48 protein-coding genes and 4 pseudogenes (2 of these 52 running past the window's edge) are annotated in these 56,532 nt (G+C 71.5%); 32 read left to right on the top strand and 20 right to left on the bottom strand.

Annotated elements, in window-relative coordinates; translation table 11 throughout:
• From ACP4J3_RS21300 to ACP4J3_RS21250, 11 genes and pseudogenes are all read left to right on the top strand, one after another.
• On the top strand, window positions 1-640 hold the 3' end of the coding sequence (locus ACP4J3_RS21300) for an FAD-dependent oxidoreductase (protein WP_426536719.1). It extends 848 nt beyond the left edge of the window; 640 of the gene's 1,488 nt are visible here — the last part of the coding sequence; its start codon lies beyond the left edge, outside the window; it ends in the stop codon at window positions 638-640.
• Window positions 637-2,487: a transketolase gene (locus tag ACP4J3_RS21295; RefSeq protein WP_426536717.1), complete on the top strand. Its 1,851-nt coding sequence runs from the start codon at window positions 637-639 to the stop codon at window positions 2,485-2,487. Before ACP4J3_RS21300 ends, ACP4J3_RS21295 begins: the two co-directional genes overlap by 4 nt.
• On the top strand, window positions 2,484-3,422 hold the full coding sequence (ligD, locus tag ACP4J3_RS21290) for a non-homologous end-joining DNA ligase (RefSeq protein WP_426536715.1): 939 nt from the start codon (window positions 2,484-2,486) through the stop codon (window positions 3,420-3,422). Before ACP4J3_RS21295 ends, ligD begins: the two co-directional genes overlap by 4 nt.
• A 52-nt stretch (window positions 3,423-3,474) precedes the next feature.
• Window positions 3,475-3,804 (top strand): gas vesicle protein, encoded by a 330-nt coding sequence (locus ACP4J3_RS21285; protein WP_426536713.1) that lies wholly within the window; start codon window positions 3,475-3,477, stop codon window positions 3,802-3,804.
• 43 nt (window positions 3,805-3,847) lie between these two features.
• The gene (locus tag ACP4J3_RS21280; RefSeq protein ID WP_426536711.1) at window positions 3,848-4,273 is read left to right on the top strand and encodes a gas vesicle structural protein GvpA; all 426 of its coding nucleotides are present in this window, start codon (window positions 3,848-3,850) and stop codon (window positions 4,271-4,273) included.
• The gene (locus ACP4J3_RS21275; RefSeq protein ID WP_426536709.1) at window positions 4,270-5,049 is read left to right on the top strand and encodes a GvpL/GvpF family gas vesicle protein; all 780 of its coding nucleotides are present in this window, start codon (window positions 4,270-4,272) and stop codon (window positions 5,047-5,049) included. Before ACP4J3_RS21280 ends, ACP4J3_RS21275 begins: the two co-directional genes overlap by 4 nt.
• Window positions 5,050-5,055: 6 nt before the next feature.
• Window positions 5,056-5,319: pseudogene (locus ACP4J3_RS21270) on the top strand (gas vesicle protein GvpG); the annotation flags it as partial.
• Window positions 5,320-5,456: 137 nt separating this feature from the next.
• Window positions 5,457-5,783, top strand: coding sequence for a gas vesicle protein (locus ACP4J3_RS21265; RefSeq protein ID WP_426536707.1), 327 nt, complete (start codon window positions 5,457-5,459; stop codon window positions 5,781-5,783).
• On the top strand, window positions 5,780-6,559 hold the full coding sequence (locus tag ACP4J3_RS21260; RefSeq protein ID WP_426536705.1) for a GvpL/GvpF family gas vesicle protein: 780 nt from the start codon (window positions 5,780-5,782) through the stop codon (window positions 6,557-6,559). Before ACP4J3_RS21265 ends, ACP4J3_RS21260 begins: the two co-directional genes overlap by 4 nt.
• Window positions 6,556-6,744 carry a gas vesicle protein gene (locus ACP4J3_RS21255; protein WP_426536703.1) on the top strand — a complete coding sequence of 63 codons (189 nt, stop codon included), beginning with the start codon at window positions 6,556-6,558 and terminating at the stop codon, window positions 6,742-6,744. Before ACP4J3_RS21260 ends, ACP4J3_RS21255 begins: the two co-directional genes overlap by 4 nt.
• Complete coding sequence (locus ACP4J3_RS21250; protein ID WP_426536701.1) at window positions 6,741-7,025, top strand: gas vesicle protein K; 285 nt, start codon at window positions 6,741-6,743, stop codon at window positions 7,023-7,025. The genes ACP4J3_RS21255 and ACP4J3_RS21250 overlap by 4 nt, the downstream gene beginning before the upstream one ends.
• Window positions 7,026-7,051: 26 nt before the next feature.
• Here ACP4J3_RS21250 and ACP4J3_RS21245 read toward each other — a convergent pair whose 3' ends face one another.
• The 3 genes and pseudogenes from ACP4J3_RS21245 to ACP4J3_RS21235 all read right to left on the bottom strand — a co-directional run bounded on the left by ACP4J3_RS21245 (window position 7,052) and on the right by ACP4J3_RS21235 (window position 9,502).
• Window positions 7,052-7,222 carry a hydrophobic protein gene (locus ACP4J3_RS21245; RefSeq protein ID WP_426536699.1) on the bottom strand — a complete coding sequence of 57 codons (171 nt, stop codon included), beginning with the start codon at window positions 7,220-7,222 and terminating at the stop codon, window positions 7,052-7,054.
• A 41-nt stretch (window positions 7,223-7,263) separates the two neighbouring features.
• Window positions 7,264-8,085 carry a methyltransferase domain-containing protein gene (locus tag ACP4J3_RS21240; protein WP_426536697.1) on the bottom strand — a complete coding sequence of 274 codons (822 nt, stop codon included), beginning with the start codon at window positions 8,083-8,085 and terminating at the stop codon, window positions 7,264-7,266.
• Window positions 8,086-8,152: 67 nt separating this feature from the next.
• A pseudogene (locus tag ACP4J3_RS21235) lies at window positions 8,153-9,502 on the bottom strand (phosphatase PAP2 family protein).
• A 72-nt stretch (window positions 9,503-9,574) separates the two neighbouring features.
• Here ACP4J3_RS21235 and ACP4J3_RS21230 point away from each other — a divergent pair.
• Window positions 9,575-10,240 (top strand): histidine phosphatase family protein, encoded by a 666-nt coding sequence (locus tag ACP4J3_RS21230; RefSeq protein ID WP_426536695.1) that lies wholly within the window; start codon window positions 9,575-9,577, stop codon window positions 10,238-10,240.
• Window positions 10,241-10,375: 135 nt separating this feature from the next.
• A complete protein-coding gene (locus ACP4J3_RS21225; RefSeq protein ID WP_426536693.1) occupies window positions 10,376-11,995 on the top strand; it encodes an ABC-F family ATP-binding cassette domain-containing protein in 1,620 nt (539 codons plus the stop codon).
• 19 nt (window positions 11,996-12,014) lie between these two features.
• On the opposite strand, the gene ACP4J3_RS21220 is transcribed toward ACP4J3_RS21225, so the two are convergent.
• A complete protein-coding gene (locus tag ACP4J3_RS21220) occupies window positions 12,015-13,121 on the bottom strand; it encodes a Vms1/Ankzf1 family peptidyl-tRNA hydrolase (protein WP_426536691.1) in 1,107 nt (368 codons plus the stop codon).
• A gap of 59 nt (window positions 13,122-13,180) precedes the next feature.
• Here ACP4J3_RS21220 and ACP4J3_RS21215 point away from each other — a divergent pair, with 59 nt between their 5' ends.
• Window positions 13,181-13,468: a DUF6158 family protein gene (locus ACP4J3_RS21215; protein WP_426536689.1), complete on the top strand. Its 288-nt coding sequence runs from the start codon at window positions 13,181-13,183 to the stop codon at window positions 13,466-13,468.
• A 100-nt stretch (window positions 13,469-13,568) separates the two neighbouring features.
• On the opposite strand, the gene ACP4J3_RS21210 is transcribed toward ACP4J3_RS21215, so the two are convergent.
• The 4 genes from ACP4J3_RS21210 to ACP4J3_RS21195 are packed head-to-tail and all read right to left on the bottom strand — an operon-like array spanning window position 13,569 to window position 17,132.
• Entirely contained in the window at window positions 13,569-15,662 is a 2,094-nt protein-coding gene (locus ACP4J3_RS21210; RefSeq protein WP_426536687.1) for a catalase, read from the bottom strand.
• Window positions 15,662-16,213: a type 1 glutamine amidotransferase domain-containing protein gene (locus tag ACP4J3_RS21205; RefSeq protein WP_426536685.1), complete on the bottom strand. Its 552-nt coding sequence runs from the start codon at window positions 16,211-16,213 to the stop codon at window positions 15,662-15,664. The genes ACP4J3_RS21210 and ACP4J3_RS21205 overlap by 1 nt, the downstream gene beginning before the upstream one ends.
• A gap of 58 nt (window positions 16,214-16,271) precedes the next feature.
• Window positions 16,272-16,691, bottom strand: a complete 420-nt coding sequence (locus ACP4J3_RS21200; RefSeq protein ID WP_426536683.1) for a CBS domain-containing protein — start codon at window positions 16,689-16,691, stop codon at window positions 16,272-16,274.
• Window positions 16,692-16,724: 33 nt separating this feature from the next.
• A complete protein-coding gene (locus tag ACP4J3_RS21195) occupies window positions 16,725-17,132 on the bottom strand; it encodes a DUF2795 domain-containing protein (RefSeq protein ID WP_426536681.1) in 408 nt (135 codons plus the stop codon).
• Window positions 17,133-17,261: 129 nt separating this feature from the next.
• On the opposite strand from ACP4J3_RS21195, the gene ACP4J3_RS21190 reads away from it, so the two are divergent.
• Complete coding sequence (locus ACP4J3_RS21190) at window positions 17,262-17,393, top strand: hypothetical protein (protein WP_426536679.1); 132 nt, start codon at window positions 17,262-17,264, stop codon at window positions 17,391-17,393.
• Window positions 17,394-17,414: 21 nt separating this feature from the next.
• Here the strand turns inward: ACP4J3_RS21190 and ACP4J3_RS21185 are convergent, their stop codons facing one another.
• A complete protein-coding gene (locus ACP4J3_RS21185) occupies window positions 17,415-19,217 on the bottom strand; it encodes a thiamine pyrophosphate-requiring protein (RefSeq protein ID WP_426536677.1) in 1,803 nt (600 codons plus the stop codon).
• A gap of 246 nt (window positions 19,218-19,463) precedes the next feature.
• Between ACP4J3_RS21185 and ACP4J3_RS21180 the strand changes: the two genes are divergently transcribed.
• From ACP4J3_RS21180 to ACP4J3_RS21165, 4 genes are all read left to right on the top strand, one after another.
• Entirely contained in the window at window positions 19,464-20,255 is a 792-nt protein-coding gene (locus tag ACP4J3_RS21180; protein ID WP_426536675.1) for an RNA polymerase sigma factor SigF, read from the top strand.
• Between the two features lie 217 nt (window positions 20,256-20,472).
• Window positions 20,473-21,783 (top strand): hypothetical protein, encoded by a 1,311-nt coding sequence (locus tag ACP4J3_RS21175; RefSeq protein WP_426536673.1) that lies wholly within the window; start codon window positions 20,473-20,475, stop codon window positions 21,781-21,783.
• 135 nt (window positions 21,784-21,918) lie between these two features.
• A complete protein-coding gene (locus ACP4J3_RS21170; protein ID WP_426536671.1) occupies window positions 21,919-23,166 on the top strand; it encodes an aminotransferase class I/II-fold pyridoxal phosphate-dependent enzyme in 1,248 nt (415 codons plus the stop codon).
• Window positions 23,163-24,221 carry an MBL fold metallo-hydrolase gene (locus ACP4J3_RS21165; RefSeq protein WP_426536669.1) on the top strand — a complete coding sequence of 353 codons (1,059 nt, stop codon included), beginning with the start codon at window positions 23,163-23,165 and terminating at the stop codon, window positions 24,219-24,221. The genes ACP4J3_RS21170 and ACP4J3_RS21165 overlap by 4 nt, the downstream gene beginning before the upstream one ends.
• Before the next feature lie 70 nt (window positions 24,222-24,291).
• On the opposite strand, the gene ACP4J3_RS21160 is transcribed toward ACP4J3_RS21165, so the two are convergent.
• Window positions 24,292-24,912 (bottom strand): DedA family protein, encoded by a 621-nt coding sequence (locus ACP4J3_RS21160; protein WP_426536667.1) that lies wholly within the window; start codon window positions 24,910-24,912, stop codon window positions 24,292-24,294.
• Window positions 24,909-25,682 (bottom strand): MBL fold metallo-hydrolase, encoded by a 774-nt coding sequence (locus ACP4J3_RS21155; RefSeq protein WP_426536665.1) that lies wholly within the window; start codon window positions 25,680-25,682, stop codon window positions 24,909-24,911. The genes ACP4J3_RS21160 and ACP4J3_RS21155 overlap by 4 nt, the downstream gene beginning before the upstream one ends.
• 83 nt (window positions 25,683-25,765) lie before the next feature.
• Between ACP4J3_RS21155 and ACP4J3_RS21150 the strand changes: the two genes are divergently transcribed.
• The 6 genes and pseudogenes from ACP4J3_RS21150 (at window position 25,766) to dnaK (ending at window position 33,836) form a co-directional block, all read left to right on the top strand.
• A complete protein-coding gene (locus ACP4J3_RS21150; RefSeq protein ID WP_426536663.1) occupies window positions 25,766-26,173 on the top strand; it encodes a hypothetical protein in 408 nt (135 codons plus the stop codon).
• A gap of 183 nt (window positions 26,174-26,356) precedes the next feature.
• Complete coding sequence (locus tag ACP4J3_RS21145) at window positions 26,357-28,354, top strand: alkaline phosphatase family protein (RefSeq protein ID WP_426536824.1); 1,998 nt, start codon at window positions 26,357-26,359, stop codon at window positions 28,352-28,354.
• A gap of 103 nt (window positions 28,355-28,457) precedes the next feature.
• Window positions 28,458-29,514: pseudogene (locus tag ACP4J3_RS21140) on the top strand (ATP-binding protein).
• Window positions 29,511-31,325 (top strand): annotated as a pseudogene (locus ACP4J3_RS21135) (DUF2201 family putative metallopeptidase). Before ACP4J3_RS21140 ends, ACP4J3_RS21135 begins: the two co-directional pseudogenes overlap by 4 nt.
• Before the next feature lie 56 nt (window positions 31,326-31,381).
• Window positions 31,382-31,810: an OsmC family protein gene (locus ACP4J3_RS21130; protein WP_426536661.1), complete on the top strand. Its 429-nt coding sequence runs from the start codon at window positions 31,382-31,384 to the stop codon at window positions 31,808-31,810.
• A 133-nt stretch (window positions 31,811-31,943) separates the two neighbouring features.
• On the top strand, window positions 31,944-33,836 hold the full coding sequence (dnaK, locus tag ACP4J3_RS21125; protein WP_426536659.1) for a molecular chaperone DnaK: 1,893 nt from the start codon (window positions 31,944-31,946) through the stop codon (window positions 33,834-33,836).
• Here the strand turns inward: dnaK and narI are convergent.
• From narI to ACP4J3_RS21095, 6 genes are all read right to left on the bottom strand, one after another.
• A complete protein-coding gene (gene narI, locus ACP4J3_RS21120; protein ID WP_426536657.1) occupies window positions 33,833-34,555 on the bottom strand; it encodes a respiratory nitrate reductase subunit gamma in 723 nt (240 codons plus the stop codon). The genes dnaK and narI overlap by 4 nt on opposite strands.
• Window positions 34,552-35,046: a nitrate reductase molybdenum cofactor assembly chaperone gene (gene narJ / locus ACP4J3_RS21115; protein ID WP_426536655.1), complete on the bottom strand. Its 495-nt coding sequence runs from the start codon at window positions 35,044-35,046 to the stop codon at window positions 34,552-34,554. The genes narI and narJ overlap by 4 nt, the downstream gene beginning before the upstream one ends.
• On the bottom strand, window positions 35,046-36,584 hold the full coding sequence (locus ACP4J3_RS21110; protein ID WP_426536653.1) for a nitrate reductase subunit beta: 1,539 nt from the start codon (window positions 36,582-36,584) through the stop codon (window positions 35,046-35,048). Before ACP4J3_RS21110 ends, narJ begins: the two co-directional genes overlap by 1 nt.
• A complete protein-coding gene (locus tag ACP4J3_RS21105; protein WP_426536651.1) occupies window positions 36,584-40,276 on the bottom strand; it encodes a nitrate reductase subunit alpha in 3,693 nt (1,230 codons plus the stop codon). The genes ACP4J3_RS21110 and ACP4J3_RS21105 overlap by 1 nt, the downstream gene beginning before the upstream one ends.
• 77 nt (window positions 40,277-40,353) lie before the next feature.
• Entirely contained in the window at window positions 40,354-41,169 is an 816-nt protein-coding gene (locus tag ACP4J3_RS21100; RefSeq protein ID WP_426536649.1) for an SAM-dependent methyltransferase, read from the bottom strand.
• 50 nt (window positions 41,170-41,219) lie between these two features.
• Window positions 41,220-42,083, bottom strand: a complete 864-nt coding sequence (locus tag ACP4J3_RS21095; RefSeq protein ID WP_426536647.1) for a helix-turn-helix domain-containing protein — start codon at window positions 42,081-42,083, stop codon at window positions 41,220-41,222.
• Between the two features lie 244 nt (window positions 42,084-42,327).
• Between ACP4J3_RS21095 and ACP4J3_RS21090 the strand changes: the two genes are divergently transcribed.
• Window positions 42,328-42,753 (top strand): hypothetical protein, encoded by a 426-nt coding sequence (locus ACP4J3_RS21090; protein ID WP_426536645.1) that lies wholly within the window; start codon window positions 42,328-42,330, stop codon window positions 42,751-42,753.
• Here the strand turns inward: ACP4J3_RS21090 and ACP4J3_RS21085 are convergent.
• Complete coding sequence (locus tag ACP4J3_RS21085; RefSeq protein WP_426536643.1) at window positions 42,735-43,553, bottom strand: helix-turn-helix domain-containing protein; 819 nt, start codon at window positions 43,551-43,553, stop codon at window positions 42,735-42,737. The two genes, ACP4J3_RS21090 and ACP4J3_RS21085, sit on opposite strands and share 19 nt — an antisense overlap.
• Before the next feature lie 208 nt (window positions 43,554-43,761).
• Between ACP4J3_RS21085 and ACP4J3_RS21080 the strand changes: the two genes are divergently transcribed.
• The 3 genes from ACP4J3_RS21080 to ACP4J3_RS21070 all read left to right on the top strand — a co-directional run bounded on the left by ACP4J3_RS21080 (window position 43,762) and on the right by ACP4J3_RS21070 (window position 46,805).
• On the top strand, window positions 43,762-44,064 hold the full coding sequence (locus ACP4J3_RS21080; RefSeq protein WP_426536641.1) for a 4a-hydroxytetrahydrobiopterin dehydratase: 303 nt from the start codon (window positions 43,762-43,764) through the stop codon (window positions 44,062-44,064).
• 5 nt (window positions 44,065-44,069) lie between these two features.
• Complete coding sequence (locus tag ACP4J3_RS21075; RefSeq protein ID WP_426536639.1) at window positions 44,070-44,813, top strand: class I SAM-dependent methyltransferase; 744 nt, start codon at window positions 44,070-44,072, stop codon at window positions 44,811-44,813.
• Between the two features lie 117 nt (window positions 44,814-44,930).
• A complete protein-coding gene (locus ACP4J3_RS21070; protein ID WP_426536637.1) occupies window positions 44,931-46,805 on the top strand; it encodes a rhamnogalacturonan lyase in 1,875 nt (624 codons plus the stop codon).
• 213 nt (window positions 46,806-47,018) lie between these two features.
• Here the strand turns inward: ACP4J3_RS21070 and ACP4J3_RS21065 are convergent, their stop codons facing one another.
• Together ACP4J3_RS21065 and ACP4J3_RS21060 are read right to left on the bottom strand one after the other, a co-directional pair.
• Window positions 47,019-49,682, bottom strand: a complete 2,664-nt coding sequence (locus ACP4J3_RS21065) for a cellulose binding domain-containing protein (RefSeq protein WP_426536635.1) — start codon at window positions 49,680-49,682, stop codon at window positions 47,019-47,021.
• A 239-nt stretch (window positions 49,683-49,921) separates the two neighbouring features.
• Window positions 49,922-52,837 carry a glycoside hydrolase family 48 protein gene (locus tag ACP4J3_RS21060; protein WP_426536633.1) on the bottom strand — a complete coding sequence of 972 codons (2,916 nt, stop codon included), beginning with the start codon at window positions 52,835-52,837 and terminating at the stop codon, window positions 49,922-49,924.
• Between the two features lie 480 nt (window positions 52,838-53,317).
• Between ACP4J3_RS21060 and ACP4J3_RS21055 the strand changes: the two genes are divergently transcribed.
• The 3 genes from ACP4J3_RS21055 to ACP4J3_RS21045 all read left to right on the top strand — a co-directional run.
• Window positions 53,318-55,036, top strand: a complete 1,719-nt coding sequence (locus ACP4J3_RS21055; protein WP_426536631.1) for a glycoside hydrolase family 6 protein — start codon at window positions 53,318-53,320, stop codon at window positions 55,034-55,036.
• A gap of 226 nt (window positions 55,037-55,262) precedes the next feature.
• Complete coding sequence (locus ACP4J3_RS21050) at window positions 55,263-56,168, top strand: class I SAM-dependent methyltransferase (protein ID WP_426536629.1); 906 nt, start codon at window positions 55,263-55,265, stop codon at window positions 56,166-56,168.
• A gap of 122 nt (window positions 56,169-56,290) precedes the next feature.
• A protein-coding gene (locus tag ACP4J3_RS21045; protein WP_426536627.1) for a hypothetical protein crosses the window boundary here: on the top strand, window positions 56,291-56,532 show its 5' end (the start). It continues 370 nt past the right edge of the window; the window shows 242 of its 612 coding nt (coding positions 1-242); it begins with the start codon at window positions 56,291-56,293; its stop codon lies off the right edge, out of view.

Here is a 56,532-nt window from a genome sequence, read left to right as displayed (position 1 = left end):
GCTCGTCGACCCCTACCTCCGGGTGCCGGGCCGGCCCGAGCTGTTCGCCGCCGGCGACGCGGCCGCCGTGCCGGACCTGGAGAAGCCCGGCGCGTACACGCCGATGACCGCCCAGCACGCCTGGCGGCAGGGCAGGACCGTGGCGCACAACGTCGCCGCCTCCCTGGGCCTGGGCGAGCGCCGCGTCCACCGCCACCGCGACCTGGGCTTCGTCGTCGACCTCGGCGGCGTCAAGGCGGCCGCCAACCCGCTCGGCGTCCATCTGTCCGGCGTGGCGGCGGCCGCGGCCGCCCGCGGCTACCACCTCGCCGCGATGCCCGGCAACCGCGTCCGCGTCGCCGCCGACTGGCTCCTGGACGCCGTACTGCCCCGCCAGGCCGTGCAGTTGGGCCTCGTACGGTCGTGGTCGGTACCGCTGGACACGGATTCACCGGAGCTGCCCCGGGTGCCGGGCGGGCCCGAGCGGGACCGGCCCGGTGGCGGTCAACCCTCCAAGGGCCCCGAAGCCCTCGACCCCGTCCAGGACCCCGACGCCGCCACCCACGCCGAACCCCCCGGCCCCGTGAAGGAGACGGACCTCCCGACGGGCCACGAGCCGCCGCGGCCGCAGTCCCCCGACTCCCCGGAAGGAGACACATGAACACCGCCGAACTGACCGAGCTCGCCCAGCAGTTGCGGGTGGACAGCGTGCGGGCCTCCGCCGCCGCGGGGTCGGGGCATCCGACGTCGTCCATGTCCGCCGCGGAGCTGATGGCCGTACTCCTCGCCCGGCACCTGCGCTACGACTTCGAGCGGCCCGAACATCCGGGCAACGATCGGTTCGTGCTGTCCAAGGGGCATGCCACGCCCCTGCTGTACTCCGCCTTCAAGGCCGTCGGCGCCATCGACGACGGCGAGCTGCTCACCTTCCGCAGCGTCGGCAGCCGGCTCGAAGGGCATCCCACCCCGCGCCGGGTGCCGTGGGTGGAGACCGCGTCCGGCTCGCTGGGGCAGGGGCTGCCGATCGGCGTCGGCATCGCACTGGCCGGGAAGCGGCTGGAGCGGACCAGGTATCGCGTATGGGTGCTGTGCGGGGACAGCGAGCTCGCCGAGGGCTCCATGTGGGAGGCAGCCGAGCACGCGGCGTACGAGCACCTGGACAATCTCACCGCCGTCGTGGACGTCAACCGGCTGGGCCAGCGCGGCCCCACCCGGCACGGCCACGACCTCGACGCCTACGCCCGCCGCTTCCAGGCCTTCGGCTGGCACACCGCCGAGGTCGACGGGCATGACGTCGACGCCGTCGACCGCGCGTACGGGGAGGCCGAGTCCACCACCGGACAGCCCACCGTGATCCTCGCCCGCACCCTCAAGGGCAAGGGCGTCGAGGGCGTCCAGGACCGTGAGGGACTGCACGGCAAGCCGCTGCCGGACGCCGACGAGGCCATCGCCGAGCTCGGCGGACCGCGCGATGCGCGCGTGCGGGTGCACGAGCCGCCGGCGACGCGCATGCTGCACGCCGTGCGCGCCGGACACATCGAGCTCCCGCGCTGGGAGAAGGGCGGGGACGACGTCGCCACCCGCGACGCCTACGGCAAGGCGCTCACCGCCGTCGGCACCGGTCGCGGCGATGTCGTCGCCCTCGACGGCGAGGTCAGCGACTCCACGCGCGCGGAGTTCTTCGCCAAGGAACACCCCGAGCGGTTCTTCGAGTGCTACATCGCCGAGCAGCAGATGGTCGCCGCGGCGGTGGGGCTGGCGACGCGCGGCTGGGTGCCGTACGCCTCCACCTTCGCCGCCTTCCTCACCCGTGCCCACGACTTCGTGCGCATGGCGTCCGTCAGCGGCGTCGGCGTCAACCTGGTCGGCTCGCACGCCGGTGTCGCCATCGGGCAGGACGGGCCCAGCCAGATGGGCCTGGAGGACCTGGCGATGATGCGGGCCGTGCACGGCTCGACCGTGCTGTACCCGTGCGACGCCAACCAGACCGCGCGGCTCGTCGCCACCATGGCGGGGCTGGACGGCATCCGCTATCTGCGCACCTCGCGCGGCGCCGGCCCGGTGATCTACGGCCCCGACGAGGAGTTCCCCGTCGGTGGCAGCAAGGTCCTGCGCGCCAGTGAGTACGACCGGCTGACCGTCGTCGCGGCCGGCGTCACCGTGCACGAGGCGCTCGCCGCCGCCGACGCCCTGGACGGCGAGGGCATCCAGGTCAGGGTCATCGACCTGTACTCCGTCAAGCCCGTCGACCGGGAGACCCTGCGCCGGGCCGCCGAGGACACCGGCTGCCTGCTCACCGTGGAGGACCACCACGAGGAGGGCGGCATCGGTGACGCCGTCATCGACGCCTTCCTCGACGGCCGCCCGACGCCGCGCCTGGTGCGGCTCGCCGTGCGCATGATGCCGGGCTCGGCCTCCCCGGACGAGCAACTGCACGCCGCGGGCATCGACGCCATGTCCATCGCCGCCGCCGGGCGGCTGCTGGTGGAGGAGGCGGTCGTACGGTGACGCGCGACGACGCCACGAGGAAGGTGCGGGCCGGCCGCCGTACGGTCGAGGTCAAGCGTGTCGACAAGGTGCTCTTTCCCGGTGACGGGGGCGCGAAGGAATACACCAAGGGCGATCTCGTCGACTACTACCGGTCCGTCGCCGAGTTCATGCTGCCGCATCTGCGGGGCCGGCCGCTGATGCTGGAGCGGCACCCCGACGGCCTCGACGGCGAGAAGTTCATGCAGAAGAACACCCCGGAGTACTACCCGGACTGGATCACCCGCGTCGAGCTGCCCAAGGAGGACGGCACCGTCTGCCACACGGTGTGCGACGACACCGCCACCCTCGTCTACCTCGCCGACCAGGCCTGCCTCACCCTGCACCGCTTCCTCTCCCGGGTCGGCAGCGTCGACAGGCCCGACCGGATGGTCTTCGACCTCGATCCGGCCGACGACGACTTCGAGCAGGTGAGGGAGGCGGCCGTGCTGCTCGGTGAGCTGCTCGACGAGCTGAAGCTGCCGTCGGCGCCGATGACCACCGGCTCGCGCGGGCTGCATGTCGTCGTGCCGCTGACCGGGAATCAAGACTTCGATGACGTACGGGACTTCGGCAAGGACGTGGCCGAACTCCTCGCCTCGTCCCACCCTGACCGGCTCACCACCGCCGCCCGCAAGAAGGACCGCGGCGATCGTCTCTACCTCGACGTGCAGCGCAACGCCTACGCCCAGACGGCGGTCGTGCCCTACACCGTCCGCGCCCGCCCCGGCGCCCCGGTTGCCACGCCCCTCGCCTGGTCCGAGCTGGACGACCCGGACCTGGACGCCCGCCGCTGGAGCATCGCCAACGCGCTCGAACAGGCCCGCACCGCCCCCTGGTCGGGCGTGATGAGCCGAGGCCGGGCCCTCGGTCCGGCACGGCGCAGGCTCGACGCGCTGCGTGGCCGTAGCAACTAGATTCGTGGGTTTGGTCAACTCCCCCTGGGTCACACGACGTTCGAGGGAGCCCATGACCGATTCACACCACACCCCCACATCCGGACAGAATTCAGACGGGGCGGACGGCAGGCCCGGCCCCATGGAAGTGCTGCGTCAGGCGCGCACGGAGCTCACCGAACTGCTCGGCATGACCGCCGAGACCGTGTCGTCCTTCGAACAGACCGAGGGCGGCTGGACGTTGGAGATCGAGGTCCTGGAACTGGCCCGAGTCCCCGACACCATGAGCCTGCTGGCGAGCTACCGGGTCGAACTCGGCCCGGACGGCCGTCTCACCGCCTACCGGCGCCTTCGCCGCTACGAGCGCGGGCGGTCCGACGCACACCGGCCCGGCGGCCACTAGGCCGTCCGTCACGCCCCCGCACCGAGAAGGAGGGACGGTCCCCATGACCGTGGTCCCCGCACAGCAGACGACAAGGGGTGGAGGCACCAGCGGCCTCTACGACGTGCTCGAACTCATCCTGGACAGGGGCCTGGTCATCGATGCCTTCGTACGGGTCTCCCTGGTCGGCATCGAGATCCTGAAGATCGACGTCCGTGTCGTCGTGGCCAGCGTCGACACGTATCTGCGCTTCGCCGAGGCGTGCAACCGGCTCGACCTTGAGACCGGGCCCAGCAAGAGCCCCGGTCTGCCCGACGTCGTCGGCGAGGTCACCGAGTCCGGCGCGCGTGGCAAGTCCAAGGGGGTGCTGTCCGGAGCCGCCGACACCATCTCCGACGCACTCAAGGGGTCTCGTGAAGAGGGCGAGGAGCAACCCAGGCATCGCTCCCGCAAGTCCACCACGACGCGCAGGAAGGAGGAGCAGGAGTGAGCACGTACGTGTACGGCATCACCGCGAGCTCTCATCCCGCGCCGCCCAAGGGCATGGGCGGCGTCGGCGACCCCTCCCGGCCGGTGCGCGTGCTGGCGGAGGGCGAACTCGCCGCTCTCGTCAGCGACGCGCCCGAGGGGCTGCGGCCCAAGCGCAGGGAACTGCTCGCCCACGCCGGCGTGCTCGCCGAGGCGGGCGAAGCCGGCTGCGTACTGCCCATGCGGTTCGGCAGCGTCGCCCCCGACGACGACACCGTCACCGCGGTCCTCGCCGAGCGCGCCGAGCACTACAAGGAGCGACTGACGGCCCTGGACGGCAAGGTGGAGTACAACGTCAAGGCGTCCCACGCCGAGGAGGCCGTCCTGCACCGCGTGCTCGCCGAGAACCCCGAGATCCGGGCCATGACCGAGGCCAACCGGCAGGCCGGCGGCGGCAGCTACCAGCAGCGGCTGCAACTGGGCGAGATGGTCGTCGCCGCCGTCAAGGCCCAGGAGGCCGAGGACGCGACCGATGTACGGCACACCCTGCAACCGGCCGCGGAGGCGGTCAGCGTGGGCGCCGAGTCCACCGGCTGCCTGGCCAACGTGTCGTTCCTGGTGGACCGCGACGGAGCCGAGACCTTCCTCACCGCGGTGGAACAGCTCCGCCAGGGCCATCCGCACCTCGAACTGCGCGTCAACGGCCCGCTCCCGCCGTACAGCTTCGTCGAACCGGGGCCCGCCGAGCCGCCCGCGGGCATCACCGCGATACAGAGCGCGCAGAGCGCGCAGGAGTGAGGCTCGGTGGGACTGATCGGAGAGGTGCTGATGCTGCCGTTCGCCCCGGTGCGCGGCAGCGCATGGGTGATCGGACAGGTGCTGGCGGAGGCGGAACGCCGCCACCGCGACCCCGCCGTGGTGCGCGCCGAACTGGCCGCGCTGGAGGAGCGGTTGACGGCGGGCGAGATCGACGAGGAGGAGTTCGAGCGCCGGGAGGACGAACTCCTGGACCGCCTGGAGGCCGGCCTGCGCACCGGCTACGGCGAGATCCTCGGCCACGGGGACGGGGTGGCGGAGTGGGGCGAGGAGGCGTACGAAGGAGAAGGGGGCGACGAGGGCGAGGACAACGGCCGGTATCCGGACGACGACACAGAGGAACCGGAGCCCGGGGACGAGGCCCGGTACGCGGACGGAGGGAGCCGACGATGACCACTCCCGGCCGGCTGCCCCAGCCGTACGGCCACGACGGCGGCGCCAACCTCGCCGACATCCTGGAGCGGGTGCTCGACAAGGGCGTGGTCATCGCGGGCGACATCCGGATCAATCTGCTCGACATCGAACTCCTCACCGTCAAGCTCCGCCTCGTCGTCGCCTCGGTCGACAAGGCGAAGGAGATGGGCATCGACTGGTGGGAGGACGACCCGGCGCTGTCCTCGCGCGCCCACCGCAACGAACTCGCCCGGGAGAACGCCGAGTTGCGCGAGCGACTGGCCGCGCTGGAGCCCGCCCGGCAGCAGGAGGAGGCCCCATGACCGGACTGCGCTACGTCTACGCCGTGTGCCGCCCCTTCCGCTCCGCCCTCCAGGCGCAGCTCACCGGGGTGGCCGGGGCGCCGCCGAAGCAGCTCACCCACCACGGCCTGGTCGCCGTCGTCGGTACGGTGCCGGAGGCGGACTTCGCCGAGGAGCCGCTGCGCGCCCATCTGGAGGACCTGGACTGGCTCACCGCGACGGCCCGCGCCCATCAGCAGGTCATCGACGCGCTCACGGCCGTCACCACACCGCTGCCGCTGCGGCTGGCCACCGTGTTCCGGGACGACAGCGGCGTACGGACCATGATGGAGGCCCGCGAGGAGGACTTCCGGCGCGTCCTGGACAAGCTGGAGGGGCGGGTGGAGTGGGGCGTCAAGGTGTACGCCGAGACGGAGGCCGCCAAGACCGGCCGGGCGGAGCCGGAGACCGCCCTGTCGGGCCGTGACTATCTGCGCCGGCGCCGAATGCAGACCCGCGCCCGTGAGGACGTGTGGCAGCACGCCACCGCATTCGCCGGAAAGCTGCACGAGAAGCTTTCCGCATTCGCCGAGGATTCCCGGCTGCACGCGCCGCAGAGCGCCGCGCTTTCCGGTGCCTCCGGGCAGAATGTGCTCAACGCCGCCTATCTGGTGCCGCGCGCGGATTCCGAGGAATTCGTGGAACTGGTGGACCGGGAGAAGGACGGCGCCCCCGGAATACGCGTCGAGCTCACCGGACCCTGGGCGGCGTATTCCTTCACCGGGGAGTTCGCGGAGGAATCGGAGGTGGAGCGGTGACCGTCGTCGAACGCCGCGAGGTCGCCCTCGTGGACCTGCTCGACCGGCTGCTCGCCGGGGGCGTCGTCGTCGCGGGGGACATCACCCTGCGCATCGCCGACGTCGACCTCGTCCGCATCGACCTGAACGCGCTGATCAGCTCCGTCAACGAGCAGGTCCCGTCGCCCTGGGGGGAGCTGCCATGACATCACGCCGAAGCCGAGTGGACCTCGACCCCGACACCGTGGAGCGCGACCTCGTCAAACTCGTCCTGACGGTCGTGGAGCTGCTCCGCCAGCTCATGGAGCGCCAGGCGCTGCGCCGCTTCGACGAGGGCGATCTGAGCGAGGAGCAGGAGGAGCGGATCGGGCTGACGCTGATGCTGCTGGAGGAGCGCATGGCCGAGCTGCGCGAGCGCTACGGACTGCGGCCCGAGGACCTGAACCTGGACCTCGGGCCGCTGGGACACCTGCTTCCCAGGAGCTGACATTGCTTCCCAGGGGTGAAATCAACTCACCACCGATACCAGCGGCCCCTGCCTCCCGCCGCGGTCGTGCCACGCATCAGGAAACCCAGAAGCCACACCACGAGAACCGCGATCGCGATCCACCACAGAACCTCCAGCGCGAATCCGGCACCGAAGAGAATCACGGCAAGTAGCAGGACGAGCAGAATGGGAACCATAGTCCAACCTCCTGCTCGCCGGGTTTCCAGAAATGCGCGATTCAGGCTCCCTTGCGGCACAGAATCTCTCCGTGCAGGACACTGAACCAGCCGTCGTCCCGCCGCCCCCACTCCCGCCAGGCCTCCGACACGGCCCGCAACCGCTCGGCCGTGGCGTGCCCGCCCTCCGTGGCCCGCTCGGCATACGCCGAGGCCAGCGTGCGATCCGCCCACAGCCCGCTCCACCAGGCCCGCTCCTCGGGCGTCGAGAAGGTCCAGGTGCTCGACGTGGCCGTGATGTCCGTGAGCCCCGCGCGCAGCGCCCAGGACTTCAGGCGGCGCCCGGCGTCCGGTTCGCCGCCGTTGGCGCGGGCGACCCGGCGGTACAGGTCGAGCCAGTCGTCCATGCCCTCGGATGCCGGGTACCAGGTCATGGCGGCGTAGTCCGAGTCGCGGACCGCGATGAAGCCACCGGGCCTGGTGACCCGGCTCATCTCGCGCAGCGCGGCCACCGGGTCGCCCACGTGCTGCAGCACCTGGTGGGCGTGGACCACGCAGAACGTGTCGTCGGGGAAGTCCAGCGCGTGCGCGTCGGCGACCGCGAAGTCCACGTTGGCCAGGCCTCGCCCGTCGGCCGTGGCCCGGGCCTGCTCCAGGATGCCGGGCGCCCGGTCGACGCCGGTGACCCGGCCGTCGGGGACCAGGGCCGCCAGGTCGGCGGTGATCGTGCCGGGGCCGCAGCCGACGTCCAGGATCCTCATGTGCGGCTTGAGCGAGCTGAGCAGATAGGCCGCCGAGTTGGCGGCGGTGCGCCAGGTGTGCGAACGCAGTACGGACTCGTGGTGCCCGTGCGTGTAGACAGCATTCTCCTGTGCCTTCGACATGCTCGACACCATACGCCCGCATGTCGAATATTGAGACCTGCGTTTTGCCATGTGGACTGACGGCTTATCAGAAGCCGGTCTGCAGCGGACGGTGGACCGTCAGGGCCTCCGGCACCTTCTCCAAGGTCACCTCGCCCCCGACCTCGGTGACTTCACCGTCGTAGGCGAGCAGCGCCCCCGGAGTGACGGCCGTCAGGCGCAGCGCGGGACGGCGGCCGCCGTGCACCACCCGTACGTCGAGCACGTCGTCCGCGAGATCGAGCCGGCGGGCGGGGGCGAGGCCCAGCCGGTGGTAGGTGCCGTTCCCGGCGAACAGCAGCCACAACGGGTGGGCGCGGCCGGCCACTTCGGCGTGCAGCGGGTGCCGTTCGCTGCGCAGCACGCGCAGGGCCGCGAGCACCCCGGCGGGCCAGGAGCCGATCCGGCGCGAGAAGCGGTCCTGCTTGCACGCCAGTTCGGGTTGTATGCCCGATAGTTGGATTAGCACTGCGTACAGCGTCCGGAGGGACGTGCCACGCGGGCCGACGGCTTCTGTCGCTCAGCACCAGGGCACGAAGGCGACTGGCTCACACCTCCTGAGCAACGCTCAGGCTCGCTCGGCCAGTCAGAGACGCTGCAGGTGTTGAGGAAGTTGCTCTGCTTCCCGGCGCAGGTGAACCGGCCGATGTTCACACGGACGTCGGCCGGTTCGCACTTGACGACCTCGGCGCACCAGCGTGCCCAGCAGGCCATGCACCCGGTCAGCGGTGCTCTACCCCTTGTTGGCCACCACGATCAGACCGTCCCCGTCCGGCAGCGCCGGAACATCCGTACGGGGCCGGGCCGGCGGGACCACCCGGTGCCGGGTAGGCACCATGCCCCGTACGGCGAACGCGGCAGCCGCGCCCAGCGCCGCGCCCGCCAGCACATCGCTGGGGAAGTGCACGCCCGTGTACACGCGCGACAGCGCGACCGACCAGGCGACCGGGGCCACCACCACGCCCCAACCGGGCGACTCCAGGGCCACCCCGGTGGTGAACGCGGCCGCGGACGCGGCGTGCCCGGACGGGAACGAGGTGGTGATCGGCTGCCGTTTGAGCTGCCGGACCATCGGTACCGGATCCAGCAGCGGGCGGGGACGGCGCACCGACCGCTTGCCGAGCGTGTTGATGGTCAGTGAGGCCAGGCTCAACGAGGCGACCCCGCGCACCGCGGCCCGGCGGGCCCGGGGCGTGCGGCTCGCCGCGATCGCGGCGGCCGCCGCGAACCACAGCACCCCGTGGTTCGCGCTCCGGCTCAGCCTCGGCAGGATCGGCTCGGCGTACGGCCAGTGCCGCTCGGCGGCGAACTCGAAAAGCCGGGAGTCGAGCGAGAGGAGCCGGTCGCGCAGGGCATGCCGGCCGGGCTTGGGGACGGTGAGGTCGACATCTGGACTCATACAGGGCTGGGTACCCTGAAGTGGCCGATTGCTGTCCGTCCGGCCGTGACCGACACACGGAGGAACCCGTACATGCGCCTGCTCCTCATCCGCCACGGCCAGACCCCGACCAACGTGGACTACCTGCTGGACACGGCCGCTCCCGGCCCCGGACTGACCGCACTGGGCACCGAGCAGGCCGCCGCCCTGCCCGCGGCGCTGGCCGGCGAGGACATCGAGGCGATCTACGCGTCCACGCTGATCCGCACCCAGCTCACCGCCGCGCCGCTGGCCGCGGTCCGCGGCCTCGACGTGATCGTCCGCGACGGCATCCGGGAGGTGTCCGCGGGCGACCTGGAGATGCTGCCCGGTGACACGGAGGCCGGGCACACCTACATGAAGACGGTGTTCGCCTGGGCGGCGGGTGACACGGGGCTGCGGATGCCGGGCGGCGAGAGCGGCGTCGAGGCGCTGGGGCGCTATGACGCCGTGGTGGCCGAGGCGGCGGCCTCCGGCGGTGGGGCCGGGACTGTTGCGCTCGTCAGTCATGGTGCCGCGATTCGGATGTGGACGGCGGCGCGGGCGGACAATGTGGATGTCGCGTTTGCTGCGGCCCATCCTCTGGCTAACACCGGGGTGGTGGTACTTGAAGGGGCGCCTGGGGAGGGGTGGAAGGTGCTGTCGTGGGCGGGGGCGGTTGTGGCCCCTGCGGGGGAGAGTGGGCCGGCGGGGCAGGTTGTGGACGGGGATGCGCCGTAGGGGTGCGTGTGTGGTGCCGGGTGCGGGTTCGCTTGGGCTGGTCGCGCAGTTCCCCGCGCCCCTTAGGGCATAGGGGCGTCCGGCGTCATGAATAACTGTTTGCCTGGGCTCTCCCGCCCCTGCACAATCCGCTGCATGGGACATCTGGAAGCCGCGCACCTCGAGTACTACCTCCCCGACGGGAGGGCGTTGCTCGGCGACGTGTCCTTTCGGGTGGGCGAAGGGGCCGCCGTGGCGCTGGTCGGGCCCAACGGGGCCGGTAAGACGACGCTGCTGCGGCTGATCTCCGGTGAGCTGAAGCCGCACGGCGGCACGGTCACCGTCAGCGGCGGCCTGGGGGTGATGCGGCAGTTCGTGGGGTCCGTACGGGACGAGACGACCGTACGCGATCTGCTCGTGTCGGTCGCGCCGCCCCGGATCCGCGAGGCCGCGCGGGCCGTGGACGCCGCCGAGCACGCCATCATGACCGTCGACGACGAGGCCGCCCAGCTCAAGTACGCGCAGGCGCTCGCCGACTGGGCCGAGGCGCGGGGCTACGAGGCCGAGACGCTGTGGGACATGTGCACCACGGCCGCGCTCGGCGTGCCGTACGAGAAGGCGCAGTGGCGGCAGGTGCGCACCCTGTCCGGCGGTGAGCAGAAGCGGCTGGTGCTGGAGGCGCTGCTGCGCGGCACGGACGAGGTGCTGCTGCTCGACGAGCCGGACAACTACCTCGACGTGCCCGGCAAGCGCTGGCTGGAGGAGCGGCTGAAGGAGACCCGCAAGACGGTGCTCTTCGTCTCCCACGACCGCGAACTCCTCGCCCGCGCCGCCGAGAAGATCGTGTCGGTGGAGCCCTCGCCGGCCGGTGCCGACGCCTGGGTGCACGGCGGCGGCTTCGCGACGTATCACCAGGCGCGGCGCGAACGCTTCGCCCGATTCGAGGAGTTGCGCAAACGCTGGGACGAGAAGCACGCCCAGCTCAAGAAGCTGGTGCTGACCCTGCGTCAAGCCGCCGAGAACAGCGCCGACATGGCCTCCCGCTACCGCGCCGCCCAGACCCGGCTGCGCAAGTTCGAGGAGGCCGGGCCGCCGCCGGAGCCGCCGCGCGAGCAGGACATCAGGATGCGGCTCAAGGGCGGCCGCACCGGCATGCGGGCCGTCACCTGCGAGGGGCTGGAGCTCACGGGGCTGATGAAGCCGTTCTCGCTGGAGGTCTTCTACGGCGAGCGGGTCGCCGTCCTGGGCTCCAACGGCTCCGGCAAGTCGCACTTCCTGCGCCTGCTGGCGGGCGACGACGTGGCGCACTCGGGAGCGTGGAAGCTGGGCGCGCGGGTGGTGCCCGGGCACTTCGCGCAGACGCACGCGCACCCCGAGCTGATCGGCCGGACCCTGCTGGACATCCTGTGGAAGGAGCACGCCCAGGACCGGGGCGCCGCGATGTCCCGGCTGCGCCGCTACGAGCTGACCCAGCAGGCCGAGCAGACCTTCGACCGGCTCTCGGGCGGGCAGCAGGCCCGCTTCCAGATCCTGCTGCTGGAGCTGGAGGGCGCCACGGCCCTCCTGCTGGACGAGCCGACCGACAACCTCGACCTGGAGTCCGCCGAGGCCCTCCAGGAGGGCCTTGAGTCCTTCGAGGGCACGGTGCTGGCCGTCACCCACGACCGCTGGTTCGCCCGCTCCTTCGACCGCTATCTGGTCTTCGGCAGCGACGGGCGGGTACGGGAGACGGCCGAGCCGGTGTGGGACGAGCGGCGGGTGCAGCGGGCGCGGTAGGAGCCACGCCGAGCGCGGCTCACGTCCAGCGCAGCAGGGCTCCCAGCCCGCCCGCCGGATCCGCGGCCGGGTCCGCCGCGGTGACCGACACGGCCGCCGCGCCGGTCGCCACCGCCGAGCGGATCAGGGCGTCGTCGGCGCGGGCCGGCCAGGAGTGCTGCTCGCCGAGGACCTTCAGGTCCGTGCGGCGCACCGCCAACTGGTCCGGGTCCTCGCCGATCCACACCTCGCGGTGGGCGTCGGGGCCGTCCGGACGGATCAGCAGCTCGTCGATACGGTGCTCACGGGCGGCCTCCACCAGCGCGGGCACGCCCTCCACCGCTCCGGCGCGCCCCTCGGGACCCGGTTCGCGGGCCGCCAGGAACCGCTCCAGCTCCCGCGCCGCCCGCTGCCGTACATGCTCGGCCCGGGCCCGTTCGACGTCCTCGTCCAGCAGCCTGCTGCCGGTGCCGTGCGAGGCCTCGACCACCAGGTCGTCCAGGCGCTGCGGCAGCCGCTCGCGCACGGTGCGCCGCTCCCGGTCGTCACCGACGAGAATCAGCAGGTCGGCGCGGGTCTCCTCCTGGCAGACGGAGAGCGCGTCGGCGATCTCGGCGGCGTTGTGCTCCCAGGTGTTCTCCACCTTGAGCTGGAAGTGCCGCTCGGACCAGTCGGCCGTGCTCGTACGGTGCACCGGATGCTGCCGGCCGGAGACCTCCCCGACGTCCTGCCAGCCCAGCGCGGTGCGCAGCTCGAAGGCGGCGCCCCTGCGGTCGACGTAGGCCACCACGCAGACCGGGTCCTCGCCGGCCAGCTCCAGCAGTGGCGCGGTGTGCGGCAGCGGGGCCCAGTGGGCGCTGTCGCGCAGCGGGGCGTGGGCCAGCGGCGGGTCCAGGACCACCTCACCCGCACGGGCGAAGATCGCGCGGCCGTGCGGCTCGGAAGAGTGCTCCAGTTCCTCCAGCGCAGTCCGTACGGCCTGGCAGGTCGCGTCGTCTGCGCCCTGCTCGGCCAGCTCCCGGGACAGGGCCTGAGCGGTCAGGTGCCGCTCCTGGGGCGTGGCCTCCGTGTGCCGGGAGGTGCCGACGTATACGGAGGCCCATGGCCCGGGGTGTTCGTACAGTGGATGCAGGAACTCGAGATCCATCGCTGTCTCCCGTACGCCGCTCGGGGGCTGTGTGCTCAACGGGCGGGTACCCGGACCGCATGAATGAACACGACGAGCGGGGCACCACCATGACCGGAGTCGACCCTGGCCGGCTGGACGACCAACAGCTCATGAAAGAGCTGGAGACCATCCACCGGACGCGCCACGACACGCTGCTGTACGGCTCGAACGACGCGCTGCGGGCCCACAACGAACGGATGGCGCAGTTGGAGGGCGAGTACCTGCGCCGCAATCCACGCCGCACCGTCGCCGCGGGGCGGACCCGCGACGGCGCCCGCGACCGGGCCGCCCCGTGCAGCCCGACGCCCACCGCGCCGCCGGGGTGACGGCCCGGGAACGGGCGCGTCCCGAGAGAGGTTGCGGCGCTGGGCCGCACGGGCGCATCCCCGGAACGGACGCGGCCCTGGGAACCGGGCCCCGGTGGGCTCAGTGGCGCACCGGGGGGCGGTCCCAGTGGCGGTGGGACGACAGGGCCGCGGTGAAGGCCCGCAGGAACTCCTCGCCCGCCGGGCCCGGTGAGGTGTCCGACACCACGCCGTGGTCGCTCACCGGGTGGTGGAACTCGGCGGACAGCCGTACGCCCGTCAGCTCCAGGGACGACAGGACCCCCACGCCGGAGCCGAGCGCGCCGACCGGCTTGCCGTGCCGGTAGGCGTCCCGCAGGAAGCGCATCGCCTCCGAGTCGGCGGCCGTGGCCGGGGTGCCCACCGGGCCGCCCGGCAGCAGCACCGCGTCGTACAGCACGGAGGCGACCGTCGGCAGCGCGCGGTCCACCGCGAACCGCTCACCGTCCGCACCGGTCACCGCGCCGTCCGCCGCGGCCAGCGCCTCGACGACCGCGCCCTCGGCCGTGAGCGCCTCACGCACCGACGTGATCTGCGTGGTGTCGACGCCGTCGGCGACGAGGACCGCGATCTGCCGGGTGCGCACCGAGCCGTCACCGGGCAGCGCCTCCAGGCTCAGCGCCGGGGAGGACAGCTTGTCGGCCGCCTCCGCGGCGGACGGCTCGGGCACCCCGACGCCGCGCGCGACCTGGGTCGCCAGGTCGCCGTTCACCTTGGCGAGATGCTCGACCGTACGGGCCCGCACCGTCATCGAGCCGACCTTGCCGAGCTCGAACCGGAAGGCTGCGACGATGTGCTCCTTCTCCCAGTCCGCCATGCTGTTCCAGAACATCGCGGCCTGGCTGTAGTGGTCCTGGAAACTCGCGCTGCGCCGCCGGATCTTGGCGCCGTCGACCCGCTCCGCGTAGTGCGTGTAGGCGGTGCCGTCGACGCCGGCGTGCGCGGGGCAGCCGCCGCCCAGGGAGTTCGGGAAGTAGTTCGTGCCCCGGTGGAGCGCGCCCTGGTGGTAGCCGTCGCGCTGGTTCGTGCGGACCTCCGCCACCGGCCGGTTCACCGGAAGCTGAGCGAAGTTGGGGCCGCCGAGGCGGATCAACTGGGTGTCCAGGTAGGAGAAGTTGCGGGCCTGGAGCAGCGGGTCGTTGGTGAAGTCGATGCCGGGGACGACGTTCGCCGTGTGGAAGGCGACCTGCTCGGTCTCGGCGAAGAAGTTCTCCGGGTTGCGGTCCAGCACCATCCGGCCGATCGGCCGTACCGGCACCTGCTCCTCCGGAATGATCTTCGTGGCGTCGAGCAGATCGAAGTCGAAGGCGAACTCGTCCTCCTCCGGCACCAGTTGCACGCCCAGCTCCCACTCGGGGTACTCACCGGCCTCGATCGCGTCCCACAGATCACGCCGGTTGTAGTCCGGGTCACGGCCCTGGCACTCCTGCGCCTCGTCCCACACCAGCGAGTGCACGCCCAGCTTCGGCTTCCAGTGGAACTTCACGAACGTGCCGCGCCCCTCGGCGTTGACGAACCGGAAGGTGTGCACACCGAAGCCCTGCATCATGCGGTAGCTGCGCGGGATCGCCCGGTCCGACATCAGCCACATCATCATGTGCATCGTCTCGGGCTGCAGCGACACGAAGTCCCACAGAGTGTCGTGCGCGGACGCCCCGGTGGGGATGTCGTTGTGCGGCTCGGGCTTGAGCGCGTGCACGAAGTCGGGGAACTTGATGCCGTCCTGGATGAAGAAGACCGGCATATTGTTGCCGACGAGGTCGTAGTTCCCCTCCGACGTGTAGAACTTGGTCGCGAACCCGCGCACGTCCCGCACGGTGTCCGCCGATCCCCTCGGACCCTGCACCGTGGAGAACCGCACGAACACCGGGGTCCGCACCGACGGATCCTGCAGGAAGGCCGCGCGGGTGAACTCCGCGCAGGACTCGTACGGTTCGAAATAGCCGTACGCTCCAGCGCCCCGCGCGTGCACCACCCGCTCGGGGATCCGCTCGTGGTCGAAGTGGGTGAGCTTCTCCCGGAAGTGGAAGTCCTCCATCAGCGTCGGCCCGCGTTCGCCGCCGGCGAGCGAGTCGTCGGTGTGGTCGACCTCCACGCCCTGGTCGGTGGTGAGCGGACCGCCCGCCGGGTCGTCCGCCCGGAAGAACTCCCGCTGCTCCTGCTTGCGGTCTGCCATCAGACTGCCTCCTTCGACGCCCTGGCGAACACGTCGAGGAACGTCGCGCAGAACGCCTTCAGATCGTCCGGCTTACGGCTGGTGACCAGCCTGTTCGGTCCGTGGTCGCAGATGCGCACCTGTTCGTCGACCCAGGTGCCGCCCGCGTTGCGGATATCCGTCTGCAGGCTAGGCCAGGAGGTCAGCACCCGGCCGCGTACGACGTCGGCCTCCACCAGCGTCCACGCGGCGTGGCAGATCGCCGCGACGGGCAGGCCCCGCTCGAAGAAGTCCCGCACGAAGGCGACGGCCTTGCGGTTCGTGCGCAGATAGTCGGGGTTGGCGACCCCGCCGGGCAGGACCAGCCCGCCGAAGGAGCCGGCCGACGTCTCGCCCACGACCTCCTGCACGGGGAACTTGTCCGCCTTGTCGAGATGGTGGAACGCCTGGATCGAGCCCGGCCTGGTCGACACGAGCACCGGTTCGTGCCCCGCGTCCACCACCGCCCGCCACGGAGCGGTGAGCTCGACCTGCTCGACGCCCTCGGGCGCGGTCAGAAAAGCGATACGCATGATGTCCCTGCGTCCTTCCGTCATCGGTCTTGCGTCATCCCCGTCATCGGTCCTTGCGTCATCCGTCCGGGGCGGCGCGGCTGATCTCGGCCAGTGCCGAGCCGGGATCCCGGGCCTCGGCCAGGTCCCCGAGGCTGACCACACCGACCGGCAGGCCGTCCTCGATGACCGGCAGCCGCCGGACGGCGTGCTCGCGCATCAGCGCGACCGCGACCGACAGCCGCTCGCCCGGTCCGATCACCACCGGGTCCCGGGTGCACAGTGCCCCGGCGCTCACCGTCAGCGGATCGGCGCCGTCGGCGACCGCGCGCACCGTGATGTCACGGTCGGTGAGCACACCCAGCACATCCTGTCCGTCGGCCACGACCACATCGCCGATGCCCTGCGCCCGCATGAGCTGCGCCGCCTCGACGAGCGAGGCGTCCGGGCGCACGGCGACGACGCCGGCCGTCATGGCGTCCCTCACGAATTCGGCCATCGCCGGCCCTCCTGCACCGCCCGCTCCGGGCTGCTAGGCGTTCCTCCGCATCGAGCGCGGCCGGCCCTCCCCGGTCAGGTCCTCGGCCAGTTCCTGCACATTGGTGTAGCGCGTCCCGCGCGGCAGCCGCTCCAACGACTCGATGAGGGCGTCGGGCGCATACCCGCGGCGCAGCTCACTGATCAGGTCCCGGGGGCTCGCCGGGAAGGCGCCGCGGCCCAGGATCCGCGCCAGCTCCAGCCGGACCGTCTCCAACGATGTCGCCGACGGCCCCGGCCATCCCACCGGCCCGCCCGCGACCTGCGGATCGTCCTCGGCGGACGGCTCCGGATCGTGCCACTCCTCGGTCCGCGTGGGGTGCCCCGACCGCAGCAGTCCCTGGAGCTCGTGCTTCATCTCGTCGTCGCGGTGAACACTCAGCCGGTCACTGCCTCGCTGCATGACTCCCTCCAGCTCTTCGGGGGTGCGCACCGCGTACCCGATGCGAAGGAGCCGACACAGGGTTTGCCCTCCTGAAGACGGGTGACCCGGCCCTCCCCCCCCGCGCACATCCTGGGGAAGGACCAGGCCATGGCACTGCTCGCTGTGCTCCTCCCACTCCTGATGCTCGGCGTGGTGCTGGCACTGGGGCGTTACGAGGAACTGCTGCTCCCACGGGAGAAGGACGAGGACCGGCCCGAAGGCGCGGCGCTGGGGCACTGACAGGGCAGGGAGCGGCGGCCGTCAGTCCCGCCTCTTCTCCCGCCCCGGCAGGAACTCCTGCACCTTCGCCTTGAACCCCTGCCGGACCATCGACCCCCGGTCCGCGTCACCCTTCAGGATCGACGCGGCCGTCGCCTCCATCTGCTCCCAGGTGGCGTGCGGCGGGATCGGCGGTACGGCAGGATCCGTGAGGAACTCGACGACCGCGGGGCCGTCCGCCTCCAGGCCCGCGCGCCAGCCGGACTCGACGTCCTCGGGCTTCTCCACGCGGATGCCGGTCAGCCCCAGGGAGCGGGCGAAGGCGGCGTACTGCACGTCGGGGATCTCCTGGGACGGCAGGAAGGAGGGGGCGCCCTCCATGGCGCGCATCTCCCAGGTGACCTGGTTGAGGTCGTGGTTGTTGAACACGCCCACGACCAGGCGCGGGTCCTCCCACAGGTCCTTGTACTTCGCGGCCGTGATCAGCTCCGCCAGCCCGTTCATCTGCATCGCCCCGTCCCCGACCAGCGCGATCGCCGGGCGGTCCGGGTGGGCGAACTTGGCGCCGATCGCGTACGGCACACCGCAGCCCATCGTCGCCAGCGTCCCCGACAGTGATGCGCGCATGCCGGGCCGCATGGTCAGATGGCGGGCGTACCAGTTGGCCGCCGAGCCCGAGTCCGAGGAGACGATCGCGTCGGCCGGCAGCAGCGGGTCCAGGGCACGGGCGACGTACTCCGGGTTGATCGGGTCGGCCGACAGATGCGCCCGCCGCTCCATCACCTCGCGCCAGCGCACCACGTTGTCGCACACCGTGTCGTACCACTCGCGGCCCCGCTCCTCCGACTCGATCAGCGGGATCAGCCGCTGCAGCGTCGCCCTGGCGTCGCCGACGAGATTCACCTCGTACGGATACCGCATCCCGACCATGTGCGGATCGATGTCGATCTGCACCCCCCGCGCCTTGCCGAACTCCGGCAGGAACTGCGTGTACGGGAAGGACGACCCGATGGTCAGCAACGTGTCGCAGTCCCGCATGAGTTCATACGACGGACGGGTGCCCAGCAGGCCGATCGCGCCGGTGACATACGGCAGCTCGTCGCTCAGGACGTCCTTGCCGAGGAGGGCCTTCGCCACCCCGGCGCCCAGCAGTTCGGCGATCCGCTCCACCTCGTCCCGCGCGCCGGACGCGCCCTGGCCGGCCAGGATCGCGACCTTGTCACCGGAGTTGAGGATCTCCGCCGCCCTGCGGACCGACTCGTCCGAGGGGACCGCCGTCCAGGAACTGCGGTCCAGGCTGGACGGCACCATCTTGAACTCGTGCGTGGGCGGCGCGTAGTCCAGCTCCTGGACATCGCCCGGGATGATGACCGCCGTGGGCGCGCGGCGCGCGTAGGCGGTGCGGATCGCCCGGTCCAGCACGTTCGGCAACTGCTCGGGGACCGTCACCGTCTCCACGAAGTCCGAGGCGACGTCCTTGAACAGCGTGTGCAGATCCACCTCCTGCTGGTACGAGCCGCCCATCGCGGAGCGGTGCGTCTGGCCGACGATCGCCAGCACCGGGACGTGGTCGAGCTTGGCGTCGTACAGGCCGTTCAGAAGGTGGATCGCGCCGGGGCCGGACGTCGCCGCGCACACTCCGAGACGGCCGCTGAACTTGGCGTAGCCGACCGCCTGGAACGCGGACATCTCCTCGTGCCGGGACTGGATGAAACGGGGCTCGTTCTCGGCTCGGCCCCAGGCCGCGAGCAGGCCGTTGATGCCGTCGCCGGGATAGCCGAAGACATGATCCACACCCCACTCGCGCAGGCGCTGCAGGACGTGGTCGGCGACCTTGGTGCTCATGCGGGACCTCCTGGTTCCGAGGGACTGAGCGGCACCGCTACGAGTGACCCGGCGCGCCGCCGGAAAACCCTGGCCCGGGTTTGAGGACCCTGAGTGAGGGCAGGCGGACAACCAGTGCTTCGGACAGGAGGCACGTCCGTGGGATCGGTGATTTTCCCACCACGGGTGTGTCCGGTTCCGGTACGCGCCCGCGCTCCCACGGTGACCGTCCAAGCCAGAGCACAACCAAGGGAGTTGCTACGCAACATGCCCACTTCAGTGAGCGCGAAGCACCACCCGCACGACGACGCCCCCGACACCGCCGACGACTTCCGCAGGCTCGCCTCGCTGCCCGAGGGGCAGCAGCGCGACACCGTCCGCGAACGGATCGTCGAGGCCTGGCTGCCCATGGCCGACCGGCTCGCCGGGCGGTTCCGCAGCCGCGGCGAGAGCTTCGAGGACCTGCGACAGGTCGCGGCGCTCGGCCTGGTCAAGGCCGTCGACCGGTACGACCCCGAGCGCGGCAACGCCTTCGAGAGCTACGCCGTGCCCACCATCACCGGTGAGATCAAGCGGCACTTCCGCGACCACATGTGGACGCTGCACGTGCCGCGCCGGGTGCAGGACCTGCGCAACCGTGTGCGGTTCGCCGTACAGGACCTGCAGACCGTCTCGGGCCGCAGGCCCCGTACGGCCGAGATCGCCGAGCACGCGGACATGAGCGAGGCCGATGTCCGCGTCGGGCTGGAGGCGCTGGAGAGTTTCACCGCCCTGTCGCTGGACGCGGAGATGCCCGGCAGCGACGACGGGTATTCGCTGAGTGACGCGCTGGGGTCGGCCGACTCCGCGCTGGACACGGTCGTGGACCGTGAGGCCGTCAAGCCGCGGATCGCCGCGCTGCCCGAGCGGGAGCGGGCGATTCTGTACATGCGGTTCTTCGGGGACATGACGCAGAGCCGGATCGCGGAGCAGTTGGGCATCTCGCAGATGCATGTCTCCCGGCTCATCAGCCGGTGTTGTCACCGGGTGCGCGAGCAGGTTCTGAGTGACGTGGCCTGACGAGGGCCGGGATACGCCGTAGGAGGCTGGCCAGGGGGTGCGGGTACCGCGGAGCGGCCGCTCCCACCCCTCGCGCGCCCCTCGCGTCACCCGCTCGGCCGTCTCACATCCCGCGAATGGTGTCCGGCCGCGCGCGCCCGGGCGCCGGGCGGGCTGTCATGGCTGCGGGGGCACGACCGCCGTTCCCCCGCAGCCGTCGGCCGAAGGAGCCCACCCCATGCGCCGCACCGCCCGTGCCCTGTCCGTCGCCGCGCTGGCCGGTGCCGCCTTGGGCCCCGCCGCCCCGGCCGCCGCCGCGGACCCGGCCGCGGAGGTCGGCCCCGGCACCGCCTCGCCGGGCGGCAACGTCACCGTCGCGGTCTCCTGCGACGCGTCCGGCGCATCCGCGCCCGCCGCCGTCGAGGCCACCTCGCGGGCGTTCGAGGAGGGCACCGTCGGGCTGAAACGCGTCTCCGCCGACGCGAAGGCCGCCGGGCCGGCCTACGGCGACACCGCCACCGTTCCCCGTGCCGAGAGGCTCGAGGACGCCCCGGACGCGTCCGGCCCGGAATCCGACGGGACGGTCGACGGAGCCTGCCCCGCGGCGGCTGGAGGGGAGGGCAAGGAGTGGAGCGCGTCGTTCACGGCGGTTCGTGAGAGCGGCGGGGGTGAGGAGGGTGCCGGCGAGAGCGGTGCCGGCGCGGACGGCTCTGGTGGGGACGGCTCCGGTGGGGAGAAGGGCAGTGGTGAGGGGGGCGAGGGTAGGGAGGGCGATGTGGAGGGCGGTCTCGGCATGGGGGGTGGCGACATGGGCGGCGGTCTGGGCATCGGCGGTGGCGAGGGCGGCAAAGGTGACGTGGAGGGCGGCGAGGGCATCGGCGGGGGCGACGGCGGCCTGGGCAGTGGCGGTGGGGGCGAGGGCGGCGGCATCGGAGGCGGCGGCCATGCCTGCAGCGAGCCCTCCTCGGGCTGGTCCGGAGCCGGCAAGTCGGAGTCCCACCACTCGGGCAAATCGGAGTCCCACTCGGGTAAGTCCGACGCAGGCAAGAGCGATCCCGGCTGGGGTGCGAGCGATGCCGAGCCGACCGAGCCGGGGTCGGGCGGCGCGGCTGAGTCCGACAAGGCCGAGTCTGGCCGGGGCGGCGCGGGCGAAGTCGGCGAGACCGGGCCAGGCCGGGGCGGTGCGGGCGAAGTCGGCGAGGGCGGGCCAGGCCGGGGCGGCGAGGGCGAAGCCGGCGAGGACGAGCCCGGCTGGAGCACCACCGGATCCGACCAGGCCGAGCCCGGCTGGAGCACTACCGAGACCGACGACGCCGAGCCCGGCTGGAGCGCTACCGAGGCCGACCAGGCCGAGCCGCGCTGGAACGCAGGCGGGTCCCGCTCGGAGGACTGCGGCAGTGGTGTCACCGAGCACGGTGTGCAGGCCGGCACGGGCGGTACCTTCACCGACTCCGTGCCCGCCCTGGTCGTCGGCGGCGTCCTGATCGCGGGCGCGGCCGGCGGCGCGGTGTACCGGCTGCGCCGCCGACCGCCCGGCGCGCGGGACTGATCCGTACGGCCGCCCCGGTCCGCCCCGTGATCGGCGCAACCCTGCGGGCGGCCATGGAGTCGCGCCACCATGGGTACGCAGAGCCGCGGGGACACGTGACGGTCCACCACGGCACCAGGCACAGCGGAGGCACGGATGCGCCGGACGGACCCCGAAGGCCACGGCCCCGTCCGTTACGGGCCGCCGCTCCCGGACGACGGGCTGCCGGTGCTGCCCGAACTGGCCGCCGTGCTCTCCGCCGCCGCGGGCCGGGCCGGGAGCGAGCCCGTCGGCGGCGGCACCGCCCTGCTGGAGGCGGCGTGCGGGTACTGGGGACGGCGAGGACTGCCGACCGAGCCGGAGCAGGCGGTGGCCGGGCCCGGCGCCCCTGCCCTCCTGCTCGCCCTGACCTTCGCGCTCGGCGGCGACGTCCTGGTGCCCCGGCCCTGCGCGGCCTGGTGGGCGCCGTACGCACGCCTGTTGGGCAGACCCGTCTTCCACGTGGCGACGCCGGCCGAGTGCGGCGGCGTCCCGGATCCGTACACCCTTCTGGAGACCGTCCGCCGGGTCCGCGCCGAGGGCGGTGACCCGCGGCTGCTGGTGCTCTCCGTCGCCGACGACCCCACCGCCACCGTGGCCCCGCCCGAGGTGCTGCACGAGACCGTGGAGGCCGCCAGCGGCGAGGGACTGCACCTGGTCAGCGACGAGACCTGGCGCGACACCGTGCACGCCCCGCACGACACCGTGCTGGTCAGCCCCGCCGAGATGCTCCCCGAACAGGTCACCGTCGTCACCGACCTGGCCGGCGCCCACCTCCCGCCCGGCTGGCCGGCCGCGGTCGCCCGCTTCCCCGCGCACGACGCCGGCAACGGCCTCCACGCGCGCGTGCTCGACGTGCTCACCGCGCTCGGCGCCCGCGTCGCCGGCCCCGTCGCCCTCGCGGCCCGCTACGCGCTGGCGGAACCCGAGCCGGTCACCACGCGGGTCGAAGCCGCCGTACGCCTGCACGCGCGCGTGGCCGCCGCCGCACACGCCGCCGCCGTACGGGCCGGCGCGCTGGCACGGCCCCCGCAGGCCGGGCGGCACCTGTACATCGACCTCGGCCCGCTGCGCGCCGGGCTGTCCGCGCGGGACGTCGGCGACGCACAGGACCTGGAGGACTTCCTCGCCGCCCGGCTCGGCATGCCCGCACCCGGCGGGCACCGCTTCGGCGACGACCTCCAGGCGCTGCGCGTGCGGCTGTCCACCGGACCGCTGCTGGCGGGCACCGACGAGGAGCGCGCGGAATGCCTCGGTTCACCCGCGCCGTTGGAACTGCCGCACGTGCACCGCGCGTTGATCCACTTGAGGTCGGTCTTCGACGATCTCCGCGACGACGCTGAGCGATGGGAGTCTCCTCGATGACGCAGCAGTCCGAGTCGCCCACCAGGCGTACGGCCACCACACGCAGGTCCACAACACGTACCTCCACCACCCCTCTCCCGCTGCGGGCCGCACCCCGCCCGCTGGGCGAGCGCCGGGTGTGGCCGCGCACCTTCCACGACCGCCTCACCGCCCCGCTGCCCGGCATCAAGGCCCTCGCCCGCTTCGCCCGCGAGGGCGCCGTACGCCCCGGCCGTGACGGCCTCGCCGACATCCCCCGGCTGCCCTTCGCGCCCGCCCCGGTGCCCCGCGTGGACGCGGGCACGGTCGCCGTCTCCTGGGCGGGGCACGCCAGTTGGGTCGTCCAGATCGGCGGACTGACCGTGCTCACCGACCCGGTATGGTCCCGCCGCATCCTCGGCACCCCGGCCCGCATCACCCCCGTCGGCGTCCCCTGGAGCGCCCTGCCGCACATCGACGCGGTCGTCATCAGCCACAACCACTACGACCACCTGGACGCCCCCACCCTGCGCCGACTCCCGCGCGACACCCCCGTGTTCGCACCGGCCGGTCTCGCCTCCTGGTTCCGCCGCCGCCGGTTCACCCACGTCACCGAACTGGACTGGTGGGAAGGGGCGGAACTGTCCGGCGTCCGCTTCGACTTCGTACCGGCCCACCACTGGTCCAAGCGCACCCTCGTCGACACCTGCCGCAGCCTGTGGGGCGGCTGGGTCCTCACCGCCCCCGACGGCCGGCGCGTGTACTTCGCCGGCGACACCGGCTACGGCCACTGGTTCACCCGCATCGGCGACCGCTACCCCGGCATCGACCTGGCCCTGCTCCCCATCGGCGCCTACGACCCCCGCTGGTGGCTCAGCGACGTCCACTGCGACCCGGAGGAGGCGGTACGGGCGGCTCAGGACCTCGGTGCGAGGCGGATGGCACCGATGCACTGGGGCACGTTCGTACTGTCGGCGGAACCGGTCCTGGAACCGCTCACGCGTGTGAGGGCGGCGTGGGAGAGGGCGGGACTGGACCGCAACGACCTGTGGGATTTGCCGGTTGGTGGCTCACGGGTACTTGATCTCGCCGAGTAAGGGCCGCGCACTCAGGGGCGCGGGGAACTGCGCGCCCAGCCACAAACCACCCGCACCCCGCAACGAAACCTCACTTGGCAGCCCGAACCCGCCTCCACACACTCGGCGCCACACTGATGACCACCGTCAGCGCAACGGCCGCCACCACCCCCTCCCACGGCTCAGCAAACAGCGACCCCCCAAGAATCCCGATCACCTGATACGTCACCGCCCACGCCAGACACGCCGGCAAATTCCCCCGCGCAAACCTCCGCATCGGCCACTTCGCCAGCAGACACGCCAACATCACCGGCAACCTCCCCGCCGGCACCAGCCGCGACAACACGAGCACGGCAACCCCATGCTCGGCCAGCTTCCCCTGCGCCTGTGTGAGCCGCTCCTCCGGCGCGCGCGAGCGGATCGCCTCCAGCCAGCGCGAGCCGTTCTTCGAGCCCATGCCGCGCCGCCCCAGCCAGTACAGCGTCACATCACCGAGGAACGCGGCCGTGGACGCCGTGACGAACACCAGCGCCAAGGAGAACGGCGCCGTCTGATGGAACGCCACCACCGCCGCCGAACTCACCAACGCCCCCGTCGGGACCACCGGCACCAGCGCCCCGATCAGCACCAGCAGGAACAGCGAGGGATAGCCGATCGCCTGCTGCGTGGACTCGGGCGGCACCGTCGTCGAGGCGGCGGCCAGCATCGTCACGGGGCCACCTCCAGGCGCACGCTCTCCCCGTGTGCGAGCCGGTGCACCGACACACCGGGCACGCGCTCGGCGGCCAGGCGCGCGAACTCGTCGCCGGGCGCATGGAATTCATGGGGGCGCACGGCGTCCATGCCGATCGGCCAGTACGTGCCGTAGTGCACCGGCACCGCGCTGCGCGGCCCCAGCCGGGCCAGCGCCTCGGCGGCCCGCCCCGCGTCCAGATGTCCCTCCCCGAGATACGGCCCCCAGCCGCCCACCGGCAGCAGCGCCACCTCGACCGGGCCGACCTCCTTCGCCATCGCGTCGAACAGCCCGGTGTCCCCGGCGAAGTACGTGCGTGCCTCGCCCTCGATGACGTAGCCGAGGGCGGGGGAGCGGTGCCGTCCGAGGGGCAGTCGCCGCCCGTCGTGCCGCGCGGGAACGGCCCGTACCACCACGTCACCCACTGGCGTCACATCCCCCGGCGCCATCTCGGTCACCCGCAGATGCGTGAGCCGACGCAGGCCCGGTACGGCGCGGGGCGCACCCCGGGGCACGAGCAGCAGGGTGCCGTCGGGAAGCCCCGCCAGTGAGGGAACATGCAGGTGGTCGGCGTGGAGATGGGAGACCACGGCCACGTCGGCCCGCCGGGCGGCGGGCGCCGGGAGCGCGCCCCGGCGGCGATGCAGATGCGCGAGCCGGCGCGCGAACAGAGGGTCGGTGAGGACGCGCACGTTCGAGTCCTCGACCGTGCAGGTGGCGTGACCCCACCAGGTGATCTCCACCGGCACTTCTTTGCCTCCTTCGCGCGACTCCCCGAAGCGTACGGGCTGGAGTAGGGTCGGCGGCGAAACCCGGAGGTGAGGGGGGCGCCATGGGGCCATCCATAGTGCGCGTCACGGCCATCGCCAGCCTGACGCCGCTCGAAGAGCTGGACGCCGACCCCTTCCTGGTGGACTCCCGCAGCCAGCACGCGATGTGCGCGCGCTGGGCCGCCGAGCACGGGTACGTCGTCGCGCGCGAGCTTGTCGTACGGGGGCTGCGGGCCGACCACAGCGTGCTGTGGGAGGGCGTCCGGCCCGGACTCGACCTGTTCGTGGCACCCAGCCGCAGGGTGCTGGAGAGCGCCCTGTCGTCCGTGGAGGAGTTCACCGCGGAGTGCGCCCGGCGCGGGGTGCGGGTGGAGACGGTGGGGCGCGCGGAGCCGTCGTACGACGCGCAGATGAAGGCCCGGGTGCACCGGCGGCTGTCGATGCCGACGGCCGGTTACGACGGGCGTTGAGCAGCACGCCTCGCGGTGACTGCCCCGGACCGCTGTCGGTGGCGTGTGCCACGCTGGGGAACGTGAAGGCCCGTTTCGGGGTGGGCCGGGTCGTGAGGTGGGCTGGGCGTGCGTGGGCGTTGGCGGCGGGTTGCCAGTCAGATCGGGCGGAGCATCGCCGTGTGGGCGGTCTCCACCGTGACCATGCTCGTGCTCGCCGGGATCCTGCCGGACTTCCAGTTGCAGTCGGCGGACGGTGACAGCGCCACCCGTATCGCCATCACCGCCGCCCTCGGTGCCGGAGCCTTCGGTCTGCTGTCCGCGCTCGTATGGCCCCTGCTGGTACGGCTCCTGCTCCTGGTGCCGGCCCTCGTACTCGGCCTGCTGGTGTTCTTCCTCAACGGCTCCCTGCTCATCGTCGCCCTGCGCATCGTGCCCTCCGGCGACAGCGAGGCCGCTCCCGAGACCGCCGTCATCGTCGCCGCCGTGATGTCCGCCGTCGCCTCCGCCACCGGCGCCGCCCTGGCCGTACGGGACGACGACGCCTACCGCCGCCGCCTGTACCGCCTCGCCGACCGCCGCCGCCGGGCCCTGCCACCCGGCCCGGCCGGCCCCGGCACCGTCTTCGTACAGCTCGACGGCGTCGGCCACGACGTCCTCCTCACCGCCGTCGGCAAGGGCCTCATGCCCACCGTCGCCCGCTGGCTGGGAGAGGGCACCGGCAACCGCCGCACCCACCGGCTCACCCCCTGGCGCACCGACTGGTCCAGCCAGACCGGCGCCAGCCAGCTCGGCATCCTGCACGGCAGCAACCACGACGTGCCCGCGTTCCGCTGGTACGAGAAGGCCGGCCGCGAGGTGATGGTCTGCAACCGCCCCACCAGCGCCGCCGAACTCCAGCGCCGCGCCATCGACCGCACCGGAGACGGCGGACTGCTCGCCGACGGCGGCGCCAGCCGTGGCAACCTCTTCAGCGGCGGCGCCGACGAGCAGGCCCTGGTGCTGTCCATCGCCACCAAACGGCGCCCCCGGGAGAACCGCTCCCGCGCCGGCTACTTCGCCTACTTCTCCGACCCGGCCAACGCCGTGCGCACCGCCCTGTCCTTCGTCGCCGAGGTCGGCCGTGAGATCGGCCAGTCCACCCGGGCCCGCGCCCGCAAGGCCCGGCCCAGAGTCTCCCGCGGCGGCCTCTACCCGTTCGTGCGCGCCTTCGCGACGGTCGTGGAGCGCGACGTCGTCGTCGCCGCGGTGCTGGGCGACATGTTCGCCGGCCGCAGCGCCGTCTACGCCGACCTGGTCGCGTACGACGAGGTGGCGCACCACTCCGGGCCGTGCGGCCGCGACGCCGAGAAGGTCCTCGAACGGCTCGACCGGGCGCTGGCGTTGATCGAGAAGGCCGCCGAGCACGCGCCGCGCGCGTACCGGCTGGTCGTGCTGTCGGACCACGGCCAGAGCCCCGGCGAGACCTTCCGCGCCCGCTACGGCCTCGGCCTCGCCGACCTGGTGCGGGCCGGCTGCGGGCTGCCCGTGCCACGCCGGGCGCGGCGCACCCACAGCGGCGCCGAGGCCCGCGCCGCCGTGCGCGCGGCGCTGCGCCGGCCCGTCGAGGAGGGCGGCGAGCAGCACCGCCCGTCCCGCCGCTCCGAGCCGATCGTGCTGGCCTCCGGCAACCTCGGCCTGGTCTCCTTCCCGGACGTCCCGCACCGGATGACCAAGGAGGAGATCGACGCCCGCCACCCGGCCCTGCTCACCACCCTCGCCAACCACCCCGGCATCGGCTTCCTGCTCGTGCGCAGCGGGCGGCACGGCGGGGTCGTGCTCGGCGCGCACGGCGCGGAGATCCCCCTGGACCGACTGGACGACGACCCCGGTCCGCTGGAGGTCTTCGGGCCGGGCGCCGCCGACGCCGTACGGCGCACGCACTCGTTCCCGAACACCGCCGACATCATGGTCAACTCCTCCTACGAACCGGACGACGGCGAGGTCCTCGCCTTCGAGGAGCAGATCGGCTCGCACGGCGGACTCGGCGGGGCGCAGGGCAGGCCGTTCCTGCTGTCGCCGATCGTCTTCTCGACGCCGGTGGACGACGGGGAGGACCTGGTCGGCGCCGAGCAGGTGCACCACGTACTGCGCCGCTGGCTGAGCGAATCGACCGGCCCCCAGGTGCCCTTGGAGACGGAGCCGGAGGAGCGGGCCGCATGAAAATTCGGATGACGGCCGCAACCATCAATTGAGAACCTCGACGGCGAGCAACCACATCCGCGAGAGCGGCGCCGGTTTAGGCGCAAAGAGGGGAGCCCCTGCTTTGCAGGCCGCCGTCACCGTCACGCCCTCCCGTGTCCCCGAAACTGCTCCTCGGCCTCGCCACCGTGCGGCCGGTCTTCCTCTGGGGCGCCCCCGGCATCGGAAAGTCCTCCCTCGTACGGGACTTCGCCGAGTCGCTCGGCCTGGAGTGCGTGAGTCTGCTCGGCACCCAGCTCGCGCCGGAGGACCTGATCGGCGTGCCGCAGATCCGCGACGGGCGCTCGGTGTTCTGCCCGCCCGAGGCGATCGCCCGCGACGAGCCGTACTGCCTGTTCCTGGACGAGCTGAACGCGGCCACCCCTGATGTGCAGAAGGCGTTCTACTCGCTGATCCTGGACCGCCGTATCGGCACCTACGAACTGCCCAAGGGCTCGATCGTCATCGGCGCCGGAAACCGGGCCACCGACAACGCCCTCGCCCGGCCCATCGCCTCCGCCCTGGTCAACCGCCTCACCCACGTCCACCTGGAGGCCTCCGCCAAGGACTGGCTGACCTGGGCCGCGAACAACGGCATCCACCCGTGGATCCTGGACCACCTCACCGACCGCCCCGACCACCTGTGGTCCAAGCCGCCCAAGACCGAGGAGCCCTTCTCCACGCCCCGCTCCTGGCACATGCTCTCCGACGCGCTGCACTCCTTCGGCCAGGGCCTCGACGAGGAGACGCTGAAGGTGCTGGCGCACGGCACGCTGACGCACGCCACCGCGTTCTGCGGCTATGTCAAGATCGTGCGCAGCCGGTTCGGCATCGAGGCCATCATCAAGGGCGACGCCCGCTGGCCGCACCGCATGGAGGACCGCGACCTGCTCTACTACCTCGCCGAGTCCTTCCGCGGCCGTCTGATCAAGGAACTGCCCGTGAGCAAGGACCACATGTCGGCGAGCGGGCGGCAGACCGCGTACCGCGCGAAGTCGCTGCTGGTGCAGCTCGCGGAGATCTCCGTCGAGGTCGCCCAGAGCGTCATCGCCTCCGACGCCGACGGCAACCCGGTGCTGCCGTCGTGGTTCCTGGTGGAGGCCGCCCGGGACATGCCCCGGCTGGTCGAGGCGCGGCGATGAGCCGTACCCACGACAAGGGCAAGCCCAAGAAGAAGCGGGACCTGGCCGCGGAGGCCTTCGCCGAGGGGATGCGGCTGGTGCGCGCCAACCCGGCGCTCGCCGCCGTCGAGTTCACCGTCTGCCGCCAGGAGAAGTGCGAACAGGCGCCCCGCGACGGCCTCGTCCGCGTCGACTCCGACGGCGCTCTGCACGTCGACCCGCACCTCCCCCACGCTCGAACCGACTCGCGCGGGGGGACCCCCACCGCCGAACCCGCCACCTGGGCCTGGGCGATCGCGCACGCCGTCCTGCACCTCGGTTTCGGACACGTGCCCTCCAAGACGGGCACGCCCGTACAGCCCGACCGGGCCGAACTCGCCGCCCGCTGCGCCGTCGTCAACCGCTTCCTGCTCACCTTCCCGGTCGGGCAGGCCCCCGACCACCTGCCCCTGAGCTACCCCGACGGCGACGAGGAACAGCTCGCCACGCGCTGGCGGCGCGACGGAATCCCGGCCGGGTACGAGCGCTGCGGCACGGCGGGACCGGAGCCGGACCGTCTCCACCGCGATGGACATGGCGGGCGGCCGCCGCGACTCCATGGACGGCGAACCGGTCAAGAAGCGGCCCTGGCAGTGGGCGCTGGAGTGGTTCATCACCTCCTACCCTCCCCCAGAGGGGGGACCCCCAGCTCGGCGGCATCGCGGGCCGGCATCAAGCTGGTCGCCGACGCCGGACTCGCCCGCGCGCACGGCATCGCCGTCGCCGCCGTCAACGCCGAGGCCGGCGAGATCTACATCAACCCGCTGCGGACGTTCGAGGACGAGGAGTGGCGGTTCATCCTCGCCCACGAGATGCTGCACGCCGCCCTGCGCCACGGCGACCGCTGCGGCGCCCGAGACCCGTATCTGTTCAACGTCGCCTGCGACTACGTCATCAACGGCTGGCTGCGCGAGATGCAGATCGGGGAGATGCCCCAAGGGCTGCTGTACGACGCGCAGTTCAGCGGCCTGTCCGCCGAGGAGGTGTACGACCGGATCGCCGGCGACCCGCGCCGGATGCGCCGGCTGGCCACCCTGCGCGGCAAGGGCGTCGGCGATGTGCTCGGCGCACCGCTCGGCCCGCCCGGAGAGTACGTCGACCTCGACGAGTTCTACCGGCGGGGCCTGTGCCAGGGCCTCGACCTGCACCAGCGGCAGGAGCGGGGCTTCCTGCCCGGCGGCCTGGTCCAGGAGATCCGCGCGCTCAGCCATCCACCGCTGCCGTGGGATGCCCGACTGGCCCGCTGGTTCGACGAGTTCGTGCCGCGTCCGGAACCGGTCAGGACGTACGCCCGTCCCGCGCGCCGCCAGGCGTCGACGCCCGACATCCCGCGCGCCGGCCGCTACTACCCGCCCGAGGAGATCGCCCGCTGCACCTTCGGCGTGGTCCTGGACACCTCCGGCTCCATGGGCGCCGGCCTGCTCGGCAAGGCGCTGGGCGCGATCGCCTCGTACGCCGAGGCACGGGACGTACCGGCCGCGCGGGTGGTGTTCTGCGACGCGGGGCCGTACGACGCCGGGTATGTGCCGGTGACCGACATCGCGATGGGGGCACCTCCCAGGCCCTTAAGGCACTGGGGGAGGGTGCGGGTGCGCGGCCGGGGCGGTACCGTCCTGCAGCCCGGGATCGACCTGCTGCAGCGGGCGGACGACTTCCCGCCGGGCGCGCCCGTGCTGGTCATCACCGACGGCTGGTGCGACGTCCTGCGGGTGCGGCGCGAGCACGCGTATCTGATTCCCCCGGGCCGTCGACTGCCGTTCACCCCTCGTGGGCCGGTCTTCCGGGTGCAGTGAGCCGGAGTGTGATCGGATGGTGCCCCAAGGAAACACCAGAATTGGAAGGACTCACCGTGGCAACCACGCGCTCCGCACACACCGTCTGGGAAGGCAACCTGCTCGAGGGCAATGGTGTCGTCAACTTCGACTCCTCCGGTGCCATCGCCGCGCAGCCGGTCACGTGGGCCTCGCGCTCCGAGGAGGCCAACGGCAAGACCAGCCCCGAGGAACTGATCGCCGCCGCGCACTCCAGCTGCTTCTCGATGGCCCTGTCGCACGCCCTGAACGGCGCCGGCACCCCGCCCACCAAGCTGGTCACCTCGGCCGACGTGAGCTTCCAGCCCGGTGAGGGCATCACCGGCATCCACCTCACCGTCGAGGGCACGGTGCCCGGCATCGACAACGAGACGTTCGTCGCCGCCGCGGAGGACGCCAAGAAGAACTGCCCGGTCAGCCAGGCCCTGACCGGCACGACGATCACGCTGTCGGCGAAGCTGGCATAGCGCCCCACCGGGGGCTGAGCGACCGCTCAGCCCCCGTTTGGGTCCCGTCCCCCGGGCCACCCGTCCCATTGACAAGAACCCACTCAAGTTTTGTGCTGGAGTTCAAGAGGTGCCCTGGCGGAAGGGGACAACGATGGCACGCGCGGTCGGGATCGATCTCGGGACCACGAACTCGGTGGTCGCCGTCCTGGAGGGCGGCGAACCCACTGTCGTCGCCAACGCGGAGGGGGCCAGGACCACACCGTCGGTCGTGGCCTTCGCCAAGAACGGCGAGGTACTCGTCGGTGAGGTGGCCAAACGGCAGGCGGTGACGAACGTCGAGCGCACCGCCCGCTCCATGAAGCGGCACATGGGCGAAGCGAACTGGCGCTTCCCGGACCAGGGCGACATCGACGGCAGCCGCTACCGGGCCCAGGAGCTGTCCGCCCGGGTGCTGCAGAAGCTGAAGCGGGACGCCGAGTCCTACCTCGGTGAGGACGTCACCGACGCGGTGATCACCGTTCCCGCCTACTTCGACGACGCCCAGCGGCAGGCCACGAAGGAAGCCGGGGAGATCGCGGGCCTGAAGGTGCTCAGGATCATCAATGAGCCCACCGCCGCCTCCCTCGCCTACGGACTCGACCGGGGCGAGGAGCAGACCGTCCTGGTCTTCGACCTCGGCGGCGGCACCTTCGACGTCTCGCTGCTGGAGATCGGCGAGGGCGTCATCGAGGTCAAGGCCACCAACGGCGACACACACCTGGGCGGCGACGACTGGGACCAGCGGATCGTCGAGCACCTGGTGAAGAAGTTCAAGGGGCAGAACGGCATCGACCTCGGCAACGACAAGATGGCGCTGCAGCGCCTGCGCGAGGGTGCCGAGAAGGCCAAGATCGAGCTGTCCAGCTCCTCCGAGACCACGATCAACCTGCCCTACATCACCGCCTCCGCCGAGGGCCCCCTCCACCTCGACGAGAAGCTGACCCGTGCCCAGTTCCAGGAACTGACCGCCGACCTCCTCGACCGCTGCAAGACCCCCTTCCACCGGGCGGTCAAGGATGCGAACGTGAAGCTCTCCGCGGTCGACCACGTCATCCTCGTCGGCGGCTCCACCCGGATGCCCGCCGTCACCGACCTCGTGAAGGAACTCACCGGCAAGGACCCGCACAAGGGCGTCAACCCCGACGAGGTCGTGGCCGTCGGCGCGACCCTCCAGGCCGGCGTCATCCGCGGCGACGTCAAGGACGTCCTGCTGCTCGACGTCACCCCGCTGTCCCTCGGCATCGAGACCAAGGGCGGCATCATGACCAAGCTCATCGAACGCAACACCACGATCCCGACCCGGCGTTCGGAGATCTTCACCACCGCCGCCGACAACCAGCCCTCCGTCGGCATCCAGGTCTACCAGGGCGAACGCGAGATCGCCGCGTACAACAAGAAGCTCGGCGTCTTCGACCTGACGGGTCTGCCGCCGGCGCCGCGCGGGGTGCCGCAGATCGAGGTCGCGTTCGACATCGACGCCAACGGGATCATGCACGTCTCCGCCAAGGACCTGGCCACGGGGCGGGAGCAGAAGATGACGGTGACGGGCGGGTCGGCCCTGCCGAAGGACGACATCGACCGGATGATGCGGGAGGCCGAGCAGTACGCAGAGGAGGACCGGTCACGCCGAGAGGCGGCGGAGACCAGGAACCAGGCCGAGCAGCTCGTCTACCAGACCGAGAAGTTCATCCGGGACAACGAGGACCGGGTCCCGGCGGACACCAGGACCGAGGTCGAGTCGGCGATCACCGACCTGAAGCAGCAACTGGAACAGAACGCCGAGACGAGCGCCCTGCGCACCGGCGTCGAGAAACTCGCCACGGTCAGCCAGAAGATGGGCCAGGCGATGTACGCCCAGTCCCAGCAGGCACCGACGGACGCCGGGGCCGGCGCGGGCACCGAACAGGGCGCGGCGCAGGACGACGAAGGTGTGGTGGACGCGGAGATCGTCGACGAGGAGAAGGAGCAGGGGGACCAGCGGGACCAGAGGGGCGGGGCGGCCTAGGATCCCGCCTTCTCCCAGCCCCGCCGCTCCGGCCGCGGCCCCAGGTCCCCGGGGTCGCGGCTGCGGTACACGAGGTACGGCCGGAACAGGTACTGCACCGGAGCGCTGAACATATGGACCAGCCGTGTGTACGGCACCAGCGCGATCAGCGCCATGCCGATCACCGTGTGGATCTGGTACAGCACCGGCACGCCCGCCATCCGGACCGGGTCCGGCTGCAGGGTGAACAGGCCGCGGGCCCAAGGGGCGATCGACTGGCGGTAGTCGTAGCCGTCTCCGGAGACGTGCGCGAGCTTGGCGACCATGCCCAGCACGATCGCGGCCAGCAGGACGACGTACATGAGCTTGTCGTTGGCCGTCGTCGCCCGGAACACCGGCGCGTTCGTGCGGCGGCGGTAGATCAGCAGCGCGATCCCGGCGACCGTCAGCACCCCGGCCGCCGTACCGCCGTAGAGGGAGAACAGGTGGTAGGTGTGCTCGCTCACGCCCAGCGCGTGTGTCCAGGACTCCGGGACGAACAGGCCGACCAGATGGCCGACCAGCACGAACAGGATGCCGTAGTGGAAGGCGGGCGAGGCGATGTTCAGCAGCCTCGACTCGTAGATCTGCGAGGAGCGGGTGGTCCAGCCGAAGCGGTCGTAGCGGTGGCGCCAGAACAGGCCCGCGAGCAGCAGGGCGAAGGTGACGTAGGGCAGGACGCCCCAGAGCAGTGTCGTCATGGGCGCTTCCCGGTCCGTGCGGTCGGCAGGGTGGCGCACACGGCGTCCAGGACGGACGCGTACGGTGTGCCGAAGTCGGTGAGCCGGGCGCGGAGCTGCTCCAGGCACTCCTGGTGCTCCAGCAGCAGGTCGGTGTTGCCGGTGCGGGAGGTGAACTCCAGTACCGCCGGCAGGAAGTCGGGCAGCTCCTCGCCGGCGAACTCCAGGCCGTGCTCGCGGTACAGCTCCTTGAGGCGGACCAGCGACATGCCGCGCCGCCGGGTGTCGCCGTCGCTCCACCACGTCAGGTACAGGCTGTGGCGGTTCTTCAGGTCGAAGACCTCGACGTAGTGCGCGGCCAGTTCCTCGGGCGGGGTGACCGCGGCGTGGTCGGTGAACTCCCGCAACTGCGGGGCGGCCTCGCGCAGCAGGGGCAGCCGGGCGTGGAAGTCGTCGTCGGGGTAGGTCAGGCAGAGCGCGGCTGCCTGGTAGAGCACCTCGAAGGAGGGCATCAGGCCTCCTCTGCGTCGGGGGTATGGGTCACGGCGGCCGGGTCGGAGGTGTCCGCGGTCTGCCGTCTGCGCAGCACGTGGAAGTTCTCCACCGACACCAGCGGCAGCAGTTTGCGGCCCGAGTCCTGGCCGAACGGGCCGCTCCCGCCCATCCCGGGCCCGCCCTCGTAGTCGAGGCTGCACCCCTCGGGGAGCGCCGACTCCTCCAGGCGCCGGGCGTCGGCGACGGCCGCCGTCGGAATGACGTACCGGTCCTCGTACTTGGCGACCGCCAGCAGCTTGTACATGTCCTCGAGCTCCCCGGCCCGCATGCCCACGGCCTCCGGCACCGAGGGATCCGGCTCCTCGCCGAGGTTGACCGACCGCATGTGGGAGCGCATCGCGGCGAGTTTCTCCAGCGAGGCGCGCACCGGTGCGATGGCCCCGGCCGTGAACATCTCGGCCAGGTACTCCAGCGGGATGCGCAGGCTGTCGATCGCGCCGAACAGGTTCCCCGCGTCCTCGCCGTCGTGCCCGGTCTCCGCCAGCACGTCCACCACCGGGGACAGCGGCGGGATGTACCAGACCATCGGCATCGTGCGGTACTCCGGATGCAGCGGAAGCGCCACCCGGTACCTGCTGATCAGCGCGTGCACGGGCGAGCGGCGGGCCGCCTCCAGCCAGTCGTACGGGATCCCCGCCTCCTCGCAGGCCCGCCGCACCTCCCTGTCCTCCGGGTCGAGGAAGATGTCCAACTGTGCCTCGTACAGGTCCCGTTCGCGGGGCACGGAGGCGGCCGCCGTCACCCGGTCGGCGTCGTACAGCACCACCCCGAGATAGCGCAGCCGGCCCACGCAGGTCTCCGAGCAGACCGTCGGCAGACCGACCTCGACGCGCGGATAGCACAGCGTGCACTTCTCGGCCTTGCCGGTGCGGTGGTTGAAGTACACCTTCTTGTACGGGCATCCCGTCACGCACATCCGCCAGCCCCGGCAGCGGTCCTGGTCGACGAGGACGATGCCGTCCTCCTCCCGCTTGTACATCGCCCCCGACGGGCACGACGCCACACAGGACGGGTTGAGGCAGTGCTCGCAGATGCGCGGCAGATAGAACATGAAGCTCTGCTCGAACTCGAACCGCACCTTCTCCGACGCCTGCGTACGCGTCCGCTCCACCATCGGATCGAGGTCGCCGTAGGCGGGGGCGCCGCCGAGCGGGGCGTCGGTGAGGTTCTTGTAGTCGTAGGTCCAGGGCTCGTAGTAGTCCTTGATCTCCGGCAGTTCGGGGTTGGAGAAGATCCCGGCGAGCTTGCGGAAGCGGCCGCCCGCCTTCAGCTTCAGCGCCCCGCGCCGGTTCAGCTCCCAGCCGCCGCGCCAGCGCTCCTGGTCCTCGTAGCGGCGTGGATAGCCCTGGCCGGGGCGGGTCTCGACGTTGTTGAACCAGACGTACTCCATGCCGCGCCGGTTGGTCCACGCCTGCTTGCAGGTGACCGAGCAGGTGTGGCAGCCGATGCACTTGTCGAGGTTCATCACCATCGCTATCTGGGCCATCGGACGCATCAGTACTCGACCTCCTGGCTGCGGCGGCGGATCACCGTCACCTCGTCGCGCTGGTCGCCCGTCGGGCCCAGGTAGTTGAACGCCCAGGAGAGCTGGGCATAGCCGCCGACGAGATGGGACGGCTTGAGGAGCAGCCGGGTCAGCGAGTTGTGGATGCCGCCGCGCCGGCCGGTGGTCTCGGTGTTCGGGACGGCGACCGTGCGTTCCTGCGCGTGGTGCATATAGACGGTGCCGTGCGGTATGCGGTGCGAGACGACGGCCCGGGCGGTGACCACGCCGTTGCGGTTGACCGCCTCGATCCAGTCGTTGTCGACGACGCCGATCGCGTCCGCGTCCTGCGGGGACAGCCAGATGTTCTGGCCGCCGCGGGAGAGGGCCAGCATGAACAGGTTGTCCTGGTACTCGGAGTGGATGGACCACTTGCTGTGCGAGGTGAGGTAACGGACCGTCACCTCCCGCTGTCCGTCCGGGCCGAGGCGCGGCTCGTCGAACAGCTTGTTCATGTCCAGCGGCGGCCGGTAGACGGGAAGCGCCTCGCCCAGTTCGTGGATCCAGTCGTGGTCGAGGAAGAAGTGCTGGCGGCCGGTGAGGGTGTGCCAGGGCTTGAGGTGCTCGGTGTTGAGGGTGAAGGCGGTGTAGCGCCGCCCGCCCGACTCGCTGCCCGACCACTCCGGCGAGGTGATCACCGGCACCGGCGCGGCCTGCGCGTCCGCGTACGTGACCCGCTTGCCCTCGTGCTCGGCGGCCAGGTGCGCCATCTCCTGCCCGGTGCGCACCTCAAGGGTTCGGAAACCCTGGGTGGCGAGACGGCCGTTGGTGGTGCCGGACAGGGCGAGGATGGCGTTCGCCGCTTTCACGGCCGTGTCGAGGGAGGGGCGGCCGTCGGCCGTGACGCCGTTCAGGTGCCTGAGGTGCTCGACCTCCTCGTCCGGACGCAGCGTGATGCCCTTCGCGGGCAGCCCGAGCCGCTCCACCAGCGGCCCCAGCGCGGCGAACTTGGCGCCGATCGCCGTGTAGTCCCGCTCCACGACGGTCAGGTTCGGCATGGTCTTCCCGGGCACCGGGTCGCACTCCCCGCGCCGCCAGTCCCGGACGACCCCGCCCGGCTGGGCGAGCTCGCCCGGGGTGTCGTGCTGGAGCGGAGTGGCCACCAGGTCCTTGCGCACCCCCAGATGGCCGACGGCCAGCTCACTGAGCCGCTCGGCCAGCGCCTTGAACGTGTCGAAGTCGGTGCGCGCCTGCCACGGCGGGTCCACGGCCGGGGTGAAGGAGTGGACGTAAGGATGCATGTCCGAGCTGGACAGGTCGTGCTTCTCGTACCAGGTGGCGGCGGGCAGGACGACGTCCGACAGCAGCGTGGACGACGTCTGCCGGAAGTCCAGCGACAGCAGCAGGTCGAGCTTGCCCTCGGGCGCCTCGTCGCGCCAGGTCACCCCGCGCGGCCGTACGTCCTCGGGCGCCTCCTGAACCCGGAGCGAGGAGTGGGTGCCCAGCAGGTGCCGGGTGAAGTACTCCGCGCCCTTTGCCGACGAGCCCAGCAGATCGGCCCGCCACAGCGTCAGCACCCGCGGCCAGTTCCCGGGCGCGTCCGGGTCCTCGCAGGCGAACTTCAGCGTGCCCGCCCGCAGTTCGGCCACCACCCGCGCCACCTGGTCGCCGAACACCTCGCCCAGCTCCAGCGGATTGCGGTCGAAGGTCGGATACGACGGCATCCACCCCGCCCGCGCCGACAGCGCGAGACAGTCCGCGCCGGTCATCCCCCGCAACCGCCCCGCACCCAGCGGCGAGGTGAGGACGTCCGCCGTGAACCGGTCGTAGCGCCACTGGTCGGTGTTGAGGAACCAGTACGCCGTGCCGATCATCTGCCGCGGTGGCCGCGACCAGTCCGACGCGGCGGCGAGCGTGGCCCAGCCGGTCACCGGACGGCACTTCTCCTGGCCCACGTAGTGCGCCCAGCCGCCGCCGTTGCGGCCCTGGCAGCCGGTGAGCTGGAGCAGGGCGAGGAAGGCGCGGTAGATCGTCTCGGAGTGGAACCAGTGGTTGGTTCCGGCGCCCATCAGGATCATGCAGCGGCCCTTCGACTGCTCGGCCGTGCGCGCGAACTCCCGTGCGATCCGTATGCACTTGAGGGCCGGGACGGAGGTGTGCGCCTCCTGCCACGCGGGCGTGCCGGGCGCGTCGGCGTCCTCGTACGACGTGGGCCAGCAGCCCGGCAGCCCTGGCCGCGCCACGCCGTACTGGGCGAGCAGCAGGTCGAAGACGGTCGTCACCAGCGGCCCGTGGGCACCGCCCAGCTTGGTCGCCGGCACTCCACGCCGTACGACGCCCCCGCGTCCCTGCTCGTGCGGGCCGCCCTCGGTGTCGAAGCGGGGCAGCAGCACCTCGACACCGGCGGCGACCTCGCTGCCGTACAGACTCAACCGCGGGCGTATGTCGCCGAGTTCGAGGTTCCAGCGGCCCTTGCCCGACTCGGTCCAGCGAAAGCCCAGGGAGCCGTTCGGGGCGACCGCGCGCCCCGAGGTCTCGTCCAGGACCACGGTCTTCCACTGAGCGCCCTCGACCTCCTGGCCCAGATCCGAGGCGCGCAGGAACTTGGCCGGGACACGCGCCCCGTCCCGCTCCTCCAGGGTGACCAGGAAGGGCAGATCGGTGAACCGGCGTACATAGTCCGCGAAGAACGGTGTCTCGCGGTCGATGAAGAACTCCTTGAGGACGACGTGCCCCATGGCGAGGGCCAGCGCGCCGTCCGTGCCGGGGTGCGGGTGCAGCCACTCGTCGGCGAACTTGGCGTTGTCGGCGTAGTCGGGGGCCACGACCACGACCTTCTGGCCCCGGTAGCGGGCCTCCGCCATCCAGTGCGCGTCGGGAGTGCGGGTCACCGGGACGTTCGAGCCCCACATGATCAGATACGCCGCGTCCCACCAGTCGCCCGACTCCGGTACGTCGGTCTGGTCGCCGAAGACCTGCGGAGAGGCCACCGGCAGGTCGGCGTACCAGTCGTAGAACGACAGCATCGGGGCGCCGATCAGGGAGTGGAAGCGGGCGCCCGCCGCGTGCGACACCATCGACATCGCGGGGATGGGGGAGAATCCGGCGACCCGGTCGGGGCCGTAGGTCTTGATGGTGTGGACGTGGGCCGCCGCGACGATCTCGACCGCCTCGTCCCAACTCGCCCGCACCAGCCCGCCCTTGCCGCGCGCGCGTTGGTAACGGCGGCGGCGCTCGGGGTCGTTCTGGATGTCGGCCCAGGCGAGGACGGGATCGCGCAGCCGCTCCTTCGCCTCCCGGTACATCGTCAGGAGCACACCGCGGACGTACGGGTAGCGGACCCGGGTGGGGGAGTAGGTGTACCAGGAGAAGGCGGCGCCGCGGGGGCAGCCGCGGGGCTCGTGCTCGGGGCGGTCGGGGCCGACCGACGGGTAGTCCGTTCGCCGGGTCTCCCAGGTGATGATGCCGTCCTTGACGTACACGTCCCAGCGGCAGGAGCCGGTGCAGTTCACCCCGTGCGTGGAGGTCACGACCTTGTCGTGGCTCCAGTGATCCCGGTAGAAGGCGTCCGCCGCCCGCCCGCCGGTCAGCCGGAGGCTGTGCAGATCGGGCGCGGTCGTGCCCGGCCGGAAGAACCTGCCGGCCTTCAGCAGCGCCGCGCCCGGCTCGGCGGGCGGGGTGGGCGGTATCCGGGTGTCGGTCACAGGCGCTCCCTTGCTTGCCCTGGTCCCGAACCTAGGGCGGGGCAGGGCAGCGCACCTGTTCACGGCACCCGTACGGGTCAGGGCTTGCGGGCGACCCCCGCGTAGACGGGCACGATGCCCTCGGCCTGGGCCGCCACGTCCTGAGGCCCCGGGCGCCAGCCGTAGACCGGGATGACGCCGGGGCCGAGCAGTTCCAGGCCGTCGAAGAAGCGGGAGAACTCGGCCAGCGAACGCGGGAAGAAGGGGGTGCCGCCGCGCCGGAAGTGGTTCGCCGCGTTCTCGATGGCCTCGGGGCTGAGGTCCGGGGTGACCTGGGACAGGATCAGATAGCTGCCCGGGGCGAGCGCGGCGACGTATCGCTCCAGCAGCCCGTACACGTCGTCGCCGTCGGGGTCGTCGCCCAGGTAGTGGGTCAGCGCGACCAGCGACAGCGCGACCGGCCGGGTGAAGTCCAGCAACTCGCCGGCCCGGCCCAGCAGGGCGTCGATGTCACGGACGTCGGCGTGCACGTAGTCGGTGCCGCCCTCGGCGGATCCCTGCAGCAGGGCCTCCGCGTGCCGCAGCACGATCGGGTCGTTGTCCGCGTACACCACCTTGGCCTCGGGGGCGACGCCCTGCGCCACCTGGTGCAGATTGGGCTCGGTGGGGATGCCCGTGCCGATGTCCAGGAACTGACGGACGCCGGCCTCGGCGACCGTGCGCACCGCCCGGTGCATGAAGCGGCGGTTGGCCCGCGCGCCGCGCAGGACCGTGTCGTCCACGGCGAGGATCCTGCGGGCCAGCTCCTCGTCCACCGGGTAGTTGTCCGTGCCGCCCAGCCACCAGTCGTAGACGCGGGCCGGATGCGGCCGACTGATGTCGACGCGGGCGGGCGAGGCGTCGGATCCGGTCATGCGGCGTGCTCTCCTCGGGGGTGTCGGCCTGCCTGCCAGGGCTTTCCGTCTCAGAACTCCTCGCGGAACTCCCGCAGGATCTTCTTCGTGCGCTCGGCCGACGCGGCGCCCGTGGACATGTGGTCCAGGACCTCCAGATGCGCGGCGACCTCCTTGCGGGAGTCCAGATACAGGGCGCCGCTCAGGTACTCCGTGTAGACCATGTCGGGCAGCTCCGGCTCGGCGAACCGGAACAGCGTGAACGGCGCGTACGTGCCCGGGTGCGGGCCGGCGGCGAACTCGGCGATCTGGAGGGTGACGCGGTCGCGCTCGGCGAACACCAGCAGCTTGTCCACCTGGTCGCGCATCACCTCGGGCCGGCCGCTCACCGGGCGCCGCAGCACCGTCTCGTCCATGATCACCCACAGATGGGGCGGGTCCGGGCGCTCCAGCAGTTCCTGCCGTGCCATGCGCAGGGACACATGCCGCTCGATGTTCTCCGGCCCCGTCTGCCCGATCGTGCCCGCCCGCAGTACGGCGCGGGCGTACTCCTCGGTCTGGAGCAGTCCGGGCACGAAGTGCGGCTCGTAGGAGCGGATGAGCCGGGCGGCGCCCTCCAGGCTCACATACAGGCTGAACCAGTCCGGCAGCACATCGTGGAACCGCTGCCACCAGCCCGGCTGGTTGGCCTCCTCGGCCAGCGTGACGAACGCCGCCGCCTCGTCCTCCGGTACGCCGTACGTCTCCAGGAGCACCTGTACGTACGGGATCTTCAGCGCGACCTCGGCCGTCTCCATCCGCCGCACGGTCGCCGCGGCCACCCGCAGCACCCGCGCGGCCTCGTCGCGCCCGAGTCCGGCCGCCTCCCGCAGCTCCTGCAAGCGTCTGCCCAGCACCACCTGGCCCACGGTGGGCGCGGGTCGCCGCTCACTCACGCCACGCCTCCCCTACGCGCCGAAAGTACGCGGTGCAGTCTGCCATGTCCGGTGCAAGCGCTCACAGGGGTGTGTGCCGCCGATGGAGCCGGGTTCCCGGGCCCCTGCCGTCATTACCTCCGGCGTAATCGACCCTCCCGCCCCCCGCGCGGCACCGTGGAGTCGCCGGGTTCCGGGCCGGCGCACTCCGGGCCGGGACCCGGGCCCACCAGCGCCACTCGACCTCGACGGAGGGTGATCCACCATGTCCGCCACCTCGCTCGCCGCGCTCGCCCGGACCTCCGACCCGCAGACCGTGCTGCGCCGCTTCCTGGCCCTGGACGCGGTGGTGACCGGGGCGAACGGGCTCGCCTATCTCGTGGCGTCCGGCCCGCTCGGCCGGTTCCTGGGAGTCGACTCGACGCTGCTGCTCGCGCTCGGCGCCTTCCTCGCCGGGTACGCGGCCGCCGTCGGCCTGCTCGCCTCCCGCGCCCGCCCCGCGGCCCTCCCCGTGCGTGCCGTCGTCGAGGCCAACCTCGCCTGGGCCGTGCTGAGCCTCCTCGCGCTGGTGCTGTGGCTGTCGCCGACCGCGGCCGGTGCGGTGTGGACCGTGTTGCAGGCGCTCACCGTCGCCGGGTTCGCTGCGCTCCAGTACGCCGCCCTGAAGGCCCGTCAGGGCAGCAGCGACTGAAGGTACTTGACCGTCGCCGGGTCGGCCGGGAGCAGCGTCTCGATGGCCAGCTCCGCGACGGTCACGTCCATGGGGGTGTTGAAGGTGGAGATGGACGAGATGAAGGACAGGACGCGGCCGTCGTGCTCGACCTGCATCGGCAGCGCGAAGGACGGCACAGGCTCGGCCGGCTCCCCGGCGCCGGGCGGCTGCTCCGGTACCGGGTAGGCCGCCACCTCCTCGTACAGCGCGCGCAGCGGTTCGGAGCGGTGCAGGGCGATCTGCCGCTCCATCTGCGCGAGGAGATGGCCGCGCCACTCCCGCAGGTTGCGGATGCGCGGCGCGAGACCCTCCGGGTGCAGGGTCAGGCGCATGGCGTTGAGCGGGGGCTGTAGGAGGTGCTCGGGGATGCCGTCGAGCAGCATCAGGATGCCGCGGTTGGCCGCCTGCACGTTGTACATCGCGTTCACTACGAGCGCCGGGTACGGCTCGTAGCCCTGGATGAGCTGCTCCATGCCCGCGCGCAGCGCGTCCAGCGCCGGGTCGTCCAGCGGGGTCTCCGCGAAGCGCGGGGCGTAGCCGGCGGCCAGCAGCAGCGCGTTGCGCTCGCGCACCGGCACGTCCAGGTGCTCGGCCAGCCGCAGCACCATCTCCTCGCTCGGCCGGGAGCGGCCCGTCTCGATGAAGCTGATGTGCCGGGCCGAGGAGTCCGCCCGCAGCGCCAACTCGAGCTGGCTGACCCGCCGTTGCTCGCGCCAGGCCCGCAGCAACGGGCCGACGCCCTGGCCGGAGGGGGTGACGGCGGACGGGAGGGTGGTCATGAGTACGACCATAGTCCGCTCGGCATGTGCCGAGTGTCGCACAGATGTGCGCATACCTCCGGCCCGGGACCGGATCGCCCCGCCCGGCGATGATCTCGCCGCCGCACGTGTGCGCCGCTGACCAGCGGGCAAGCGTCTGACCAGGGCCGTCGCGCCCGTGCTGTGGCAGGCTGAAGACGAACCCTCCCGTTCAGGAAGGAGCGAGGCCATGCCCCTCGAACCGCTGTCGCAGAAGGAGATCGAGGACCGGCTCGCGGAGCTGCCGGGCTGGTCGCAGGACGGCGACCGCATCGCCCGCTCCTACCGGCTGCCCTCGCACTTCGCGGCCACGGCGATGGTCGTGCACATCGCCCAGGTCCAGGAGGAGCTCGACCACCACTCCGACCTCACCCTGGGCTACAACACGGTGTCCCTCACCGTGAACACGCACACCGTGGGCGCCGTCACCAAGCGCGACTTCGCCCTCGCCCGCAGGATCGAGGACCTCGCCCCCGGCCACGGGGCCCAGTGAGACCGGTGCTGGACTACCACAAGGAAGCGGAGCGGTACGACGCCTCGCGGGGCGGCGAGCCCAGGGCCGCGGCCGCCGCGGAAGCGGTGCTGGGACTCCTCCCGGACGGGACCCGGCGCCTGCTCGACGTCGCCTGCGGCACCGGCATCGTCACGCGCCGGCTCGCCGCCGGGCGGGACGGTCTGTCCGTGACCGGCGTCGACCTCGAGCCCGCGATGGCCCGGCAGGCGGCCGCCCGAATGCCCGGCGCCGTCGTGCTGGGCGACAGCCGCAGGCTGCCCGTGCGGGACGGGCTCTTCGACGCCGTCAGCAGCGTGTGGCTGCTGCACCTGGCGCAGACCGCCGAGGACGTACGGACCATCGTCGGCGAGTGCGCCCGGGTGCTGCGGCCCGGCGGGGTCTACGTCACCACGGTCGACAAGGCCGCCGCGCACAACGTGGGCAGCGACATCGACGCCGTCATGGCCTCCCGCCCGCGCCGCCCGGCCCGGGACGCGGCGGCCCTCGTCGAGTCGTACGCCCTCGGCCACGGTCTGGTCCCCGCCGGGCAGGCCCGCTTCACCGGGCGCGGCCAGGGCCGCAGCCCCCGCCGCACCATCGCCGACCTGCGCCGGGGCTGGTTCCTCACCGTGCCGCCCGGCGGCGCGCTCGCCGACACCTTCGCCGCGCGCCTGGCGGAACTCCCGGACCAGGACCGCCCCCGGCCCGAGCCGGTCTTCAGCCTGCGGGCGTTCCGGAAGCCCGACTGAACCGTCCAGGACCAGGGCCCTTCTGGCCCGAACTGGCCGAAATACGCGGCAACTTGCGCACGCACCGCGGCGACCGAGGGAACGGAACCCGTCCGTCCTCCCGAGGAGGTACGTCCCGTGCAGCACCCGCGCAAGCACCGCAGACGTCGGGTCACTCTCGCCGCGACCCTCGCCACGGCCGCCCTGATCGCGGCCGGACTCACCACCCTCAACACCGCCGGCACGGCGGAGGCGGCCACCGCCCGGCAGGTCGAGGACCTCGACCGGGGCGTGGTCAGCGTCCACACCTCCGGCGGCAACCTGGTGAGCTGGCGCTGGCTGGGAACCGACCCGGACAACGTCTCCTTCAACGTCTACCGGGCCGGCACCAAGGTCAACCCGGCCCCGATCACCGGCTCCACCAACTACTTCCACTCCGACGCCCCCGCCCACGCCGACTACACCGTCCGCGCCGTCGTGGGCGGCGTCGAGCAGGGCGACTCGGTGCACGCCGTCCAGTTCCGCACGGGCTACAAGGACGTCCCGATCAGCCCGCCGGCCGGCGGCACGACCCCCGACGGAGTGGCGTACACCTACGAGGCCAACGACGCCTCGGTCGGCGACCTCGACGGCGACGGCGCCCTCGACATCGTCCTCAAGTGGTATCCCACCAACGCCAAGGACAACTCCCAGTCCGGCTACACCGGCAACACGATCATCGACGGCATCAAGCTCGACGGCACCCGGCTGTGGCGCATCGACCTGGGCCGCAACATCCGCTCCGGCGCGCACTACACACAGTTCCAGGTGTACGACTACGACGGCGACGGCAAGGCCGAGGTCGCCGTGAAGACGGCCGACGGCACGCGGGACGGCACCGGCGCGGTGATCGGCAGCCCGTCGGCCGACCACCGCAACTCGTCCGGCTACATCCTCTCCGGCCCCGAGTTCCTGACCATGTTCAACGGCCAGACCGGCAAGGCGATGGGCACGGTCGACTATGTGCCGGCCCGCGGCAACGTCTCGTCCTGGGGCGACTCCTACGGCAACCGCGTCGACCGATTCCTCGCCGGTACCGCCTACTTGGACGGCTCCCGCCCCTCCCTCATCATGGCCCGCGGCTACTACACCCGTTCGGTCATCGCGGCCTGGGACTGGCGAGGCGGCGCCTTCACCCGCCGCTGGACCTTCGACACCAACTCCTCCACCAACGCCGGCAAGGGCTTCGACGGCCAGGGCTCGCACAGCCTGTCCGTCGGGGACGTCGACAATGACGGCAAGGACGAGATCGTCTACGGCTCGATGGCCGTCGACGACAACGGCCACGGCCTGTGGACCACGAAGACCGGCCACGGCGACGCCCAGCACCTGGGCGACCTCGACCCCGCACGCGCGGGCCTGGAGTACTTCAAGGTCTCCGAGTCGACGAGCCAGCCCGCCGAGCTCTACATCAACCCGGCCAACGGCAACGTGAACTGGAAGCTCAACCCCTGCTGCGACAACGGCCGCGGCGTCGCCGGGGACATCTGGGCCGGCAACGACGGCGCCGAGGTCTGGTCGGCCTCCGACTCCTCGATCCGCGACGAGGCCGGCGCCACCAAGGGCCGTGAACCGTCCTCCGTGAACTTCCTGGCCTGGTGGGACGGCGACACGGTCCGCGAACTCCTCGACGGCACCCGCATCGACAAGTACGGCACGTCGTCCGACACCCGCCTGCTGACCGGATCCGGTGTCTCCTCCAACAACGGCACGAAGGCCACCCCCGTCCTGTCCGGCGACCTCCTCGGCGACTGGCGCGAGGAGGTCATCTGGCGGACCAGCAACAACACGGCCCTGCGGATCTACTCCACGCCGCACGAGACGAACACGAGGATCACGACCCTGCTGCACGACCCGATGTACCGCACGGGTATCGCGTGGCAGAACACCGCGTACAACCAGCCGCCGCACCCGAGCTTCTTCCTCGGCAACGGCATGCCGACAGCACCGCGTCCCACGGTCTACACGCCGTGAGCCGGGAACTCGTCCGTTCAGGGTGAGGCGGGAGAGCGGCTGTCCGGGGCGTCCGGACGGCCGCTCAGGCCGCGTCCGACGTCGTCAAGGCCGTCGACAACGCCAATTCCAGCGACGGGTTCTTCGCCGCAGTTCGGGACCGTCGTCGGACGTGCGGCTGAAGACCGGTGGCCGAGGGCGCGTGTCGGCGTCGGCACGCACCCTCGGGTCCGCTCAACTCACCGTGCAGCTCTGGTCCCCCAGCCTGAACGCGGTCGGTCTCGCGTTCGCCCCCGACCAGTCACCGGTGAACCCGAAGCTCACGGACGCACCGGCCGCCACATTGCCGTTCCAGCCCACGTTCCTCGCGGTCACCGCCGAACCCGACTGTGTGTACTCGGCGTTCCAGGCCTGAGTGATCTTCTGCCCGTCCCCGAAGGACCAGTCGAGCGACCAGCCGCTCCAGGCGTTCGAGCCCGTGTTGGACAGTCGCACGTCCGCCTGGAAGCCGCCCGACCACTGGTTGGTGACCTTGTACGTCACCGCACAGGCGCCGGTCGGCGTGGGCGTGGGGTCGGTGCCGCCACCGCCGTCGCCGCCGCCCGCGTCCGACGTGTCGCCGTAGACGACCCCGCGACCGTTCGTGGACACGTACACCCGCCCGTACACCCGCGGGTCACCGGTGATCGCCGCACCCGTCCAACCCCACTGATGGGCGGCGTCGTTGATACGGGTCCAGCTCGCGCCCTTGTCCGTCGACCGGAAGATGCCGCGCACGCCGCCGATCTTCGCGCTGGTGTAGAGCGTCTGGTACGACGCCCCCGGCGCCGCCTTGCCGAAGCCGATCGTGTCGGCCTGCTCGACGTTCGAGAGCTTCGTGAAGCTCGCGCCGCCGTCGGTGGAGTGCCACAGCCCGTACGCGCCGTCCGGCGCGCCGCCCGCCAGCCACACGTCCCCCTTCGCCCCGGGCAGCGCCTTGAAGCGGACGCTGTCACCGCTCGGCAACCCGGTCGCCGAGGACGCCGTGAAGGTCGCCCCGCCGTCCGAACTGACGTAGAACTTCCCGGACTTGAACCCGTAGAAGACCTTCGGATCCACCCGGTCGGACTCCACGACCGCGTCGGCCGGGATCCCGCTGGAGGCCGCCCAGGAGTTGCCGAAGCCCGTCGTGTACTGCACGCCGGTGCCGGCCGGACTCCAGACGAACCTGCTGCCGTCCGACGCGGCCGCGACCGTACCCCCGCCGCTCACGCCCGAAGGGTCGGTCCCGGCGAACCAGTTGGCGCCGTTGTCCGTCGAGAACGCGATGTGCGGGCCGGAGTCCAGATCGCCGACCCGCACCACGATGCCGGGGTTGGTCTCGGCGAAGTCCAGACTCGTCGTCGTGGTGAAGTTCGGCTGGGTGAACATCATCGACGGCACCTTGGTCAGGTCCGTGTGCCGGAAACCGCCGATGTCACCGAGGGCGCTCAGGAGCGGGGCGCCCGACGGGGGAGAGGCGAGGTCGTTGACCGCCGTCTCCTCCAGCCCCCGCACCATCGGCGTGATGGTGAACCGGCTTCCGCTGTCCCAGTTCGTGAGGTTCTCGGTGCCGTAGATCGTCGCGCCCGTCCCGTACATCATCCGGTTCGAGTCGAACGGGTCGATCTCCAGCGCCTCCGTCATCCAGCCCAGCTTCGGCGTCTGCTCGGGCGGCGACGGGTTCGCGCCCCACGTCAGCCACGGCGACGACGAGACGTCCATGGTGTAGCGGTTGGCGCGGTCGGGATACGACGTGTAGTCCCACGCCTTCGTCCACGTCCCGCCGCTGTCCGTCGAGCGGAAGATCTGGGTGTCCGGCCACCAGGAGCTGTACGCCGTCGCCATCACCGTGCCCGGCCGCTGCCGGTCCACGGTCAGCCCGGCGAAGCCGTAGTAGGTGTCGGCCTCGGCGACCGGGCTGATGTCGGTCCAGGTGCCGGTCGCCGTCGCGTACCGCCACAGTCGGCCCTTGCCGCCGTCGTACGGGCCGCCCTTGTCGCTGTAGGCGAGATAGAGCTGGCCGTTCGCCGCGTCCAGGACACCCTTGTGCGCCAGGTATCCCGTCGGCTGCCCGGCGAGGCGCGACCAGGTCGCGCCCGCGTCCGTCGACCGGTACACGGCGTTGTCCTTGTCGGCGACCCCGACGTAGATCGTCCTCGTCGCGCCCCCGGACGTCCCCGTGGACTCGTCGAAGGTGACCCAGACGATCCCCTGGTTGTCGCTGGCGTACCCGCTGGTGTCGCTCGGATCCTGCACGTAGTTGCCGACGTTGGGGAAGTTCGCCACCTGCGACCAGGTCACCCCCGAGTCGGTCGACCGCCACAGCCCCTTTCCGCTCGGCGCTCCCAGATACAGCACGCTGTTCCGGTTCGGGTCGACCGCCAGCCGCTCACCCATGCCACGGCCGGGCATGTTGCCGCCCAGCTTGAACGGCAGGTCGGTCTTCTGCCAGCTCGCGCCCCGGTCGGCGGAGCGCATGACGGCGCCGTTCTTCGGATCCCAGCCATTGGTGTACGTCCCGACCGCCGCGTACACCTTGTCCGGGTCCACCGAGTCGGACGCCAGACTCACCACGCCCGTGTGCCCCCAGTCGTCCCAGCCGACCGAGTCCAGCAGCGGCGTCCAGGTCTTCGTCGACTCCTGCCAGCGGTAGGCACCGCCGATGTCGGTACGGGCGTAGGCGAGGTTCTTCTCGGCACGGTTGAAGACGATGCCGGGGACGAAGCCACCGCCGTCGATGCGGGCGTTCTTCCAGGTGTAGGTGTCGGCGCTGATCGACACCTCCGTCGAGGCGTCGGCGGCGAGCGCGGGCGGGGTACCCGCGAGCAGGCCGGCCGCGAGCGCCAGTACGGTCGTGAGGATGCGGGTTCTTCGCACGGTGGGGTCCTTCCAGAGAGAGGAACGCGCGACGACCGGGCGACCCCCAGTGCGGGAGGGGGCCGCCCGGCAGTTCGGCCTCGCCGTCCGGTGACGAGACCACGCACGCGAAGCCTTCAAGCGGTTCCGAGGAGAGGCCATGCACGGGAGCGCCCCTTAAGGGGCGCGGGGAACTGCGCGACCAGCCCCCACACACCCGCAGTCGAACACGGCCCAACCCGCGGAGCGCCCGGCGGGGACTATTCGAGAAGCTCCGCGTACGAACCCATGGCCAAGGCAATGTCCGCCTGGGCCCAGAACCGGTGATACGTGAACGACGGCGCCGCACCACCCGCGAGATACGCCTCGATCTTCGACCACGCCGGATCGTCCTCGTAGAACGACCGGATCGAGTCGAAGGTCGACGACGAGTTGATCGCGTCGCCGTTCGGCATGGTGCCGGTCCAGCCACTCGGGATGTAGATCGCGTCGTCGAAGCGGTTGTAGTCGGCCCGCGTCTCCGGCACGGCGATGCCGAGGGCGTCCTGGTGGTTGTCCCACATGCCGTCGAGGAGCGCCTTGGCGACAGCCGCCGCCTCCGTGTCCCCGGAGCGGTCCGCGTAGTACGTCAGGGTCTTGGCGTACGCGGCCGCCACACCGACGTCATTGGTGTAGTCGGCGACGGAGACATGAAGCCCGTTGTTCGCGCCCGGACTCGACGGGTTCCAGGTGTCGGGCTGCCCCGACCACTGGAGCGTCGCCGGGATCCGGTACGTCCCGTCCGGATTGACGGTCGTCTCGGACAGCGCCCAGTCGACCCACTTGTCGAGGACGGCCTGCGCGGCCGCGTTCCCCGTCTGCTGGTAGTACTCGGCCACCCGCTCCATCGACCACGCCTGGAAGCCGAACCACTGGTTGGACGGCGGGTCGTGGTAGACCGGCTGCTGGTCGTAGTACATCCCGTAGAAGGTCGACTTGCCGGTGGGCGGCGTCGCGTACCGGCCCGCCCAGCTGTTGGTCGCACCGCCGGCGATCGCGCCCTCGCTGGACTGCAGCCAGCGGTAGAACTCGATCTGCCGCTCCAGCGACTTGGCCCAGTCCGCCTGCCCCGTCGCCGACTTGGGCTTCAGATCGGCGTACGAGCTGAGCGCGTAGGCCGCCATCGGGTTCTGGTAACCGCCGTGCGCATGGCTGGAGCCGATGCGCCAGGCCCAGCCCGCCGAGGTGTCGGTGGCACCGCCCCAGGCGTAGTACCAGGAGAGGAGATAGTGCGAGGCGTCCTTGCCGGTGCCGGCCGGGCAGGAGGAGGCCCCGACACAGTTGCCGACCTTCTTGAAGTACTTGTCGTACATGGCGTACCGCAGGTAGTCGCCCATCTTCGCGGCCTTGGCCACGGTCGCGGAGATGTCCCCGCCCTTGCCCTGCTCGTCGGCCCACTTGTCGGCCCAGTAGGCGGCCTGCACCGCACGGGCGTCGGCGTCGGGGGCGTTGGTGAACTTCCACTGCTTGGCGTAGGAGGCGTCACCGGTGAACAGGTCCAGGTAGCCGTTCGGGCCGCCGTACTTGAACTGGTCGCAGGTCGGCTGCGGCACCGTCTCCCACACCGACTCCTGCGCTCCGCGCTGGAAGGTGTTGATGTACGACGGTCCGGTGTCCGCCGGCCCGGCCTCGCACTTGCCCGGCGAGTTGCCGTAGCCATAGGTGTTGTCGACGTCCTGCAGCCAGTGCATGCCGTAGATGTCGTCCGTGCCGTACGCGCTCTTCAGCTCGCCCGCGATCGGGTCCGAGCCGACCGAGACCCCGGTGTCCAGCTTCGCCGGGTACTCGTTCGGGGTGTCCAGCTCGGGCGCGTAGGTCGCCGGCTTCGAGGCGTTGTAGAAGGAGTTGGTCGGCTGGTCGGCTCGGGTCGGGATCATGTACTTCTCCATGATCTCCCAGGCGCCGTTGAACTTGGACCAGTCGCCCGTGACCTTGCCGTACATCGCCTGCAGCCAGAGAAGGTAGCTGTAGGCCTCCGACGTGGTCTCGTGGCCGTGGTCCGGCGCCTCGACGATCAGCGTCTCGACCGAGTGGTACGGGATGCCCTCGGGCGAGAAGTAGCCGTTCGCCGGGTCGGTGATCTTGCCGTACAGCTCCAGGAAACGCGCGTCGTACGCCTTCGTCGCCGCGATCTGGGTGGCGGTGACCGTGGCCTTCGCGTGCCCGGTGGCCGTCGACTCGAAGGTCGCCGAACCGGTGCCGGAGGAGTCGGCCGTGATGGTCACCTTCTGCGCGGTGTTCCAGTTCGAGGGTGTGAAGGTGAGCGAGGCGCCGCCGGTCACCGACAGGCCCGAGTTGCCGCTCGTGCGGGCGGTGGTGACGGTGACGTCGGCCGACGGCCGGGTCGACAGCTTGATGTCGTACGTCGCCGTCCTGCCCTGCTGGACCGGGAGCTGGGCCGGTGTGGCCACCACGGCGGGACCCGAGGCGACCGTGATGCCGACCGGCGTGGACTCCGCCGACGCGCCCAGGCTGTCGTACGCCTTCGCGAGCAGCGAATGACTGCCCACGGTCAAGCTGGAGACCGAGAGCGAGTACGGTGCCGTCGTGTCCGTGCCCAGCAGCGTGGTGTCGTCGTAGAACTCGACCTTGCTGATGGTGGCGTTGTCCGCGGCGGCGGCCGTGGCCGCGAGCGGGACGGCGTCGCCCTGTGAGTAGACGGCGCCCGCCGCCGGGCTGGTCAGCACGGTGATGGGGGGTTGGTGGGCGCCGGTGCAACTCGTGCCGTTGAGCGCGAAGTTCGTCGGGGCGGCGTTGCTGCCGCTGTAGGTGAACTGCGCACCGGTGGTGACCGCGGCTCCGGCGGCGATCCGGCCGTTGTGGCCGGCGTCCTTGACCGTGATCGCCTGGCCGGACTGCGACCAGGTGCCGTTCCAGCCGTTGCCGAGCTTCTGGTTGCCCGCGTAGCTGTAGGTCAGGGTCCAGCCGTCGATGGCGTCCGTACCGCGGTTGGTGATCGTCAGATCCGCGGTGAAGCCGGAGCCCCAGTCATTGGTCTTGTAGTCGACGCTGCACTGAACCGCCGCCGCCTGAGCGGGAGTCGAACCCGTGCTCAGCATCGTCAAGGGGAGCGCCAGGGCCGCGACGACGGCTGTCCAGAACCGTCGTACGGCTCTGCGTCTGCGTGGGGGATGCACGTGCTGGTTCCTCCTTGCGGCTCGGAGAAGTCAAGGCTTGAACCAGTGGGAGCGCTCCCATAGTGAGGACGGGGCTGCAAGGGGTCAAGGTGCTTGAAGAGTCGAAAAGATTCGATGAGTTCAGTTGAGCAAAAGTCAGTAACTCCCCTGTCCTTTACCGTCACTTGGCGCTAGCTTCAATGGCACCAGTGGGAGCGATTCCATCAGTCGACGCGTCCGTCCCGGCGCGCTGATCTGCAAGGAGTCGCTCATGCGACACCCCCCGCGTTCAGTACTTTTAGCCGTCACCGCACGGTCACCCTCGCCGAGAGCTGCCGGCACTCCACGCCCGCTCCGGTCACGAAGTGGTTCGACGACTGCTCCTTCGGGTCATCCCTGATCTCCGACTACGACGCAGCCCTCACGTCGTACGGCATCGGGCTGCGCGATCACCTGCGCTCCCCAGGACAACACCCGCAACCGAGAAGGAAACCCGCACTCATGAGTCGTACCAGAACAGCGATGCTCGCCGCCCTGGCGCTGGTCGCCGGGGCCTCGGGGACCGCGCTCGCCGCGGACCCCGGCGGAATCGGCACGGCCGCCGTGCCCTGCACCGTCGACTACACGGTGCAGAACCAGTGGGACACCGGTTTCACCGCGGCCGTCACGGTCACCAACCAGGGCGCCGCCAAGTCGAACTGGTCGGTGAAGTGGTCGTACGGCGGAAACCAGAAGGTCACCAGCGGCTGGAACGCGAGGATCAGCCAGAGCGGCGCCGACGTCACGGCCACCAACGAGACGTACAACGGGACGCTCTCGACGGGCGGTTCGGTCAGCTTCGGCTTCCAGGGCTCCTACAGCGGCAGCAACGCCATCCCCGCCACCTTCGCCCTCGACGGCGTGACCTGCAACGTCGACGACGGCAGCGGCGGCCCCACGGATCCGCCGGACCCCGACCCGACCGGCCCCAAGGTCGACAACCCGTACTCCGGCGCCAAGGTGTACGTGAACCCGGAGTGGTCCGAGAAGGCCGCCGCCGAGCCGGGCGGCAGCCGGATCGCCAACCAGCCCACCGGCGTCTGGCTCGACCGGATCGCCGCCATCAACGGCGTCAACGGCGGCATGGGGCTGCGCGACCACCTCGACGAGGCCCTGACGCAGAAGGGCTCCGACGAACTCGTCGTTCAGCTGGTCATCTACAACCTGCCGGGCCGTGACTGCGCCGCCCTCGCCTCCAACGGCGAGCTCGGCCCCACGGAGCTCGGCCGGTACAAGACCGAGTACATCGACCCGATCGCCGCGATCCTCGCCGACCCGAAGTACGCCGCGCTGCGGATCGTCACCACCATCGAGATCGACTCGCTGCCGAACCTGGTCACCAACACCGGAAGCCGGCCCACGGCCACCCCGGAGTGCGATGTGATGAAGGCCAACGGCAACTACCAGAAGGGCGTCGGCTACGCCCTGAACAAGCTCGGTGACGTGGCCAACGTCTACAACTACATCGACGCCGGGCACCACGGCTGGATCGGCTGGGACGACAACTTCGCCCCCAGCGCCGCCGTGATGAAGGAGGCCGCCACCTCCGAGGGTGCCACCGTGAACGACGTGCACGGCTTCATCACCAACACGGCCAACTACAGCGCCCTGAAGGAGAACAACTTCACCATCAACGACTCCGTCGGCGGCAAGTCGGTCCGCGAGTCGAAGTGGGTCGACTGGAACCGCTACACCGACGAGCTGTCCTTCGCGCAGGCCTTCCGCCAGCAGCTGGTCACGACCGGCTTCAACTCCGGTATCGGCATGCTGATCGACACATCCCGCAACGGCTGGGGCGGCAGCGCCCGGCCCGCCGGACCCGGTCCGATGACGGACGTCGACGCGTACGTCGAGGGCGGCCGCTACGACCGCCGCATCCACGTCGGCAACTGGTGCAACCAGTCCGGCGCCGGCCTCGGCGAGCGCCCGCAGGCCAGCCCGGCGGCCGGGATCGACGCGTACGTCTGGATGAAGCCGCCGGGTGAGTCCGACGGGTCCAGCCAGGAGATCCCGAACGACGAGGGCAAGGGCTTCGACCGCATGTGCGACCCGACGTACGAGGGCAACCCGCGCAACGGCCACAACATGTCCGGCGCCCTGCCGAACGCGCCCATCTCCGGGCACTGGTTCTCGGCGCAGTTCCAGCAGTTGATGCAGAACGCGTATCCGCCGTTGTCGTGATGCGGTGAGTGCGGCTGCGCCGCCGCTGTGGCTGGTCGCGCCCGCGCGGCGGAGGCGCAAGTTGATACGGTCCCGCGCCCCGTATGGGGCGCGGGCCAGGCCCCGGCGGATTGTCCCGTGGGCCGCATCCGTCTTTTGCCGCCTCTTTGCCGTTACGGCAACGACAGTGGCCCCGCGACGGTGCGTCGGCGCACGCTGGCCTCATCCGAGGGAGAGGCTGACGAGCATGGCGCACCACCATCACGACGACCACGCCGGACACCACCACACCGGTCACCACCACGATCACGCCGACATCGACTGGGCCGAGATGGCTCCGCTCCTGGAGGCGCAGGCGGAGCTGTTCACGCCCCTGTACGAGCACGCCATGGCCTGGCTCGCCAAGCGGCAGACCGAGCCGGGGCTGGTCGTCGACGCCGGGAGCGGGCCGGGTGTCGTCGCCGGTCTGCTCGCCGACACCTTCCCCGGTGCCCGTATCGTCGCCGTCGACGGATCCGAACCCCTCCTGGAGCGGGCCCGGGCGCGTGCCGAGCGGCTCGGTGTCGCCGACCGCTTCGGCACCCTCACCGGTGAACTCCCGGATGTCCTCGACGACTTGGACTACCCCGCCGATCTGCTGTGGGCCAGCCGCAGCCTGCACCACCTCGGCGACCAGCGCGCCGCCCTCGCCGCGTTCGCGGACCGCCTCGCCTGCGGCGGCACACTGGCCCTGCAGGAGGGCGGGCTGCCCACGCGGTTCCTGCCGCGGGACATCGGGTTCGGGCGGCCCGGGCTGCAGGAGCGGCTCGATGTGCTGGAGGCGGAGTGGTTCGCGCGGATGCGGGCCGAACTGCCCGGCTCCGTCGCCGAGACCGAGGACTGGCCCGCGCTGTTGACCGCCGCCGGCCTCAGGCCCACCGGCACCCGCACCTTCCTCCTCGACCTGCCGGCCCCCACCACCGACCGCGCCCGCGCCTACGCCGCCGCCTCCCTCGCCCGCACCCGCGAGGGCGTCGGCGAACGCCTCGACGCCGAGGACCGGGCGACCCTGGACCGCCTGCTCGACCCGGACGACAAGGCGAGCGTCCACCACCGGCCCGACCTGTTCGTCCTGGCGGCGCAGACGGTGTACACGGCGGTGCGGCCCAAGTGACATCCACTCCGGGCATCTGTCAGGAAAGTTTCCTTACCTTGCTGTTTGCGGCGCGATCAGCCCGGTAGAAGACTGGACATGCCGAAGGTTTCGGATGTCGGCCCGGATTCCCGGGAGGTGTCATGTTCGTACGCGCCATCTACTCGACCGGCGATCCCGCGAAGATCGACACGGCCATCAGGGCGATGAACACCGAGGGGCGGGATCTGCTGGAGGACCGTCCTGGATATCGCGGAGCGAGCGTCTTCGTGGACCGGACGCTCGGCAAACTCCTCGCGGCGAGCTGGTGGGAGACGGAGCAGGCCCGGCACAACAGCGACGAGGTGCTGCGGGAGCGGCGGGTGCCGATGCTGGAGCCGTTCAT

Origin of the sequence: Streptomyces sp. UG1 (assembly GCF_049974585.1) — a bacterium.
Lineage (GTDB): Bacteria > Actinomycetota > Actinomycetes > Streptomycetales > Streptomycetaceae > Streptomyces.
The sequence above is the reverse complement of the archived record's forward strand: the minus strand, read 5'-3'. Positions and strand labels throughout refer to the sequence as shown.

Excerpts from the sequence above, each read along its gene's own strand:
- ACP4J3_RS21295 (WP_426536717.1), top strand. The coding sequence starts at position 637 with ATGAACACCGCCGAACTGACCGAGCTCGCCCAGCAGTTGCGGGTGGAC.
- ACP4J3_RS21285 (WP_426536713.1), top strand. The coding sequence starts at position 3,475 with ATGACCGATTCACACCACACCCCCACATCCGGACAGAATTCAGACGGG.
- ACP4J3_RS21280 (WP_426536711.1), top strand. The coding sequence starts at position 3,848 with ATGACCGTGGTCCCCGCACAGCAGACGACAAGGGGTGGAGGCACCAGC.
- ACP4J3_RS21265 (WP_426536707.1), top strand. The coding sequence starts at position 5,457 with ATGACCACTCCCGGCCGGCTGCCCCAGCCGTACGGCCACGACGGCGGC.
- ACP4J3_RS21260 (WP_426536705.1), top strand. The coding sequence starts at position 5,780 with ATGACCGGACTGCGCTACGTCTACGCCGTGTGCCGCCCCTTCCGCTCC.
- ACP4J3_RS21250 (WP_426536701.1), top strand. The coding sequence starts at position 6,741 with ATGACATCACGCCGAAGCCGAGTGGACCTCGACCCCGACACCGTGGAG.
- ACP4J3_RS21245 (WP_426536699.1), bottom strand. The coding sequence starts at position 7,222 with ATGGTTCCCATTCTGCTCGTCCTGCTACTTGCCGTGATTCTCTTCGGT.
- ACP4J3_RS21240 (WP_426536697.1), bottom strand. The coding sequence starts at position 8,085 with ATGTCGAAGGCACAGGAGAATGCTGTCTACACGCACGGGCACCACGAG.
- ACP4J3_RS21230 (WP_426536695.1), top strand. The coding sequence starts at position 9,575 with ATGCGCCTGCTCCTCATCCGCCACGGCCAGACCCCGACCAACGTGGAC.
- ACP4J3_RS21225 (WP_426536693.1), top strand. The coding sequence starts at position 10,376 with ATGGGACATCTGGAAGCCGCGCACCTCGAGTACTACCTCCCCGACGGG.
- ACP4J3_RS21220 (WP_426536691.1), bottom strand. The coding sequence starts at position 13,121 with ATGGATCTCGAGTTCCTGCATCCACTGTACGAACACCCCGGGCCATGG.
- ACP4J3_RS21215 (WP_426536689.1), top strand. The coding sequence starts at position 13,181 with ATGAATGAACACGACGAGCGGGGCACCACCATGACCGGAGTCGACCCT.
- ACP4J3_RS21210 (WP_426536687.1), bottom strand. The coding sequence starts at position 15,662 with ATGGCAGACCGCAAGCAGGAGCAGCGGGAGTTCTTCCGGGCGGACGAC.
- ACP4J3_RS21205 (WP_426536685.1), bottom strand. The coding sequence starts at position 16,213 with ATGCGTATCGCTTTTCTGACCGCGCCCGAGGGCGTCGAGCAGGTCGAG.
- ACP4J3_RS21200 (WP_426536683.1), bottom strand. The coding sequence starts at position 16,691 with ATGGCCGAATTCGTGAGGGACGCCATGACGGCCGGCGTCGTCGCCGTG.
- ACP4J3_RS21195 (WP_426536681.1), bottom strand. The coding sequence starts at position 17,132 with ATGCAGCGAGGCAGTGACCGGCTGAGTGTTCACCGCGACGACGAGATG.
- ACP4J3_RS21190 (WP_426536679.1), top strand. The coding sequence starts at position 17,262 with ATGGCACTGCTCGCTGTGCTCCTCCCACTCCTGATGCTCGGCGTGGTG.
- ACP4J3_RS21185 (WP_426536677.1), bottom strand. The coding sequence starts at position 19,217 with ATGAGCACCAAGGTCGCCGACCACGTCCTGCAGCGCCTGCGCGAGTGG.
- ACP4J3_RS21180 (WP_426536675.1), top strand. The coding sequence starts at position 19,464 with ATGCCCACTTCAGTGAGCGCGAAGCACCACCCGCACGACGACGCCCCC.
- ACP4J3_RS21175 (WP_426536673.1), top strand. The coding sequence starts at position 20,473 with ATGCGCCGCACCGCCCGTGCCCTGTCCGTCGCCGCGCTGGCCGGTGCC.
- ACP4J3_RS21170 (WP_426536671.1), top strand. The coding sequence starts at position 21,919 with ATGCGCCGGACGGACCCCGAAGGCCACGGCCCCGTCCGTTACGGGCCG.
- ACP4J3_RS21165 (WP_426536669.1), top strand. The coding sequence starts at position 23,163 with ATGACGCAGCAGTCCGAGTCGCCCACCAGGCGTACGGCCACCACACGC.
- ACP4J3_RS21150 (WP_426536663.1), top strand. The coding sequence starts at position 25,766 with ATGGGGCCATCCATAGTGCGCGTCACGGCCATCGCCAGCCTGACGCCG.
- ACP4J3_RS21145 (WP_426536824.1), top strand. The coding sequence starts at position 26,357 with ATGCTCGTGCTCGCCGGGATCCTGCCGGACTTCCAGTTGCAGTCGGCG.
- dnaK (WP_426536659.1), top strand. The coding sequence starts at position 31,944 with ATGGCACGCGCGGTCGGGATCGATCTCGGGACCACGAACTCGGTGGTC.
- narI (WP_426536657.1), bottom strand. The coding sequence starts at position 34,555 with ATGACGACACTGCTCTGGGGCGTCCTGCCCTACGTCACCTTCGCCCTG.
- narJ (WP_426536655.1), bottom strand. The coding sequence starts at position 35,046 with ATGCCCTCCTTCGAGGTGCTCTACCAGGCAGCCGCGCTCTGCCTGACC.
- ACP4J3_RS21110 (WP_426536653.1), bottom strand. The coding sequence starts at position 36,584 with ATGCGTCCGATGGCCCAGATAGCGATGGTGATGAACCTCGACAAGTGC.
- ACP4J3_RS21100 (WP_426536649.1), bottom strand. The coding sequence starts at position 41,169 with ATGACCGGATCCGACGCCTCGCCCGCCCGCGTCGACATCAGTCGGCCG.
- ACP4J3_RS21090 (WP_426536645.1), top strand. The coding sequence starts at position 42,328 with ATGTCCGCCACCTCGCTCGCCGCGCTCGCCCGGACCTCCGACCCGCAG.
- ACP4J3_RS21085 (WP_426536643.1), bottom strand. The coding sequence starts at position 43,553 with ATGACCACCCTCCCGTCCGCCGTCACCCCCTCCGGCCAGGGCGTCGGC.
- ACP4J3_RS21080 (WP_426536641.1), top strand. The coding sequence starts at position 43,762 with ATGCCCCTCGAACCGCTGTCGCAGAAGGAGATCGAGGACCGGCTCGCG.
- ACP4J3_RS21055 (WP_426536631.1), top strand. The coding sequence starts at position 53,318 with ATGAGTCGTACCAGAACAGCGATGCTCGCCGCCCTGGCGCTGGTCGCC.
- ACP4J3_RS21050 (WP_426536629.1), top strand. The coding sequence starts at position 55,263 with ATGGCGCACCACCATCACGACGACCACGCCGGACACCACCACACCGGT.